A 57,577-nucleotide genomic window follows, 5' to 3' on the forward strand; every position below is an offset into this window, starting at 1 on the left:
TGCAGTTCTTTCCTGATTCTTTTCGGATTGCATTCCCCCTGTATTAATTCGGTTACGACTTCTTTATCCATAATAAGATTCACCAGCGAAATGTATTTTAAGGTGATAATTCGCTTGGCAATCTGATAGGAAATCCAGTTTCCTTTGTAACAGACAACCTCCGGAACCTTAAATAATGCCGTTTCTAATGTGGCCGTCCCGGAAGTAACTAAAGCTGCAGATGCTATGCTCAGCAAATCATAGGTTCGGTTGGAGATAAAATGTACGTTCTGGTCTTTTAAGAATTGTTTGTAAAAGTCATACTCCTGGCTCGGAGCGCCGGCAATCACAAATTGATAGGCCGGAAAATCTTTTACAATAGCAAGCATTTCGGAAAGCATTTTTGAAATCTCCTGTTTTCGGCTACCAGGAAGCAGTGCAATGACAGGCTTGTCATCCAGATCAAATTCTTTTCTAAAGGAATCTTCATCGATATGTTCTCTGTTGTGAATGGCGTCAATTAGGGGATGGCCAACAAATTCTACAGGGAAATGGTGTTTCTTTTCGTAGAAATCTTTTTCAAACGGAAGAATCACATACATAAAATCGACATCGCGTTTGATGGCTTTGATGCGGTTTTCTTTCCAGGCCCAAATCTGTGGGGAAATATAATAATGGGTTGGTATTCCTATTTCTTTTGCCCATTTGGCTATCCTCATGTTGAATCCCGGATAATCAATAAAAATGATGGCGTCAGGTTTGAATTCCTGTATATCGGCCTTACAGAATTTGATGTTATTAAGGATGGTTTTGAGGTTCATGACTACTTCTGCAAATCCCATGAAAGCCAAATCGCGGTAATGTTTTACTAAAGTGCCGCCGGCTTCCTGCATCAGGTCGCCGCCCCAAAACCGTATTTCGGCTTGAGGGTCTTTTTTGAAAATGGCTTTCATCAGGTTGGAACCGTGCAGGTCGCCTGAAGCTTCTCCGGCAATAATATAGTACTTCATATTTGTGAGCGAATTAATTGATATAATCAACTATTGTCATTTAGTTTCCAGCTGTTCAGGTTCTGTATGGCATGATGGGCTGTCAGGTCAAACTGAACCGGAACCAAAGATATATAGCCATGTTTCAGGGCCCATTCATCAGTATCTTCGCCATTGTCCTGATTGACAAACTTTCCGGTTAGCCAGTAATAATCACGTCCTATTGGCGATGTCCTTTTGTCGAATTTCTCAGACCACATAGCCTTGGCCTGTCGGCATACTTTGATGCCTTTAATGTCTTTTTCAGATAATTTCGGGAAATTGACATTCAGGATTACGCCTTCCGGAAGCCCATTTTCCAAAACTTCCATTGCAATTTTTTTGACGAATTTTTTAACCGGTTCGAAATCGGCATTCCAGTCATAATCCAATAAAGAAAATCCAATGGCAGGAATCCCTTCAATCCCTGCTTCAACAGCGGCACTCATGGTTCCGGAGTAAATTACGTTTATGGAAGAATTCGAGCCGTGATTAATTCCTGAAACGCAAAGGTCGGGCTTTCTTCCCAATACTTCATTTACGGCAAATTTTACACAATCAACCGGAGTTCCGGAGCAGGAGTATTCAACCGGAGTTACATCTCCGGGGCTAATCTTGTTAAGGTATAAGGTGCTGTTAATGGTAATGGCGTGGCCGGTTCCTGACTGTGGACTGTCTGGTGCTACGACAACAACTTCGCCAATTTCTTTCATTACGCTAATCAGAGCGCGGATTCCGGGAGCCGAAATCCCGTCGTCATTGGTAACTAAAATCAAAGGTTTCTTTTTCATGAATAATTTTTGTCTCTAAACGGGATGGAATGTATTTGTCTTCCTGTGGAATTTTGCCTTAAAAACGATAACACAGATTACAAAAATAACTTTTTTTAAAGTTTTTCAATGTTACAAAATTGTATAACTTTGAATCTTATAAAAATGTCATTACCTGCAATGATTTAACCTTATCTCTCAATCAAAATCATCTTTAACAAAAAATTATGCGGTTTAAGAAACCGTGGCATAATTTTTTCAGTAATTTAGAACAAAATTTGATGAATGCTATAATGGAGTTTATGAAAAGAAATTATAAGATAGTACTGGTTGTAGTTGCACTTTCTGCAGCCTTATGGAGTTTCGTTCCAAGAGAAGTAAAAAATGATCCCGAGAAAGATAGATTGCTTATTGAGCTTTTGACATTTGTCATTGAGCGCGGACACTATGACCCGGCAAAAATTGATGATACCTTTTCAAAAGGAGTATACAAAGACTATTTGGAGGCGATAGATCCTTCCAAAAGATTTTTCCTTCAGTCGGATATTGATGAGTTTTCAAAATATGAAACTAAGCTTGATGACCAGATTTTGGCCAGAGACCTTACGTTTTTTGATTTGACATACAACCGTTTGCTTCAAAGAATTGAAGAGAGCAAAAAATATTACAAAGATATTTTGGCAAAACCTTTTGATTACAAAAAAGACGAGACCTTCAATACTGATTATGCAGAGCACTCATATGCTAAAAATTCGGATGAGTTAAGAGACAGATGGTATAAGCAAATCAAGCTTTCAACTTTGGCTTCGCTTACGAATAAACTGGAAATTCAGGAAGGTAAAAATGTAGCCGATAATGATGATTTTTCGGATTTGACAACTACAGAAAAAGCTAAAAAGGAAGAAGAACAGAAAAAAGAGAAAAAGGAAATTGAGAAAAAACCTTTTGATGTTCTTGAAAAAGAAACCAGAGAAAGTCAGTTGAAATCCTTAAATGAATATTTCGGATTTATTAAGGATCTGGACAGAGATGATTGGTTTTCGGTATACATCAATTCGATAGCAACCCGATTTGACCCGCATACTTCTTATTTTGCTCCAGACGACAAAGAGCGTTTTGATGTGAGCATGAGCGGTAAATTAGAAGGAATTGGAGCACGTCTGCAAAAGAAGAATGATTTTACCGAAATCACAGAATTGATTTCCGGAGGACCGGCATGGAGAGGAAAACAATTAGAGCCTGGTGATGTGGTTCTGAAAGTAGCTCAAGGTGATAAAGAACCGGTTGATGTGGTAGGTATGAGAATTGACGATGTGGTTAAGAAAATCAAAGGACCAAAAGGAACAGAGGTAAGACTTACCGTTAAAAAAACAGATGGTACCATCAAAATAATCTCGATTATTCGTGATGAGGTAGAAATCGAGGAAACCTACGCAAAATCAAGTGTTGTTGAAAAGAACGGTAAAAAGTACGGTATCATTTACCTGCCTAAATTTTATATTGATTTTGAAAACGCAGACAGCCGTGATGCCGGAAAAGATATTGCCCTTGAAGTTGAAAGATTAAAACAGGCCGGAGTTGATGGAATTGTTATGGACGTTCGTGATAACGGAGGAGGTTCTTTGAAAACCGTTGTAGATATTGCAGGGTTGTTTATTGAAAAAGGACCTATTGTTCAGATTAAATCAGCTGGGAAAAAGAAAGAAATCCTGTATGATAAGGATTCAAGAGTACAATGGGACGGACCATTGGTAGTTATGGTGAACAGCTTTTCAGCATCGGCATCAGAGATTTTGGCGGCAGCCATTCAGGATTATAAGCGAGGTGTAATTATTGGAAGTACACAGACTTATGGAAAAGGAACCGTACAGAATGTAATTGACCTGAACCAGTTTTTGAGAAGCAATTCTATGGGAGACCTTGGAGCATTGAAAACAACAACCCAGAAATTCTATAGAATTAACGGTGGTTCGACACAGTTGAATGGAGTTTCCAGTGATGTAGCCTTGCCAGACAGATATTCGTATATCAAGATGGGCGAACGCGATATTGACAATGCCATGCCATGGGATAAAATTGATGCAGCCGATTATAAAGTTTGGGACAAGCAGCCTAATTTTGACCTTGCCGTTGAAAACAGCAAGAGAAGAATGGAGAAAAGCGAACAGTTCAAACTGATTGAAGAAAATGCCAAATGGCTTAAACAAAGACAGGATGAAAAAGAATTTAGCCTGAATATTGATAAATTCAAACAGGAACAGGCTCAGCTTGAAGAAAAGGCAAAAAAATACAAAGCTATTTCCAACTATAAAAACAACTTGAAATTTACCTCATTGCCATACGAAAATGAAATGGTAAAGAACGATAATCTTTTAAAAGAAAAAAGAGATCGTTGGCATGAAAGCCTTTCAAAAGATGTTTATGTAGAAGAAGCTTTAAATGTTTTAGATGATTTACAGCCAAATGCATCTATTAAAGGAACTGTAAACGTTAAAAAGAAAGATAAGTTAGTGAAGTCATAAATTGGCTTAAAGGCATTTGAATGAATAAATCCACACAATCATTAACAGGAATAGCGCTCCGGAAATTCAAAAAGAATTTCTGGGGCGTTTTCAGTTTTGGGTTTATACTATTGCTCATGCTGCTTTCGATTTTTGCCTATGTTTTGGCACCGGATAATTCAGAAAATGCCAATTGGGGCGACCTGACTATTCGTTCCAAAAAACCGGGATTTGAAGTAAAAATTCTTTCCATTCCCTTAAAAGAACAGGCAGAATCCGGATTTTGGGATTTCTTTTTGGGACACGAACAGCAATTCTCAAAAGAACCGATTTCGGATTTTAAAATTGAAAAAGACAAAATCGTTTATACGTTATATAATGATGACCCGAAAGTCATTATCCAAAAAGAAACCACCCTCAAAGATTTCCCGGGATATAACAGCCTAGAAGAGGCTGCAAAAGACCACATAAAAAATCAAAAGTTTTATTTGGGAACCGATAAAGCCGGAAGAGATTATTTAAGCCGAATGCTGGTAGGTTCACGGGTTTCGATTGCAATTGGTTTCGTGGCCGTTTTTATTTCTCTTGTTGTAGGACTCTTTTTTGGCGCATTGGGAGGTTATTATGGAGGGAAAGTAGATGCGTTTGTGATGTGGCTCGTCAATATAATATGGTCGATTCCTACCTTATTGCTGGTTATTGCAATTACATTAAGTCTTGGAAAAGGATTCTGGCAGGTTTTTGTAGCAGTTGGACTTACAATGTGGGTTGAAGTAGCCAGAGTCGTTCGCGGGCAGATTATTTCTGTAAAGGAAATGCAATATGTTACGGCGGCCAAAGCCTTGGGATATACCAATTGGAGAATAATAATCCACCACATACTTCCTAATATTATGGCTCCGGTTATTGTTATTTCTGCGGCAAACTTTGCTTCGGCAATCCTGGTCGAAAGCGGACTTAGCTTTTTGGGTCTTGGGGCTCAGCCTCCGGTTCCTAGTTGGGGAGGCATGATAAAGGATTATTATGGCGATATCATTCTCGACAAGCCTTACCTTGCAATGGTTCCGGGAACAGCTATAATGTTGCTGACCCTGGCCTTTATGATGATGGGTAATGCATTGCGGGATGCATTGGATGTCAGGAATTAAGAGAATTAGAGGCTTACCGTTCATCGGTTTTTTCATGTTATTAGGTCTTAGTGAAAAAAAATAGTATATTTTTACTATAACTAAACTTAACGCTATGTACTTAAAAATTACTTGCCTCCCCCTAAAGGCTGGATTTTTTCAGTTACTCCTTTTTACGTTTTTTCTCTTATCCTGTAACCTGACCAAAGCCCAATGTGCTGGTGAAGATGCATCCATCACAATATGTAATATTCCGGATCCGGCCAATCAAAACATCAATCTTTTCAATCTGCTTGGCGGGACACCCACGCCCGGAGGAAGCTGGACAGACCTTCAGCAATCCGGCGGACTCAACATTTCAACAGGAATTCTCAATGTTTGGAGCATTAACGAAAGCGATACCTATGTTTTTGTATACACCGTAAATGATGCCTCCTGCGCTGATAATGTAGCTACGGTTACAGTTACTATAGGCGGTTACGCAGGAATTAGCAATCCAAATGCTTCTGCCTGTGATGATAATAACAGTGTCAATCTTTTCCAGTTTTTAGGGAATTTCCCAAATCCGCAACAGAACGGTTATTGGAGAGATGACAGCGGAAGTGGGGCATTAAGAGGAAACTTTCTGGATGCTACAGTATCAGGTTTGGGAACTTTTTCATTTACCTACACAATGCCGGCTATTGGATCATGCCCATCTGTTTCTGCTACTGTTGATGTGACCGTACACCCGGCTCCGGAACCGGGAGTAACATCAGACCTGATTTTATGTGATTCCGACGATATGTCTATATATACCAACCTCAATCTGCTGGATTATATTTTTGGGCAGGATCCCGGAGGTAAATGGTCAGAAGGCCGTACTTCAGAGTTGTCCGGACCGGAAGATACTTTTATTAATGTCCAGAACATATACAATACTTTTGGTCCCGGAGAATACGGATTTACTTACACAGTACAGCCCTCACATCCGGTATGTAACCCCAAATCTTCAACAATCAAAATAATTATCGAAGAACAATTGGATTTCACTGGCTCTACGTTGGTGATAGCTTCTGATATCTGTGAAGATGAAATTGGTAGGGCCACTTTTGTTGCAACGCTCACGCAGGGTTTTGAAAATATCCCAAACGGAAACTACAATTTGCAATATCAGATTACGGGTCCCATTTCCTCCGGTAACACTATATTGGTCCGGTTTGAAAATGGAGTGGTGACTTTTCCTATACCTGCTATTTCTTTTCCTTTTGTTGGAGCCTATACCGTAAGCATTGTCAACATTCACGAAACTACCGGATATAATGCCTGTGACCATATCATTGGCGATATTTCCGATATTCTGAACGTATATCCATTGCCAAAGATTAATGCCGGAACATTGACCATTGAAAATGCCTGCCAGGAATCTGATGTTGAGGTAAGGCTGTCCGGAAATATAAATCTGGCCGACGGCGATTACAGGATTACATACGATTTGGGCGGAAGCAATACCGCATCGGCACAACAGGTGGTCATGACAGTTGTAGGTGGCGTAGGGACTTTTATTTTGCCGTCCAGTCTGCTCAGTAATCCGGGCAATATGACGATTGTTATTACCCATATCATTAATTTGCAGACACTCTGTGAAAACACGGCCTCATTATCCCAATCTTTTATGATATTGCCAAAACCTGACGTTTCAAATGTAAGGGTAACGATTAACGATGTTTGTGAAAACCAACCCGTCATAGCAAATTTTTCAGGATTTGGGATGCTGACAAGTATCCAGATTACTTATTCTTTGACCGGAGCAAATACGGCTTCCGGAATTGTAACCATAGCAGCGGTAAATGGAACGGCGGTGTTTACCATACCGGCAAACCAACTTTTGAATACCGGAACAACAACTTTTACGATTTCGGAAATCGTCAATAATGAAACTTCTTGCGGAGCAGGAAATCTTTCCATAACCGACAGCTTTACGATTTATAGGCTCCCTGAAACTCCGGTTGTAAATAATATGGAGTTTTGCCAAAGCGAAAATGCTACGGTAGCTGACCTGGTTCCAAATGGCACATCTTACATTTGGTATGCCAGCGAGAGTGGCTCGCCATTAAGCAGTGATACGGTATTGACGTCTGGAAATTATTATGTTGCCACAGTTTCTCCTTTTGGCTGCGTATCGCAAAAAGCAATTGTAGCAGTAATAATAACAGATTTACCGCCACCTGTTTTAGAAACCGGCGGACAGAATTTTTGTGGTTTGGATTCACCTGCACCAACGCTGGCCAATCTTTCGGCCAATGTAAACGGAACCGGAACCATAGTCTGGTTTGATGCCTTACACAATGGAAATCAATTGCCTGATTCGCAGGTTTTACAAGATGGAATGACCTATTATGGGTTTGATTCTTCTGCGACTACAGGCTGTATTTCAGAAAATGCATTGGCGGTAACGGTTTCTTTATCTCATTGTGGCGAGGATGAATATGAATTGATGATTCCGGATGGATTTTCGCCTAATGGAGACGGTATCAATGACACGTTTAATATTCCCAACATAGAGTTTTTATTTCCTGATTTTACGCTTGAAATATACAATCGCTACGGAAATGTGATGTATAAAGGAAACCGCAATACGCCCGATTGGGACGGAAGAAGTAATCAGTCGACTGTAATTGATGGAGTAGCCCCAAATGGAGTTTACTTCTACATCGTTAATTTCAACAAAGGCAACAAGCCTGCGAAGCAGGGAAGGCTTTACTTGAATCGGTAATTTAAACGGAACCAGATGAAAAAAATACTACTCCTTATACTTTTTACAGGCTTTTTAAATAGGGCGACGGCACAGCAGGACCCGCAGTATACGCATTACATGTATAATTTAAGTGTAGTGAATCCGGCCTATGCAACCGCTACGCCTGAAGTGCTTAATTTGGGCGGATTATACCGTACGCAATGGGTTGGTGCAGTTGGAGCGCCAAAGACATTTACCTTTTTTGGGCACATGCCGGCAAGCAAAAATGTTGAACTCGGTCTTTCTTTTATTTCGGATGATATTGGAGACGGTGCCAAGAAAGAAAATAACATATTTGGCGATTTCGCTTATGTATTACAATTGAATAGTAACCACAGGCTTTCTTTAGGACTGAAAGCAGGAGTGACTATTTTTGAAACCAACTTTAATGGTTTTGTGTTGGAAAGCGGTACGAATGGAACAGACCCTGCTTTTGCCCAGAATATCAACAGCGTTTTCCCAAACCTTGGAGCCGGAGCGTTCTATTTCACGGATAACTATTATATAGGTTTGTCTGCTCCCAATCTTCTGAATACGAAACATCTGGAAGAGCGGCAGGGAATCAACCGTTTTGGTTCTGAAAATGTCCATGTTTTTTTTACCGGGGGTTATGTCTTTCAGATTAACCAGGACCTGAAACTAAAACCATCATTTATGGCCAAAGCAGTGAAAGGCGCTCCGGGCGTAGTTGATGTTTCTGCAAATGTTTTGCTGTATGATAAATTTGAGCTTGGCGCTTCCTACAGACTCGATGATGCTATCTGTGGTTTAGTGAATATAAAAGTTACGCCCGATTTAAGAATTGGATATGCCTATGATTACACCACAACTAATTTAGGGCAATTCAATTCAGGAACCCATGAAGTGTTTCTGTTATTTGACCTGAATTTTATGAAAAAAGGATATGACAAATCTCCAAGATTTTTTTAAAATGAGAATCATGAAAAAGATACTATATGTGCTGATTGTCATTCTTAATTTTCATAATGGGAATGCACAGGATTTAAAAAAAGCAAATGCTTATTTTGAACGGACTTTCTATAGCGAAGCCATTCCGTTATATGAAAACATTATTAAGGATAATCATAGTTTTGAAGTCGTAAATAATCTGGCCAATGCCTATTATTATACGAATGACCTTAAAAATGCTGAAAGATGGTATCGCTTCCTTCTTAAAAATTATAGTGCTGATTTTGGTGAAGATTATTATTTCAGGTACATGCATTCATTAAAGGCAGTTGGAAAGCAGGAGGAAGCCAATGCTTTGGCAAGAGGCAGGATAGAATATTATGCAAAGACAGATGAGGTGGCAGCGTTCGATAAACAGCTTGCCGTTTTAGAAAATATTGCCGCATTGGGAAACCGTTTTGAAATCAGGAATCTGGAAATCAATACTAAAAATTCAGACTTTGGAGCGGTAAGAAAAGGTTCGGACCTGATTTATGCTTCACCTGGAAAAAGCAAAGTTTATAAATGGAATAATGAGAACTATCTGGACCTGTATGTAATTCCAATTGAGAATGTCAAAAAAGGCGATCCGATAGCAAAAGACTTTTCCAATTCGATAAATACTAAAATGCACGAATCCAATGCGGTCTTTACCAAAGATGGAAAGAAAATGTATTTTACCAGAAACAATTTTAATAACGGAAAAAAGGGGAAGGATAACAAAAAGGTTTCTCATTTGCAGATTTTCAGCGCTGAATTTGAAGATGGTGAGTGGAAAAATATAAAATCATTGCCGTTTAACAGCGATGATTATTCTACAGAACACCCGGCTTTGAGTCCTGACGAACAGACGCTTTACTTTGCTTCGGATATGCCAGGAAGTATAGGCTCTTTTGATATTTATTATGTAGCGGTTAATGAAGGTAAATTCAGTACACCTGTGAATTTGGGTACTAATATAAACACCATACACAAAGAGCAGTTCCCTTTTATTTCAAAAGATGGGAAGCTCTATTTTTCATCGGATGGGCATCTTGGATTTGGCTCGTTGGACGTATTTGTTTCCAATAGTGATAATGGAGAATTTTCAAAACCGGTAAACATTGGATTTCCGGTCAATTCAGAATATGATGATTTTGCTTTTACCATCGATTCAGATACAAAAGAAGGATACTTTTCTTCCAATCGTATTGGAGGGAAAGGCAATGATGATATTTATCAGATTAACGAAACCAAACCTTTGGTTATTGAAGATTGTAAGCAATTGATTTCGGGTGTTATTACCGATGAAATTACAAAACTACCTTTAGAAGGAGCTTTGGTTGTTTTGCAAAACTCAGAAAAAGTAGAAGTCCAAAGAAAAATTACGGCTGCGGATGGGAAGTTTCTTTTTGACGCAGCCTGTGCGTCTGCTTGCACGGTTTTGGCATCAAAAGAAAAATATACGGATAATTCAAGAAGTTTGAAATTATCAAAAGAACGGAATAAAAATAATGATGCTTCAATGGCCTTGAAGTCGTTGGAAACCATTAAGCAGGAACAGGAAACTGCATTACAGCAAAAGAAAAAAGAGGAAGAGGCTGCAAAGCAAAAAGAAAAGGAGTTGGCAGAAGCCGATAAAAAGAAACGCATTGAAAAACTTCTGGCTGATGAAAAAGATGTGGTCAGGGATAAAGACAGGCTGCTGATTAAGACAGAACCCATTTATTTTGATTATGATTTGTGGTATATCCGAAAAGAATCCAAACCGATATTAAACAAGGTAATCGCCCTGATGAAAAAATATCCGGATATGGTTGTCGAAATTGGTTCGCATACGGATGTACGGGGCAATAACAAGTACAATCTTGATTTATCCGAAAAGCGTGCTGCTTCAACAAGAGAATATTTTATAGAACAGGGCATACCGAACAGCCGAATCTTTTCGCGCGGTTATGGTGAAACGGTGCAAATTGTAAAATGTGTACCCGAAGAGTCCTGCACAGAAGAACAGCACGAATTAAACCGTCGTAGTGAATTTGTTATCAAAGGAATATAAAAAAACCGCCTATATTGGCGGTTTTTTGTTTTTAAGACCTTACTTTGATAAGGCTGCTTTCTTCGTTTTGTACTTTTAGCTCCAGTTCTTTGATTTTGACTTCCTGTTTGCTGATTTTGATTTCTTCTTCCTGAACTTCAATAGGAGTAAGTTTGCCCTTGGCTTTCTTTTTATCCAATTTGCTTCTGTTTTTTTCTAAAGATTTTTTTTCATCAGCAAGCTTTGTCTTGGCTTTTAGAACGCTTTTTTCTGCCGAAAGTATTTTTTTCTGTCTTTTTTCAAAATCTTTCTTTTCGCGTTCCATTTCTTTTTGAGCCTTTTCTAACTTACGCTGTTCTTTTTCAAATTCTTTCGCTTTTTTCTCTGCTTCTTTTAATGTTTTTGCATCGGCTTTTGCCTTTTCTTCAAGCTGTGTCTGTGTCAGTAATGCTGTCTGTGCAGAGGCCATGACGGCTACTGAATCTTTTGCCACCAGCGGTGTTTCCTGTTTTTCCTGGGCTGATACTGTTTGAAGTGCAGTACATAAAATAGAAGTTAAAATAATTTTGGCTTTCATAAATAGTCGTATTTTAGTTAGCGATTTCGTTTGCTGGTAAATATAACAAATACCATTCCGAAAAATAAAAATATAACACAGATATCGACGAATGAATAAAAAAACCGTTTTATATGCATTATTATCAGTAATTGTTGCAATTGCTTATTTTTTAAAAACAAATAAAAAAGAAGTAAGCAGTAATAAGCTTCCTGCTGAAATTTCATCTACTGAAACAAAAAAAGATACTGCGGGGTTAGAAACCCGAATTGTAAAAGACAAGTATCTGCCTACTTCTACTACGAATCAGTTGGTCATGCACCAAAATTTTACATTATCCTATCATGAAAAGTATGAACAGGCAGAATGGGTGTTCTACGAAGCCAAAGCCTCTGGCGGAAGAAGTTCTGATTTCAAAAGACCTTTTTTTATTCAGGACCCTTTGGTGAAGACAGGTTCGGCAGATTGGAAAAACTATAAGAATTCCGGCTATGATAAAGGACATTTGTGTCCGGCAGGCGATATGAAATTTTCAAAACAGGCATTTGATGATACGTTTTATACCTCAAATATTTCGCCCCAAAAGAAAGATTTTAACTCCGGTGTTTGGAACAGGCTGGAACAGAAAATACGTTACTGGGCTGATAAGTACGATGGCATTTATGTAGTGACCGGTGGTGTACTGTCTGACGGACTCAAAACAATAGGGCATGAAGAAGTAGCGGTGCCAAAATATTTCTATAAAGTTTTATTGGATGTTGACAAAGGACAATATAGAATGATTGGTTTTTTAGTGCCGCATGAAAACAGCCAGAAACCATTATATGAATTTGTAGTTCCTGTTGATGAAATTGAGCGTATGACCGGAATTGATTTCTTTCCCGTATTGCCTGATGCTATAGAGAACAAATTAGAAAAAAGCAGTGATTATAAAGCCTGGAGTTTCTAAAATTACCACTCATTAACTTTGTTCGCGTCCATCTTAATGAAAATAAATAAGAGGATACTGAAAGCAAAAAGGCTCGAACCTCCATACGAGAAGAAAGGTAATGGTACTCCAATTGTTGGGAATAACCTGATGAGCATCGTAATATTTACAAAGAAGTGCGCAAACAGGAAGGTAGCCACACAATAACCATAAACCCGGCTGAATTTGGTTTTTTGGTTTTCAGCCAGATAAATAATACGTAAGAAAAGGGCAACGAATAGCGCTATTACAATAACAGCACCTACAAACCCCCATTCTTCTCCAACAGTTGTAAAAATATAATCAGTGTGCTGCTCCGGAACAAAGCCTCCTTTGGTCTGTGTGCCTTCCAGAAATCCTTTTCCAAACCATCCTCCGGAACCAATGGCAATCATGGACTGGTTGAGGTTATATCCTTCATTCTTTAAATCGACATTTTGTCCAAAAAGTACATTGATTCTGTCTTTCTGGTGCGCTTCCAATACGTTGTCGTATACAAAGTCTACCGAATAGGTAAAGCCGGCAATCAGCACAAAAATAATGGCGGACGCTAATGGATTTCTGTTGATTCTTTTAGAAAGCAAAAACTGAATCAGTATAACAACCAAAGCTATAAGCAAAACAAAGTGTGGCTCAATAAGCAACGACATAAAAAACAAGAGTACGGCAAGAAATCCGGTCCATAAATACCACGCAGGCAATCCTTCACGATACAGTACAAAAACCAGGGCAACAAAAATCATAGCCGTTCCCGTGTCATGCACCAAAATAAGCAATAACGGAACACCCATAATGGCAAAGGCCTTTAACTGGTCGTTAAAGTTTTTCAGATTCACCTGTACGTCGCTCAGGTATTTTGCCAGAAGTAGCGCCGTTGAGGTCTTTACAAATTCTGAAGGCTGTAAAGTAAAACCGCCAATGCTGTACCAGTTGGTTTGTCCTTTGATGGTCTTTCCAAAAACAAAAAGCCCCAGTAAGGATATCAATCCGGCTATATAAAAGACAAAAGCATATTTTTCATAGATTTTGGCATCTACCGTAAGGACAACCAAAACCAAAGGAACAGTAAGGCAGATAAACAGAATCTGTTTTCCGTAAATCTGGCTGATATCAAAAATAGAGGTTTGCTCCAATGGTAACGAAGCAGAATAAATGTTGAGCCATCCCATGATTACCAGAAGGATAAACAGGAGTATAGTAATCCAGTCGATATTACTTGTTACGCTTTGGTTTTTCATTTAATATCTATTGATTTATTTTGAATGGCTTCCCACTTGTTACTTTAGCATATTCACTTTCGAGGCTTCCTTCCAGCATTCGTTTCTCTAAGTCGGTACGCGTAATTTTTGTTCTAAGATATTTTTCAATCATTAAACTGGCAATAGGACCTGCCCAACGAGCTCCCCAATATCCATTTTCAATAAATACGGCCAATGCAATTTTTGGATTGTCTTTTGGTGCAAAGGCAACAAAAATGGAGTGATCCTGTAACTGAGTTCGCACACCATTGATTTTCGTAAAGTTCTCAGCCGTACCTGTTTTACCGCAAATGTCAATACCTTCTACCTTAAGAGAACGTGCAGTTCCTTCGTTATAAACGGCAAAAAGACCCTCAATTACAGGTTTGAAATACTGCTTGTCTACTGTAGTGACATGCTTGGTCGTATATTTTTTATCAATCGTATGATTCTTGATTTTTTTGATGATATGAGGAGTGTAGTAATAACCTTCATTAGCTACGGCAGCCATCATATTGGCCAATTGTATTGGGGTGGTAGAAACTTCTCCCTGACCAATAGAATTGGAAATAATAGTCGTGCTTCTCCAGCCTCCGTTAGGATACCATCGCTTATAATATCTGGAATCCGGAATATGTCCTTTTCTTCCCGCAGGAAGGTCATAACCCATAAAATTTCCCAATCCAAAGCTTTTCAGGTGATTGCTCCAGGCGTCGACTCCATAGCTAGGCTTTGGATATTTGTTTATTGTCCTCATGAAAACATTGGCAAAATAGGTATTGCAGGAATGTGCTATTCCGGTATGGAGATTATTATTGCCGGAATCGTGGCATTTCATAAAGGCGCCACGGCCGTAGGAAAATCCATGGCTGCAATGAAAGGTCATGTTCTCATCGATAACTTCTTCTTGCAAGCCAATCAATCCGGTCATGATTTTAAAAGGAGAACCTGGAGGATACTCGGCTAAAAGTCCCCTGTCAAACAAAGGCATGGCAAGTGTGTCCTGGCTAAGTTTTAAATAGTTTTTGGAACGGTCTCTTCCCACCAAAATGGCAGGGTCATAAGACGGAGCCGAAACCAGTGCCAGAATTTCTCCTGATTTTGGCTCTAAAGCAACAATACCACCACGTTTGTTTATCATTAGTGATTCACCGTATTTTTGAAGCTCTATGTCTAATGTGAGCGTAACATCTTCACCTTGTACGGCAATCGTATCATAAATACCTTCTTTATATGAACCGATGTCGCGGTTAAAACGGTCTTTTTGGATGTATTTTACTCCTTTGGTTCCACGAAGAAATTCTTCATAGACTTCTTCAACGCCTTGTTTTCCAATTAAGTCCCCGCTTTTGTAGTATGGGTTCTTTTTAATGATGGCATCGTTTACCTGTGCGATATAACCAAAAACATTGGCAGCCGCATTGACCTGATAATCCCTGAGCGAACGTTTCTGTATGTAAAATCCCTGATATTTTCTGATTTTTTCCTGAAAGCCGGCATATTCCTTTTTGTTTAGCTGAGGTAAGAATACAGAAGGAAGCCTCGGACTGTAAACAGTCGCTTTGTTCATTTTGGTTATGAATTCTTCTTTTGTAATCTTTAAAAGCTTGCAGAACTCTAAAGTATCAATCTCCTTGACATCTTTTGGAATAACCATGACATCATACGAAGGTTGGTTTGCAACCAAAAGCACACCATTCCTGTCAAACATATAACCGCGTTCCGGATAATCGTATTTTATCTTGATGGCGTTGTTGTCAGACTTTTTGATAAAAGAGTCGTCGATAATCTGTAAATAAAAAAGCCTGGCCACAATCACAATTGCAGCTACAATTATTAAAGAGGGAAGAAGAAGTTTTCTCATCTTTTGGCAGTAGGCTTAAATATATAAATAATAACGATACAGAGAATTAATGTAAAAATTGAACTGAACAGGGTTCGCAATAAAATGTTGAGTATAAAGCTCAGTTTAAAAATTTCTAATAAGAATAATATGATGTGGTGTGTAAATACCGAAATCAAAAGAAATGAAAACCGTTCCGGGGTTAGCTTGTCGTTAATCTTCACCGTTTGGTACTCATAACTCACTCCAAAAGAAAACCTGAAGAATGTTGGCCTTACGTAGGCAAGAATAACACAGGCTGTGGCATGAACACCTCCCGAATCGCAAAACATATCCATAATAATGCCCAGGAAGAAACTCGCCAGTAACAAACCGGCCCTGTTTCCGTTTACCGGATAAAGAAGGATGAAAAGGATATAAGGATACGGATTCACATAGCCCCAGAAATCAATTTCATTAAAAATCAATACCTGTGCGGCAAGCAAAAGTATAAAGCGGGCGATATTTAATAATAGCGTACTATTCATTTTTTTCTTCCGTTTTAGCCTCTAATTCTTCAATCTCTTTTCGTTCATAGTTTTCCAGAACATACACATGCCCAAGATTTGTCATGTCATTGAAAAGACGTATGTTCAGGGTGAAATAATTCGTTTCCTTGTCAGTATAAATCTTATCGATTACGCCAATATTTATGTTTGGAGGGAATGTAACAGATTCGTTTCCGGTTACAATCGTATCGCCTTTTCGAACATTTGCCAGTCGGGGCACATCAATCAACTGTACAAAACCGGTACTTTTTCCATCCCAGCGCAATGTTCCGAAATGGTTCGATTTTTTAATACGCGCATTGATTTCCGATTTAACATTCAGAATACTGATTACCGTAGCATAGTTTTTTGAAGTATGCTCCACAATTCCAATGATTCCTAAGCTGTTGACAACCCCCATATCCGGTTTGATTCCCGCCTTGCTGCCTTCATCCAATGTCAGATAGTTTTCTTTTACATTGTAGGAGTTTTTAATAACCTTGGCTTGTACAATATTGATTTTTCCATATCCTTTCAAGCTGTCTCTCACTACAATTCCGGTGGAATCCTTAGCATTAAAAAGCATTTTTTTAAGGATAGCATTCTCTTTGGCAAGCTGTTCGTTCTGTGTTTTCAGATTCAGGTATTCCTGGACGCTATGGATTTTTTCATAGACGCCACCACTGATAAAATTAGCAGAAGTTACGGCCTTGCTTCTATGATAGGAATGCGATTGTATGGTAAGCACTAACGAGATGCCCAAAAGCAGCAAAAACAGCAACCTGTTGCTGTTTTTAAGTATAAAATTAAATATTTGCTGCATGAACTATGCTTGTTATTTTATTAATATGCTTCTGAATTTTGGGATGTTTTTAAGTGCCATTCCCGTTCCTCGGACTACCGCTCTTAAAGGGTCTTCTGCGATGTAAACCGGAAGGTCGGTTTTTTGTGAAATTCGTTTGTCTAATCCTCTCAGCATCGAACCTCCTCCTGCAAGATAAATACCCGTGTTGTAAATATCGGCTGCCAATTCCGGTGGTGTCTGTGATAAGGTTTCCATAACGGCATCCTCAATTCTTTGGATGGACTTGTCTAAAGCTTTGGCGATTTCCCTGAAAGAAACTTCTACCTGTTTTGGCTTTCCGGTTAGCAAGTCACGACCCTGAACCGACATGTCGTCTGGCGGGCTTTCCAAATCTTCGATGGCAGCACCGATTTCAATTTTTATTTTTTCGGCGGTACTTTCTCCAACGAAAAGGTTGTGCTGGGTTCTCATGTAATAAACAATGTCGTTTGTGAAAACGTCTCCCGCAATTTTTACCGATTTGTCACATACAATTCCTCCAAGAGCAATAACGGCAATTTCGGTTGTACCTCCACCTATGTCAACAATCATGTTTCCTTTTGGCTGCATGATGTCTACACCAATACCAATTGCCGCAGCCATTGGTTCGTGGATCAGGTAAACTTCTTTTCCATTTACACGCTCTGCGGATTCTTTTACCGCTCTCATCTCCACTTCTGTAATTCCGGACGGAATACAGATTACCATTCTCAAGGCTGGCGTAAACAATCTTTTCTTTAAGGCAGGAATGCTTTTTATAAACATGCTGATCATCTTTTCAGATGCGTCAAAGTCAGCAATAACCCCATCTTTCAAGGGCCTTATCGTTTTTATGTTTTCATGGGTTTTACCTTGCATCATGCTCGCTTCCTTACCAACGGCAATAATTTTGCCGGATACTCTGTCGCGAGCTACAATTGATGGGCTGTCAATCACAACTTTATCGTTGTGAATAATCAGGGTGTTGGCTGTACCAAGGTCTATTGCGATGTCCTCGGTCATGAAATCAAAAAATCCCATAAGTAATTTTAGGGTTTAAAAATGTTTATAAAATTTTAACATGCAAAGTTACATAATTTAATGTTTGAAATGACGTGTTCCTGTAAATACCATTACAACTTTATTTTCATTGCAGTAATTGATACTTAATTCGTCTTTTATCGAACCACCAGGCTGAATTACAGCAGTAATTCCGGCGTTATGAGCAATTTCCACGCAATCCGGGAAAGGGAAAAATGCATCACTTGCCATCACGGCGCCTTTCAAATCAAAATTAAAACTATTTGCTTTTTCTATTGCTTGTTTTAAAGCATCAACACGTGACGTTTGTCCTGTTCCTGATGCAATAAGTTGTTTGTTTTTTGCCAATACGATTGTATTGGATTTTGTGTTTTTGCAGATTTTTGACGCAAACAACAAATCTTCAGTTTCTCCTGAAGATGGGGGAGTTGTAGTAACGGTCTTTAAGTGCTCTTTATTGTCTGTTACATTGTCTTTATCTTGCACTAACAATCCGTTCAGACACGTACGAACCTGTTTTTGTGGAAGTTCGATGTCGTTTTGAACTAAAATTATTCGGTTTTTCTTTTCAGATAATATTTCAATTGCGGTTTCGTCATAGCCTGGAGCTATTACAACTTCACAGAATAGCTGGTTAATTTCCTTTGCTGTTTCTGTATCGATTTTTCCATTAGCAATAAGAACACCTCCAAATGCAGAAGTAGGGTCGCCTGCCAAAGCATCAAGATAGGCTGCTCTCATTGTGCTTCTTGTTGCTAATCCGCAAGCGTTGTTGTGCTTTAGGATGGCAAAAGTCGGATCGTCGTTTTTGAATTCCAGGATAAGGTTTACAGCAGCATCAACATCTAAAAGGTTGTTGTATGATAATTCTTTACCGTGGAGCTTTTTGAACATGGCGTCAAAATCTCCGAAGAAAAATCCTTTTTGGTGTGGATTTTCTCCATAACGCAAAATCTGGCCCTCTGCAACACTTGCTTTGTAGACAGTATCGTCTGTATTGAAATAATTAAAAATAGCCGTGTCATAGTGTGACGAAACATGGAACGCTTTTGTGGCGAACAGTTTTCTGTCTTCCAGTGTCAGGGCTCCGTTTTGTTTTGTAATTACCTCAAGGAAATCGGCATACTGGTCTACAGAAGCCACAATTACCGTGTCCTTGAAGTTTTTAGCGGCAGCACGGATTAGGGAAATACCGCCAATGTCAATTTTTTCTATGATGTCAGCTTCCGAAGCACCGGAGGCTACTGTTTTTTCAAAAGGATATAAGTCAACAATTACCAAATCAATCTGCGGAATCTGATATTCTTCCATCTGCTGAACATCACCTTCATGGTCCTGGCGGTTCAGGATACCGCCAAAAATTTTTGGGTGTAATGTTTTTACTCTCCCTCCTAAGATTGACGGATAAGAAGTCACATCTTCTACAGGAACTACAGGTATTCCAAGATTTTTGATAAAATCTTCTGTTCCTCCGGTAGAATAAAAGGTTACATTTTGCTCATGCAGTTTTCTCACGATTGGCTCCAGTCCGTCTTTCGAAAAGACTGAAATCAAGGCCGATTTGATAGTTTTTGAAGTACTCATTGTGTTGTTGTGTTTAAAGGTGCAAAAGTAGCTATTGTAAGTTTAACTATAAAACAATAAATACATGTTTTTTAGGTTTTTTTCAAGATTTATTTCGAGTGGGAGTTTAGGCTTTTGGAAGCTGTTTTTATGAGCGGATTTATGTTTGAAAAATTTTACCTGCGAAGCTTCTTACGGGTACGCCTGTTGCTATTTTTCTTTTTCAGAGAAATATGGAAGTTTTTTTAGGAAATTGTATTAAAATTACTGAATTTTACAGAGACTCAAATTCGGCTTTATGGTTGTATATCTGCGCTTGCTGCGAGAAAGTTTTGGCTTTGCCCTGAATGCGTTACGCAATAATAAATTGCGGACCATTCTTTCGCTTCTTGGTGTCACCATAGGGATTTTTTCTATCATCGCCGTATTAACGGCAGTTGATTCTCTGGATAGAAAGATTAAAAGTGATATGAGCACATTGGATAAAAACACGATGTATCTGAAACGTTTTCCTTTTGGTCCGTCTGAAGTGCCGCGTTGGAAAAGGGACCAGTACCCGAATGTGACTTATGAAGAGTATGATTATCTCAAGAATGCGGTAAATGGTATGGACAAATCTACCTACCAGTTATTTACAAAACGTGAGATTGTAAAATACGATACCAAATCGGTCAGCGATGTCAATATTGTTCCTGCTACTTATGAATTTGTTGAAATTCAGCCCCAAAAGATAAAGGAAGGCCGCTTTTTTAATGAATCGGAGTCCAATTCAGGAACGCCAGTTGCCATAATTGGTTATGAGGTTGCCAACAGCCTTTTTGGAAATATGGACCCGATAGGAAAAAAAATCAGGTTGTATGGCCAGCGGTTTACCGTAATTGGAGTTCTGGAAAAACAGGGACAGGGGATGTTTGGTGAAAACAATGATATTTCAGCATTCATTCCTGTCAATTTTTTAAGAAATAAGTTTGGAGACCATAATGATTCCATGACGCCAATCATCATCATTAAGCCTGATCCGGGTGTTGATGTTGATGCGTTTAAAGGCGAAATCATTCAAAAGTTGCGTAACAAAAGAGGACTGAAAGTAGGGAGTGAGGATAACTTTTTTATTGATGTGTTGTCTGGTTTTACAGATTTGATTGATGGGATTGTAGGGACGATGAATATGATTGGATGGGCCATAAGTTTCTTTTCGCTTTTAGTTGGTGGATTTGGTGTCGCCAATATTATGTTTGTATCGGTAAAAGAGCGGACTAACCTGATTGGAATACAGAAATCATTAGGTGCAAAAAATAAGTTTATTTTATTGCAATTCCTGTTTGAAGCTATCATATTGTGTCTGATAGGTGGGGTGATAGGTTTGTTAATGGTGTGGGGAATTGCGGCTATCCTGACTAGTGCCTTGGATTTTGAGTTTGTACTTGGTTTTAGGAATATTGTTATTGGAACAACTCTGGCAGCTTTTATAGGACTGGTGTCCGGAATATTGCCGGCTGTTTCAGCTTCCCGATTGGATCCGGTTGAAGCCATCAGGACAGGAATGTAAAAACAGAAAAAACAGACAAAAAAAATCCCGATGTTTTCATCGGGATTTTTTTTGTCTTATTTCTTATCGGATTGGATTGTTAAGAATCAAATCCAGGTATAAATTTATCTTGTTTTTCAACTCTTTTCTAGGAGTAATAAAATCTAAGAAACCGTGTTCTAAGACGAATTCTGCAGTCTGGAAACCTTCAGGAAGGTCTTTTCCTGTTGTGTCTTTTACAACACGAGGTCCTGCAAATCCAATCAAGGCTCCCGGCTCAGAAATGTTAACGTCGCCCAACATTGCATAGGATGCTGTTGTTCCTCCGGTAGTAGGATCAGTACATAAAGAGATGTATGGAATTTTAGCTTCAGCTAATTGAGCCAATTTTGCAGAAGTTTTTGCCAACTGCATCAAAGAGTAGGCTGCTTCCATCATTCTTGCTCCTCCTGATTTTGAAATCATTAGGAAGGGGATGTTGTTTTTGATAGAATAATCAATTCCTCTTGCAATTTTTTCACCCACTACGGCACCCATAGAACCGCCAATAAAAGCAAAATCCATACAGCAAACGACCAGGTCTTTTCCTTTTGATTTTCCTACTGCTGTTCTAACCGCATCTTTCAGCTTGGTTTTTTCCATAGCGTCTTTTAGTCGGTCTGAGTATTTTTTAGTATCCACGAAATGTAGCGGATCCTTCGATGTCATTTTAGCATCCAATTCCTTGAATTCGTTATTGTCGAACAAAATCTCGAAATATTCCTTGCTTCCAATTCTAACGTGAAATCCGTCTTCCGGGCTCACATATAAATTTCGTGCTAATTCATCTGCATCTACGATTTTTCCGGTAGGCGACTTATACCAAAGTCCCTTAGGAACATCTTTCTTGTCTTCTGTAGCGGTAGTAATTCCTTTTTCTGTTCTTTTAAACCAAGCCATATTTACTTATTTATGGTTAATTGTGAATTATATAAAAAATAAATTCCAGACACTAATAGCATTAGCATCTGGAATTTGATATTACAAAGTGTTTACATTGTTCAGGTCTTTGAAAGCCTGCTCTAATCGGGTGTTGAAAGTAACTTCTCCTTCGCGGATCCATTTTCTTGGATCGTAATATTTTTTATTTGGAGCTTCAGGTCCTTCCGGATTTCCGATTTGGGTTTTCAGATAGTCAATATTCTTAACGATATAATCCCTGATTCCTTCCGTGAAAGCAAATTGCAGGTCTGTATCGATGTTCATCTTGATAACACCATATCCAATAGCTTCTCTGATTTCTTCCAAAGTTGATCCGGAACCTCCGTGGAATACGAAATCTACAGGATTGTGTCCTGTGTTGAATTTGTTCTGTACGTATTCTTGTGAATTTCTAAGGATTTTTGGCGTAAGCTTTACGTTTCCTGGTTTGTATACTCCGTGAACGTTTCCGAAAGCAGCAGCTACTGTAAAACGAGGGCTGATTTTTAGAAGTTCTTCATAAGCATAGGCTACTTCTTCAGGCTGCGTATATAATTTAGAACTGTCTACATCAGAATTGTCAACTCCGTCTTCTTCTCCACCTGTAATTCCAAGCTCGATTTCAAGAGTCATTCCTAATTTGGACATTCTTTTCAGGTATTCTTTACAGATTTCGATGTTTTCTTCAATTGGCTCTTCAGACAGGTCAATCATGTGAGAACTGAAAAGCGGTTTTCCTGTTTCGGCAAAATGTTTTTCAGATGCATCCAAAAGTCCGTCAATCCAAGGCAATAATTTTTTTGCACAGTGGTCTGTATGTAAAATAACAGTTGCTCCATAAGCTTCTGCCAGGGTGTGGATGTGTTTTGCACCGGCAATAGCTCCTGCAATAGCTGCTTTTTCGTTTTCGTTAGATAAGCCTTTTCCGGCATTGAAGATGGCACCGCCATTTGAGAACTGTATGATAACCGGAGCTTTTAATTTTGCAGCAGTCTCTAAAACGCCATTAATTGTGCTTGAGCCTGTTACGTTTACGGCAGGCAGTGCAAAGCCTTTTTCTTTTGCGTATTTGAAAATCTCCTGTACTTGATCCCCGGTTGCAACTCCTGGTTTTATATTATGAGCCATTGTGTTTTTTGTTTATAGTTAAAGGTTACAAAAATAATAATTTCTGAAATTAGAATGGGTAATTAATTCCAATATTTAATACGGAGTGGCCTAAATTGTAATCTTTGAACCATCTGCCACCTACTTCTTTGGCAGGGTCATAGGTCTTGAACCCTATGTCCAGACGGATAACAAAGAAGTTGAAGTCATATCGGAATCCAAATCCGGAACCTATAGCAATATTCTCCAAAGAACGTATTCCTGTGAAAGTTGATTTTGGGTCTTTTACATCATCCAGTACGTTCCAGATGTTTCCTGCATCCCCAAAAATAGCACCGTTTAGTTTTCCTAACATTTTGAATCGGAGTTCAGCGCTGTATAGAATTTTTAAGTTAGCCTCGTTGAAGTCGTTAATGCTTCCGCTGCTTCCTGGTCCAAGTCCGTAAGACTGCCAGGCCCGGTTGTCATTGGAACCTCCTGCAAAGTAACTTCGTGAAAAGGGAATGTTGTTTGAATTTCCGTAAGGTATTGCTATTCCGAAAAAAGCGCGCATGGCCAATACCCTGTTGCCGGATAATCCCCAGTGTTTTATGAAATCAAGCTCTCCTTTAACATATTGCGAATATTCAACCTGGAGGATGGTTTTGTTGCCCAAAGAATTTTTAGGCTGTTTGGCAATGTCTGAAATCAGTCCTAAAAAGTTTCCGGCAGACTCGATTTTGGTCTTAAAAATCCAGAAATTGTTATCAAGCAGGTCGGTTTTCGTGTTTTTAGTATAGGTATAGCTGGAAGCAAAGATCAGGTTGTTTTCTGTCAATCGGTCTTTTCTTTCAGAAATACTTTCGATTACTCTTAAATCTTCCGGACTTGTTACAATGGTTGGATTAGGTCCGGTTACATCCTGAAGGAATCCGTTTGTTCCGGATTCTATAATAAGGTCGCCATTGGCATTAAAATAATCCGGATTAACCTGGCTGGCATAATCTCTTGCCACGTCATTTAATCTTCCGTAAGACGAACGGTACACATTAAAATAATTCGCCTTATTGATGTTTTTTACATATTGTATATTAAACAGGTCGAAACGGGAAGTTGTATTTCGTTTCGGACTCCAGGTGTAATACATTGAAGCCGTCAGATTCTCTTTGTCCAAACCTATATTTTGCTGTTTTGCAAAACCAAGACTGAAAACAGTGTTAGGAATCATGTTTTTTGCAATAAGCTTGTCCGTATTAAAAGGAGAAAAGAATCGCGGAATGTTTAACTTAACGTCAGCACCATATTCTGACAGGTTAAAAAACACGTTGTTTGGATTTGCAATTCCTAAATCTGTTGAAGAACCGATATTGCCCCTAAGTGATAGCTCTAAGGTTTCCGCACCCCTGAAAAGGTTACGGAATGTTCCTGTCATACTGCCTGAAATACCAAAGTTCTGTATGTTGGAATGCGTCACGTCTGCTGAAGCACCAAAGCTAAACTTCTTTCGGGGCGTAAGGTAGATGTTTGCAATAAGTGAAGATTCATTGACATCTGTCGAATCTTCTACAAACTGTATGTTTGGATAGTTGAAAACGCGAAGGTTATTCAGAGACCTGGAAGTTGCTGTTCTTCTAAAATCGGCATAGGTGCTTCCTTTTGAAATAAAAATAGCATCGGTCAATGCTTTTGGTCTGTAACGCAGTTTGTCTTTACTATAAATATTAAAGTTGTTGTAGATAGCGCTGTCAGCAACCTTAACCCGATTGCTATTGGAAGGACTGTCTGTAAAGATATTTACTTCGCTTATTTTATAAAGTTTGAAAGGTTTTGTGATGGTAGTATCGCCAACGCGTACGTTACGGTCTGATATTTTCAGGTTCACGTGGGTTTTATGATTCGTATCAATCGAGTCGCAAACAAAATTAATATTGGTTGGCTGGAAATAATAGGCTCCGTTATTTCTGAAGTTTGTGGTAATACGCTCGCGTTCAGCCTCAAAGTTTACAGATTTGAATTGCTGTCCGGGAATGATAAGCGTTTTATTTTTGTTCTTTTCATATAGCGAATCCAGTGCGGGCGTTGCTATTTCTCTGTAAAGGGAGTCTATAATATAGGGTTCGCCGGTGGTTACTGTATATTGTATCTGTCCTTTTTTGTTAGGAAGCGTATCAATTTTATAAGATGTTTTTGCATTGAAGAAACCATTATTGAAATAATAGGCACGCAGTCGTGCTGTTGATTTCTTGGCCCTTGCCTCATCAATAATAACCGGAGGCTCACCGGTTCTTTTCAGGAAGTTATGAAAGCCGGAATAGAAAAAGGATTTTCCTAAACGTTCTACCTGTTTCTTGGAAAGCAATTTGGAAAGCCTTTCGTATTTTTTTGGATTGGCGTTCATTTTGGCCTTAAAGGAAGAATCCGGATTCTGCTTGGCAAGATTATATAAATTCAATCGCAGGTTATATCCCAGAATGGTGCTGTTGGGCTTTTGGTATAGAAGATTACCTATAGCCTCGTCTTTTGTGATCTGGTCATTTACAACAATTTCATTCTTTGTTAAAAGCCTTTTTCCTTCCGGAACTCTTTTTACAGTGTTACAGGCGGTAAATATGATTCCTATTAGAAGAAATAGTGATATTTTTGTGCTTATCTTTTTCAAGTGTCGGGCATATTTAATTCAAAAATACATTTTTTATGGTTAGCAAAAACCAAATAAAATTAATAACGGGCTTACAGCAGAAAAAATTCAGAAAAGAGCACCAATTATTTTTTGCCGAAGGCAAAAAAGTGATTCAGGAACTAATCCATTCTGAATTTTTTCTGGAATATCTATTTACGACAACCGCGGTTTTTCCTGACGTAAATCCAAAAAAGATAATAAACATTTCCGAAAGCGAATTGAAAAAGATTAGCGCCCTGACTACTCCAAATGATTGTCTTGCCGTTTTCAGAAAACCGGAATCTAAAAAGATAAACGAAACCGGATTGATTGTTGCGTTGGATGACATCCGCGACCCGGGAAATCTGGGCACTATAATACGTTTATGTGATTGGTTTGGCATCTCCGAATTGGTCTGTTCTGAGGAAACGGTTGATATTTATAATCCTAAGGTTGTGCAGGCTACTATGGGTTCAATCGCGCGGGTGAATGTTAGTTATGTAAATCTTGAAAAGTTTATATCCGAAACTAATTTGCCTGTTTTTGGAACTTTCATGGACGGTGACAACATTTATAAGACTGAATTACCGAAAGAAGGAATTATTGTCATGGGCAATGAGGCCAACGGAATTTCATCTCAAATTGAACAAACCGTGAATCATAGGCTGGCTATTCCGAGATTTGGAAATCTACAGTTAACAGAAAGCCTTAATGTGGCTACTGCTACTGCCATTATCCTAAGCGAATTCAAAAGAAGCTAAGTCTATTGGAAAGTAAAATTGACAAAAACGCCTCTGGTTTTCATTGAACCGACATTGCTCGTCCATGGACTGTTTGGGTCATTATCACGAATTAACTCATCATCCAATCCGAATATGCCCCGGATAGAAGGAGAAAATTTGAAATATTCCAGATATAAATCAACTCCAAATCCCAGTTCGTAATTATTTGTCCATTGTTTCATTCTGAAACGGTCATTTAAGTTGTCTTCTTTTGACTTTGAATTACTGCCCAGATTTAGGGAAGTTGAAACACCACCAACTAAAAACGGACGGATATTTCCGGTTCTCATCGAAGAAAACTTTAATAATAAAGGGAAATGGATATAAGTCGACTTTACTTGTCTTAAAGCATCACTTTCACTCTCAAAGCCTGGGAAAAGAAGGTCTCTTTGCGTATAGTATAATCCGGGTTCAAAGCGAAGGTCGATATATTCGTGCAGCCTTAAATTTCCTATAAGACCTACGTTAAATCCGGTTGTCCCTTTCACTTGTATTTCTTTTCCAGGCTGCTTATAATCGAATTTAAAGTCATAGGCATTAAATCCGAGGAAATAACCCCAATGGACACGCTGTTTATCCCAGTTTTCCAAATTGATAATAGGGTCTTTGCTGAATAGGTTGGTGCCAAATTGTGCCTGACTATTCAAGGAAAGGGATAAAAGAAGAATCGCAAATATTTTTTTCATATTTATTTCTTAGAGGCAGAGTAAATGGTTGCAACTCCAAAGGTTTGTGGTTGGTCTGCAACTTCTATAAACCCAATTTTTCTCAAAATATTGTTTAAGGCTTCGCCAAAAGGAAAAACTGACGCAGATTCTGAAAGATAGCCATAGGCGGCATTGTCTTTAGAAAACAGCTTTCCTATAAGAGGAAGGATGTTTTTTGTATAGAAATTATAAAATTGTTTATAAGGTGATTTTGTTGGATTCGAAGTTTCTAAAATAACAAAAATTCCGCCAGGTTTAAGTACACGCAGGATTTCTGATAGTCCTTTTTCAAGATGTTCAAAGTTTCTGACTCCAAAAGCAACCGTAATGGCATCAAAAGAATTGTCCTCAAAAGGCATATTTTCTGAATCGGCCTGAATCATTTCGATTCTGTCTGAAAGGTTTTTGGCTTCGATTTTTTTTCTTCCCACTTCCAGCATTCCTGCGGAAATATCAAGCCCTATTATTTTTGAAGCCTTGGTCTGTGACATTAATATGGCCAAATCTCCCGTTCCGGTAGCAATATCTAAAATGGTTTCCGGTTGTTTTGAGGCTACAATCTTCAATACTTTTTTTCTCCATTTGATATCGATACCAAAAGAGATAACGCGGTTTAATCCGTCGTATTTTCCGGAAATCGTATCAAACATTTGCTCAACCTGCTCTTTCTTTCCTAAAGAAGAACCTTTATAGGGAGTGACGTTCTCTGACATTTTCAATAGTTTGCGCAAAGATAAACTATTATAATTGATAACAAACAACATCAATTTAATATGGTTGAGTTGTTTTAAGAACGGGTAGGCAGAGGGTCACTAAATTAGGTTAGAAAAAAATTTACCAAAATTAGGCGATTGCGCTGCGTATTTATATTGTGCAATTTTACATTGTTAAACAAAACAATTCAATCACATGTTTTCAAGGTTATTAATAGCAGAACTGAAATGGATACTACTGGCACTAGCTATCTCATTTTTTCTTGTGAACAGTATCGACGGCGGCGTTTTTAAAAGCGACGCCGAAATTGGGGTGCCACAAACGTTCTTAGGGTTAAATTTGTTTTTGGAAATTTTAGTTTTTTTCGTTTTTAGTACCTTTGTGGTATTTGGTATTAAAGGCTTTTTTGAGATGTATTCTCGAAAATTTGCCAATGTCATTATCTTCATCTCCGGAGTTTTGATGGCGGCACTAATATTTATTTTAAGTTATCAGATACTGTCTATAGAGTAGTTGTTTTCTGAGAAAATAGTATTGAATCGTTTAACTATGAACATCCTGGAATTTTTTCAGGATGTTTTTTTTTGATAGGTATCAGGCAGTTATGTCAAATCAAGGAATGGCGGATTTTAGCCACGTATTAGAATGATTAGACCCATTTAAAGATTCCATATAAAACGAAAAGAGACTCGAAAAAGACTCGCTTTCAAAACATTCTTTCAAAAGACTTTAATTACTTTGCGGCTCTGCGCCTTTGCGTGAAATAATTGCCCGCAAAGGCGCAGAGCCGCAAAACAGGACAATTTATAAAGCCTATATGTAAGAATCTTTTTTGGCGAAAAAATCCCTGATAATCAATTTTTATTTTCTTGCGAAAGTCTGAAAACTGAAATCAACTTTGTGTTTTTCATCGGCTGGATGGTATTCTTCAGAAATCAATTCCCATTCGTTACGGTCTATTTCAGGAAAGAAGGCATCGGCTTCAAACGAATCATGAACTCTTGTGAGTTCGATTGTGTCGGCAAACGGCATTCCGAGGTTGTAGATTTCGCCTCCGCCAATAATAAAAATATCTTCATCTTTAGGACACGCGGCAATGGCGTTTTCCATGCTGTCAACCACAATGCATCCTTCCGGAGCATATTTTTTCTGACGGGTTATGATGACATGAGTACGGTTAGGTAAAGGTTTGGGAAAGCTTTCAAAAGTTTTTCTTCCCATAATAATATGATGCCCTGTAGTGATTGCTTTAAACCGTTTAAAGTCATCCGGTAAGTGCCAAAGCATGGCATTGTCTTTTCCAAGAGCGTTGTTTTCTGCAGCAGCAGCAATTAGGGTAATCATCAGGAAGGTATTTAAGATTGTGGGTTGTTGTCGATTTTAGACTGCAATTGCTGTATTTTTCGTTCTTGTTTTGCGACCAGTTTGTCAATTTGGGACCTTTCCCAGTTTTTGTTCATGAAGCTATCAGTAATAAATACCCGTATAAAATGAAGAACAAAGATAAATGCCCAAACGACTATAGCCCATAAATCCCAATTAGAGCCCGGGTAAATGTCGAGGTCTAATACTCTGTGAATGATGAGGAAAAAAATACTTCCAACAAAGAACAGGATAAAGTGGAAATACAGACGTTTTTTCTGTTTCATCCTGCGACGGGCATATTCGTAGAGTTCGTGTTGGTTATTTTCCATACGATAGAAATTTGATTTTAAAGATAAGATTTATTTTTAAAATTTAAAAAAGCTACTGAAGAATGTTTTTTATTAGTCGATATGAATAGCTATTGGCAGAGCCAAAGAGATTCTGGCGAACATTCCTCTGACTTTTCCCGGCTTCCATCCATTATATTTTTTTACAATTCGTTTGGCTTCCAGGTCTAATTGTCCGCCTAAGCCTTTTAGTATTTTTATGTTGGCTACCGAACCGTCTTTTTCAACGATAAAACTCACAATGATTTTGTCACTAACAGGAGTGTCGACATTCTCAATATGAAAATTTGCTGCCACATATTTATAAAAATTTGTCATTCCTTTGTAGGGTTCCGGATTTTCAAGGATTTCACGATAAGGATATTTTTGAGAATCAGAATCCGTACTTTCACCGGAGATAAGGTTTCCTTCTTTGTAAAACTCTATAAAAGTAGCTTTCGTAGTTGTGTTGCTGCCTTTCCATTCGCCTTCCTTGAGGCCATTTTTTATTTTGCCGCTGGATTTTCCGCCATAACTTTCCTCTTCATAGACGCCGTTTCCATCTTTGACGGTCTGTTTTCCTTTGGCGTCATAAAATTGATTGATTTTTAAATTCCCGATTGTTTTTTCTGTATCAAAATACTCGGCATCCATTTGTAATTTGCCGTTTTCATACCAGGTTTTATAAGGGCCTGTTGGGTTAGAGTTGGTATAACTTTCTTCGCTTTTTTTATTGCCGTTTTCGTAATATGTTATGAATTTTCCGGTTTTGTTATAGCCAAGACTGTCGGTGGTTTTTCCTTCTGCATACAGTTTTCCGGAACGATAATAATTTCTTACTTCATAAGAATCGCTCGGGATATTATGGTTTTTTACAATCTTGTAATACGTATAATCGTCCTTGACTGTTGGGTTTTCCAGAGAATCCAGGAGCGTTTTTTTGTCTTTCCCGTCTTGTGCCAATAGGAAGACAGGCATCATTAAAAATAATACCGAAAGTAGAACTGATCTCATAGTGTAAATTAGTTTTAAACCGCGACTGCTCCTTTAATGTGAGGGTGCGGCTCATAGCCTTCTAAAGTAAAGTCCTCAAATTTGAAATCGAAAATATTTTTGACATTTGGATTTAAAATCATTTTTGGCAGCGGTTTCGGGTCGCGGGAAAGCTGCAACTCTAACTGTTCAATATGATTGTTGTAAATATGCGCGTCACCAAAAGTATGGATAAAATCTCCCGGTTTTAAATCGCAAACCTGAGCAATCATCAATGTCAATAATGCATAAGATGCTATGTTAAAAGGCACTCCTAAAAAGATATCGGCGCTTCTTTGATATAACTGGCAGGATAATTTGCCATCTGCTACATAAAACTGAAAAAAGGCGTGGCAGGGTGGAAGTGCTACTTTTCCGTTTGCAACATTTTCTGCGAAAGATTTGGAAGTATCCGGTAAAACAGATGGGTTCCATGCAGAAACCAGCATTCTTCTGCTGTTTGGATTGGTTTTTAATATTTCAATCAGTTCGGTAATCTGGTCGATTTCTTCGCTGTTCCAGTTTCGCCATTGATGGCCATAAACCGGACCGAGTTCGCCATTTTCATCTGCCCACTCGTCCCAGATTTTTACTCCGTTTTCATTTAAATAGCCAATATTCGTATCGCCTTTCAGAAACCACAACAGTTCGTAGATGATAGATTTAAGGTGCAGCTTTTTGGTAGTAACCATAGGAAAACCTTCAGAAAGGTCAAAGCGCATCTGATAACCAAAAACGCTTTTTGTTCCGGTTCCGGTTCTGTCTCCTTTTTGTGTTCCTGTTTCGAGAACGTGCTTTACTAAATCTAAATATTGTTGCATCTTTCTAGGCTTTAGGCTGTTTTAATACGTTGTAAAGAACCCCTGATTAAGATTCTCTTTTACTAATTTCATCCCGAATTTTGGCGGCCTTCTCATAATCTTCATTCTGAACAGCTGTTTCCAGTTGTTCGTGAAGTTCAGACAGGCTGAGTTTGTTATAGGTCTCGCCAGCTTCGTTAGATTCTTCCATGCCAAATGTTTCCGGATTGGAAAGAACATCTTCTACCTGTTCCTGGTTGTCGCTTTCCTGCGGATTTGTTTTTAAGAAAATCCCGGCTTTGTCTAAAATGTTTTTATACGTAAAAATAGGAGCGTTAAAACGTAGAGCCAAAGCAATGGCATCTGATGTTCTGGCATCTATGATTTCTTCTATTTTATCTCTTTCACAGATGATACTGGAATAAAAAACACCGTCGACAAGCTTATGGATAATGACCTGCTTTACTATAATATCGAACCTTTCGGCGAAATTTTTAAACAAGTCATGAGTTAACGGCCTGGGCGGCTTTATCTCTTTTTCTAAAGCAATAGCAATTGATTGAGCCTCAAAAGCGCCAATTACGATTGGCAGTTTTCGCTCTCCGTCCACTTCATTTAAAATCAGCGCATAAGCGCCATTTTGTGTTTGGCTGTATGAAATTCCTTTTATGGTTAGTTTTACTAAACTCATTAGTAAGGTCTATGTTTGTTTGTTGTTTTTTAAAAAGGCTTGAACTGAATTTTTCGATATTCAATGGGCAAAAATAATGAAAAAAAAGGGCTATCTAAATTTTGATATTCCTATCTAAATTTAGATAGCCCTAATATGGGCACAATTTAAAAAATTATTTACGAATTATTTGCCTTGAATTCTTTTAATTTTTCCGTGAGTTTCGGAACGATTTCAAAAGCATCTCCAACAACACCGTAATCGGCTACTTTGAAGAAAGGTGCATCCGGGTCCTGATTGATAACAACTTTTACTTTAGAAGAGTTGATTCCGGCAATATGCTGGATTGCTCCGGAGATACCAATTGCAATATACAGATTGGTTGCTACAGGTTTTCCTGTCTGCCCAACGTGCTCGCTGTGAGGCCTCCATCCTAAATCTGAAACCGGTTTAGAGCAAGCAGTAGCAGCGCCTAAAACGGCAGCCAGGTCTTCAAGCATGCCCCAGTTTTCAGGTCCTTTTAATCCTCTTCCTCCGGAAACTACAACTTCAGCATCAGCAATAGTCACTTTTCCGGTTACTTTTTCTACGTTTTCTACTTTTACTCCAAAATCAGCATCGCTAATGGATGGAGCGAAATCTTCCTGAGTCAGGGAAACAGCATTTTCAAAAACTCCGTATGAGTTTTTAGCCAATCCTAAAACTTTTACTTCGGTGTTGATTTCTGTAATGTTGAAAGCCTTGTTTGAGAAAGCATTTCTTTTTACCTGAAAAGGAGATGTGCTAACTGGCAATCCTACTACGTTTGAAGCATATCCTGCGTTTAGGGAAACAGCAACAAGAGGAGCCAGATAAAGGCTGTCTGTTGTAGAAGAAAGCAAAATTACTTTTGTGTTTTCTTTCTGGGCAGCCTGTTTGATAGCGTCAGCATAGGCCTTAGCTGTGAATTTTGATAATTTATCGTCGTTTACTTTCAGTACCTTATCGACTCCGTATTTCGACAATTCGGAAACGTCACCGGCGTTAATGGTTACGGCTGTAACGGTAGTGCCTAAAGATTCTGCAACTTTTTTACCATAAGAAGCTAATTCGAAAGCTACTTTCTTGAATTTTCCTTCTGCAGATTCTGCGTATATTAATATTGACATGATAATTTATGATTTGTGATTTATGATTTGTGAAATGCAAATCCTAAAACGTTATTTTTAATTTTACTAAAATCTGAAATCTAAAATCTCAAATTATATAACTTTTGCTTCGTTGTGTAAAAGGTTGATAAGTTCATCCAGGTTATCAGGGCTGATTAATTTTACCGCTGATTTTGGAGCTGGCTTTTCAAACTTTACCGCTTTTGTATTTGAATCTGCCGTAACAGGCTCAAGAATTGTCAAAGCTTTTGTTCTGGCTGTCATAATGCCTCTCATGTTAGGAATACGAAGGTCTTTTTCTTCAACAAGTCCTTTTTGACCGCCGATAATCAATGGCAATGTAGTCGCTACAGTTTCTTTACCGCCATCAATTTCACGCACTGCTTTTACATTGTTTCCTTCAACTGTTAAGCCAATACAAGAGTTTACGAAATTGGAGTTTGTCAATCCGGCAATCATTCCCGGAACCATTCCGCCATTGTAATCCAAAGATTCTTTTCCGGCAATCACCAGGTCATAACCTCCGTTTTTAATTACTTCTGCCAATTGTTTTGCTACGAAGAAACCGTCAGTAGGATTCGCGTTGACACGGATAGCTTCGTTAGCCCCAATTGCCAATGCTTTTCTAAGTGTTGCTTCGGTTTCTGGTCCGCCAACGTTCACTACGGTAACATTAGCACCTTGTTGTTCCAGGAACCATATCGCTCTTGTCAAACCAAATTCATCATTTGGGTTGATTACAAATTGTACTCCGTTTGTGTCAAATTCTGAATCGCCATTCGTAAAGTTGATTTTTGAAGTAGTATCAGGAACGTGACTGATGCAAACTAATATTTTCATTTTATGTAAAATTATAGTGTTGATATTTAAGGCTCCGAAATTAAGGATTATAATTTAAATAAAAAACTATGCATGCATAATATTTTAATAATTTTTCCCGAACTATTTCGTTTTCGTAGCGGTTTAGGGGATTTTAATAAAAATTTGAGAAAATCTTTAACAGATAGCTCCCGTTATGTTTGGTATCTTTGCAGCCTTAAAAATGCCTGATGGATACTTCTGTAAATAAGCCCAGTTCTATATATAATGTTCATTTTGGATTAGTCTGCCTGAGTTCTCTGCTGTTTTCGGCAAGTTTTAATATGCTGATTCCGGAATTGCCGGACTATCTGAGTAGTATGGGTGGTGCGGAATACAAAGGACTTATTGTGGCACTTTTTACATTGACAGCAGGTATTTCGCGTCCGTTTAGCGGTAGACTAACGGATACTTTGGGAAGAGTTCCTGTAATGGCGGTAGGCTCCATAGTCTGTTTTGTTTGCGGTATTTTATATCCGGTTTTAACAACAGTTTCCGGCTTTCTTTTCCTGCGTCTGATTCATGGTTTTTCTACAGGATTTAAACCAACAGCAACGGCTGCTTATGTGGCGGATATTATTCCGAGGGAACGTTGGGGAGAAGCACTTGGAATTCACGGGTTGTGTTTCAGTACCGGAATGGCTATTGGACCGGCTATAGGAAGTACAATCAAGCTGCATTTTTCAATGAATATGCTGTTTTATGCCTCTTCGGTATTTGCGCTGTTATCTATCGTTATCCTGATGAACATGAAAGAAACATTGAAACACAAGCACCGTTTTAGCCTGCATGTTTTGAAAATTTCAAGAAAAGATATCATAGCAAAAGAAGTGCTCCCGGCAGCGATAGTAACTTTCCTTTCCTATATGGCGTATGGTGTGATTCTAACACTGATTCCGGATTGGAGCCATCATTTGGGAATTGCCAATAAAGGTCTGTTTTTTATGGTATTTACGGTTACTTCATTACTGATTCGTTTTGGAGCTGGAAAAGCTTCGGATAAATACGGACGTTTAAAGCCAATGGGAATTGGCCTGGCCATTCTGATTGTTTCATTAGGAGTTATCGCCTTTTCACAGTCCGTAACAGGATTGCTTGTTGGTGCCGCATTATACGGAATCGCAACAGGCATCGTTTCTCCGGCCCTGAATGCCTGGACAGTCGATATGAGCTACCCCGAACATCGAGGCAAAGCCATGGCTACGATGTATATTGCCCTTGAAGCCGGTATTGGCTTGGGAGCTTTGTTTGCAGGATGGATTTATCAGGATGTTATAGGTAAAATTCCGCTTATTATGTATTTGAGTGGTGGAATGACGTTTTTGGCTTTGGTTTATGTTTGGTTTTACATCAAAAAAGCTAAAACAATTGCTTAAGTTGTAATTGAAAAAGACTTGCTATTCGTAAGTTTTTTTAATTAACTGTTATCTTCAACGATCTTTTTGAAAAGCTCCAGAAGAAAATGGAGCTTTGTTGGGTCTCCTGCTGCCTTGAATTGTTCATTTTTTATAGAGTATCCATACCATTCTGTTTCTGAAGTCTCTATTAAAAAGTATTCAATATTTAAATCCTGTAAATACGTCTCGCTTAAGTTGATTATTATACTCCATCCAGGATTTGACGTAGATTGAATTATTAGAGGATTTTCATGTTCCCAATCACCATTACAATGTGAAGAAAACCAATTTTCTAACCATTTTATAATTTCCATATTATTATGTTTAACTTCTAGGTTTTTTCCATTTTTTTGCCCTTCTCACCCTCCTGCTGATTCGTTTGACCATTATCATATCATTAGATTAGATGCCCTGTCTTTGATTTATATTTTCATAAATCTTTCCATTTGTTGCGCGTTGGAATGTAGAATGATGACCGCCAGCTGTATATTCTAATTAATTAGCAATTGAATTGAATATTATTCGATTTCATCCAGCCTGAAAATTTTTCCATTTTTTATTTCATAAGACATTTGATAAGGAAGGTCTATCTCTCTTTTGTCAACAATATCTTCACAATTGATTTTTGATGTTCCATGAATTTTATAGACAGTGTTTGTTTTTTCACTACTAAGATTGGAATAGAATAAAACGGTTTTTCCGTTATAGTCTATACTATTTTGAAAAAAGGCACACTCAAATGGTGGCGTACTATAAAATTTTAGAGATGTTTTGTTGTTCTTCTCAATGATGTAAACTAAAACATAATTTTCTGAACTGTAGTTTACATTTGATTTGTCTATAAAGTTTGTGAGTTTATCTTCAAAGTCTTTATTTGTAAATTCAATCGTTTTTTTCTCACTACAGCTTAGTAGTAGAATTAATAATAAAAGTGTTATTGTTTTTGTTTTACAAGCCATTTTGGATTTTTTGTCATTAGACTTTACATTGGTTATTAAAGGGAACACAAATTTCAATATTTAGCTTTAATTTATAAAATTCTCCATGTCATTCGTCATGTAGGTGTCAAGGTTTTTTTTACTTGACACATAGAATTCTTGGAATTTTAACGGGTTCTTAGCATCAGAATTACCATAAACACCATTGGTCGCATTATAAATACCGACTTCTGAATTGTTTGAATTTCTGTTGTCTAATACTTTTATAGGTGATCTATTTCCTTTCGAATCTACAAAGTAATACTTTCTCTGTGCATAGCCATAAACATCTTCAAATTGCGTTAAAAGTATTCCGTTTGATGGAATTTTATAAACCCTTGTGTTGTTTTCAAATTGGGGTGGACTACCTTTTTCTTGATTAAATAGTATACTCACTTTTCCATGATAGTCTTTTGGGATTAAATAAATTTCAGACACATCATTGCAACTGATAAAGAGAAATATAATTCCAATAAGCTTAATATATTTAAAGGACATAATTTTAAAGGTTTGATTAAGAGACAGTGTTGTTTGAATTGATATTTTAATCTATCTGAAAATTCTCTAAAAAAGCAATATTTTCCTTTAATTCTGGATATACAGTAACCAGTTCATATATTGTCTTTTTTCTAAATTCTTCGTAGTTGCTTTTAAACTTTTTATACTTGCATGTTATAGTAAAAATACCATCATTCCCTTCGTAAATCTCTAAATTGTCATTTTCCTTAAAATAATGATAGCTTAAACTGTTGCTGTAATAGTCACAAGAAACTGAAAAAGGAGTGTAATTGCCCATTTCAATTTCTTTTATGACAATGTTAAACTGTAGTAAGTAATCAATTATTCCAGTTTCGAGTACTATGAAGTTTCTCTTTTTGGGTTTGTCATATTTAAAGATTATATAAATTCGTCCTTTGAATTCACTTTTCAATTCATCTATATCCAGTGTTTTAAGACTGTGCTGAGTGTTGTTTATCAAGTCTACTTTATAATCAAAAAAAACAGAATCAATCATATTGTTGTTCGGTTTTAGGAAAGGATAGGCTATGGTTTTTTTGTTTCTTCCGAATCGTAAATTTAGGAAAAATTGATAGCCCCAAAGAAAGTATAAAGAAAAAGTCCTGAAAGCATGAGTTTTAAAATTCTGGACGTAATTTCTTTGTTTTTACGAATATAGTCTCCTCGCTGTTTTTTAAAAATAATGCTAAATTCAAAATTTTACTTTTATCTCAACTATTCAACTAAAACGTTTTCGCAAAACCCACAATTCTCAAAACTTATGATTGAGGGTCTATAATTCTTAACTAATAGATAATTTATTCTATTTAGTAGTTTAAAATAATTATTTTTGCCTTTCAATTTTAAGAAGATAATATAACATAATATGAGAACAATCCAGTTTAGAGAAGCAATCTGCGAGGCGATGAGTGAAGAAATGCGTCGTGATGAATCTATATATTTAATGGGTGAAGAAGTTGCCGAATACAACGGTGCTTACAAGGCCTCAAAAGGAATGTTGGACGAGTTTGGACCAAAAAGAGTAATCGACACTCCGATTGCCGAGCTTGGTTTTGCGGGTATTGCAGTAGGTTCTGCAATGAACGGGAACCGTCCGATTGTAGAATTCATGACATTTAACTTTTCGTTGGTAGGGATTGACCAGATTATCAACAATGCCGCTAAAATGCGTCAGATGTCGGCTGGACAATTTCCAATGCCGATGGTTTTCAGAGGACCTACAGCTTCTGCCGGACAGTTGGCTGCAACACACTCACAGGCTTTTGAAAACTGGTTTGCCAATACTCCGGGATTAAAAGTAGTTGTTCCGTCAAATCCGTATGATGCAAAAGGATTGTTGAAATCGGCAATTCGTGATAATGACCCTGTGATTTTCATGGAATCAGAGCAGATGTATGGTGATAAAGGCGAAGTTCCGGAAGGAGAATACACTATTCCATTGGGTGTTGCCGATATCAAAAGAGAAGGAACTGATGTAACAATCGTTTCTTTTGGAAAAATTATCAAAGAAGCATACGCTGCTGCGGAAGAATTACAGAAAGACGGAATTTCTTGTGAAATCATCGACTTAAGAACAGTGCGTCCAATGGACCACGATACGATTTTAAAATCGGTTAAGAAAACAAACAGATTGGTAGTCTTGGAAGAAGCCTGGCCATTTGCAAGTGTGGCTTCTGAAATTACTTATATCGTTCAGGAAAGAGCTTTTGATTACCTCGATGCTCCAATCCAGAGAATTACAACTGCAGATACACCGGCTCCTTATTCTCCAACATTACTTAAAGAATGGTTGCCAAATGCGGAAGATGTTGTTAAAGCAGTAAAAAAAGTAATGTATAGATAGATTTTTGGGTCCTTTTGGATGGCGGATTTTCCGAATAATCAAAAAATCGGAATATCAGAAAATCAAATAACAAATTGATTATATTTGGAACTTCATCAGACTGATTCTGATGAAGTTTTTTTTTGCAGCACAATATGACTAAGAAAATATTTGTAAGCCTAAGCTTTTTCTTTCTTTGTATAAACTTTCTGACCGCCCAAACCAAAGTAAGCGGTATTGTTTATGATGAGTTCAAGCAGCCGCTTCCTTATGCAAACGTAGTTTTCAAAGGAACCACAGAAGGAATTATTACCAACGAGGAAGGAAAATTCTATTTGGAATCCAAATCAACCCAAAGTGCCATAGTGGTAACTTTTGTTGGAATGGAACCGAAAGAAGTTCCAATCGAAAAAGCGGTTACCTACAATATGGAAATCAATTTAGGAGCCGGAAAAATGCTGAATGAGGTGGTTATTTATACCGGAAAGACTTCAAAAAAGAATAACCCGGCCATAGACATTTTAAGGAAAATATGGGCCCGCAAGAAAAAAAACGGACTGCGCCAATTCAAACAATACCAGTATGACAAATACGAAAAGGTTGAATTTGACCTGAATACTATTGACAGTGCCCTGATGAAAAGCAAGCTGTTCAAAGGGATGGAATTTGTTTTTGAACAGGTCGATACTTCAGATGTAACAGGAAAATCATATCTCCCTATTTTCATTAATGAAGCACTGAGTCAGGTTTATGGCGACAATACCAACGGAAAGCTAAAAGAAGTCACCAAAGCCAATAAAAACTCCGGATTTAGTAACAACCAGCAGTTAATCGCTTTCATAAAAGATTTGTATGCAGAATACGATATCTATGACAATTACCTGAAGTTTTTTGATAAGGATTTCGTGAGCCCGCTGTCAAGAACCGGAATCAATGTCTATAATTATGTGCTGCATGACAGTACTTATATCGATAACAAATGGTGCTACAACATTGTGTTTTATCCCAGACGAAAAAACGAACTTACGTTTAAAGGAGATTTCTGGGTAAACGATACGACATTTGCCATTAAGAAAATCAACCTTACGGCAAGCCGTGGTGCCAATATCAACTGGGTTAAGGAAATCTATATCGAACAGGAATTTGAAGTGCTGAACGACTCGGTTTTTTTGCTGACAAGAGACCATATGATGTCTGATTTTGCCTTCTCTAAAAAAGATAAATCCAGGGGGGTATATGGAAAACGAACAACACTTTTCCGAAACCATAAATTTGATATCAAAAAAGAAGACAAATTCTATAAAGAAGATGTCAATTTCTATGACCCGGAAATCTATACCAAATCGGATGATTTTTGGAACGAAAACCGCTTCGAAAGTCTGAACAAGGATGAAAAAGGGGTTTATAAGATGTTGGATACGCTCAAGACCGTCAAGAAATTCAAGCGGCTTTACAATCTCGTCTCCATATTGGGAAGTGGCTATATCGAAATGGATAATTTTGATTACGGACCTATATTCTCCACATTCGGATATAATGATGTAGAAGGAATTCGTGTCCGTACAGGAGGAAGGACCTATTTCGGGCCAAATGACCCGTGGCGTATTCAGGCCTATACAGCTTATGGATTTAAAGACAACCAGTTTAAATATGGTATTTCCGGAAAGGTTTTGCTGGATAAGAAAAACCGATTTATAATTTCGGGAGGAAACAGACGTGACATTGAACAGATAGGTGTTAGTCTTACGACCTCTAATGACCTTTTGGGAAGAAGTTTCGCTTCGTCTTCTTTATTTGCCAGTGGTGATAACAGCAAGCTGACTTCGGTGAATCTGACCAACTTTTCTGCCGAAGTAGAACCTTTAAAGAACCTCGTTTTTCAGGCAGGAATGTCATACAGAACTTTAAAATCGGCTTCGCCAAGTACATTCAGCCTGGATTATTATAAGGTTATGCCCGATTTGCAAAATCCGCAGGGTGTAATAGAAAACGAAGTCAACCAATACGAATTCAATGCTTCGATTGATTATATGCCGGGCAGAAGACCAATTGGATATGGTGTGGAACGCACCAACGTAGACTCGAATTTTGCCCGACTGTACCTGAGTTTCAGTCAGGGAGTAAAAGGGGTTTTCGGAAGTGATTTCGATTATGAAAAATTACAATTTTATTACAGACAGCCGTTATTGGTAGGAGGATTTGGAAGACTTTTCACCACTTTAGAGGCAGGTAAGATTTTTGGAACTGTTCCGCTTGGATTAATGGGAGTTGTGCCTGGAAACCAGTCGTTCTTTATCATTGACAATACCTATAACCTCATGAACTATTATGAGTTTATGGCCGATGAATATGTTTCGCTCCATTTTGAGCATAATTTCAATGGAAGATTATTTGCAAGGGTTCCTTTCCTTCGCAAACTGAATTGGAGGGAAATTATTGGAATCAAAGGGGTGTATGGAACCATTTCTGACGAGAATAGGGCTATAAATGCTCAAACAGCAATACCTTACAGAGCACCGGAAGATGTGTATTGGGAATACCATGCAGGAATCGGGAACATTTTCAAGGTTTTGCGTATTGATTTTGCCTGGAGAGGAAACTATCTTGACCTTCCTGATGCCAATAAATTTACCGTAAAGGCGTCTTTTGGTTTCTATTTTTAAGAAATCCTTATTTTTAAATTGTTTGTGTGCGTTTTTATTGTTTCAATGTATCTTAATGCTTATTTTTGCACCCGCTAAAATAGTATTGAAAACAAATTTAGAATATGAGTGCAGCAAAGCAAAAATCTTTTGATGTATTGATCGAAATACCAAAAGGAAGCAGAAATAAATACGAATACGATTTCAACCTGAAAAAAATACGTTACGACAGAATGTTGTTTTCTTCGATGATGTATCCTGCAGATTACGGATTCATTCCGGAAACTTTGGCATTAGACGGTGATCCGCTTGACGTATTAGTGTTGGTAACAGAGCCTACTTTCCCGGGTTGTGTAATGGAAGTAAAGCCAATCGGTGTTTTCCACATGGCAGATGAAAAAGGACCAGACGAGAAAATTATCTGTGTTCCGGTATCTGATCCAATCTGGAATAAATTGAATGACTTGAGCGATATGAACCCGCACATGTTGAAAGAAATCGAGCATTTCTTCCAGGTATATAAAGATTTGGAGCAGAAAAAAGTTGATGTAGAAGGATGGGGTGATGTAAATGAGGCCAAAGAAATCATCGAAAAATGTGTTGATCGTTTTGAATCTTTAGAAAACAGACCGGAAGAATTATTTAGCATTAGATAATCGAATTCCTAAAAAATTATTAAAAAAGCAATATTCAATCAAGAATATTGCTTTTTTATTTATGTTGGTTTCGTTACATTTACACTTATTAACCAAAACCAACAAACTTTATATGGAGTCAATAATGATTTATGTGCCGGCGATACTTGCTGTAGTCGGACTTCTTTTTATGGCGATTAAAAGATCTTGGGTTTTAAAACAAGATCCTGGAGATGGAAAGATGAAAGAAATTTCAGAATACATCTACGAGGGAGCTTTAGCCTTTCTTAAAGCAGAATACAAATTATTAACTTTTTTCGTTATTGGCGCTAGTATCGCATTAGCAGCAATCACATTTTTACCGGGAGCTACCACGCACTTATCCATAGTGATAGCTTTTATCTTCGGAGCAGTGTTTTCTGCTTTGGCAGGTAATATGGGAATGAAGATTGCTACCAAAACAAATGTCAGGACGACTCAGGCAGCCCGTACAAGCCTGCCGCAAGCATTAAAAATATCTTTTGGCGGTGGAACAGTTATGGGACTTGGGGTTGCAGGTCTGGCCGTTTTAGGACTTACCGCCTTTTTCATTTTCTTTTTCCATTTCTTTATGAACGGACAATGGGTTGAGGGAATTTATGAAGGAGAAACAAGGACCGCAAATGAATTAATGACCATCTTGCTCGAAACATTGGCAGGATTCTCTCTGGGAGCAGAATCAATTGCCCTGTTTGCTCGTGTAGGCGGTGGAATCTACACAAAAGCGGCCGACGTTGGAGCGGATTTGGTAGGGAAGGTAGAAGCCGGAATTCCGGAAGATGACCCAAGAAACCCGGCCACAATTGCCGATAACGTTGGGGATAACGTGGGTGACGTTGCAGGTATGGGAGCCGACTTGTTCGGTTCATATGTAGCAACCGTTTTGGCGGCAATGGTTTTAGGAAACTATGTAATCAAAGATATGGGCGGAAGCATTTCAGATGCATTCGGAGGAATAGGACCTATCCTTTTGCCAATGGCTATAGCCGGTGTGGGAATCATTATCTCAATCATCGGGACAATGCTGGTTAAGATTAAAAATAATGACGCTAAAGAAGCTCAGGTTCAAGGCGCGTTAAACGTTGGGAACTGGGTTTCTATCGGATTGATAGCGGTTGCCTGCTACTTTTTAGTGACATGGATGCTTCCGGAAACAATGAAAATGAAATTTTATGGTGAAGGTTATCATGAAATTTCTTCAATGAGGGTGTTTTATGCGACTTTGGTAGGATTGTTTGTAGGAGCCGTAATTTCTTCGGTTACGGAATATTACACAGGATTAGGTAAGAAGCCGATTTTGGCTATCGTACAAAAATCAAGTACAGGAGCAGGAACCAATATTATTGCCGGTTTGGCAACAGGAATGGTTTCGACTTTCCCGACCGTATTGCTATTTGCTTCTGCAATTTGGGCTTCCTATGCATTTGCAGGATTCTACGGAGTTGCTTTGGCGGCTTCTGCTATGATGGCAACAACAGCAATGCAGTTGGCGATTGACGCTTTCGGTCCTATTTCGGATAATGCCGGAGGAATTGCAGAAATGAGCGAATTGCCAAAAGAAGTGCGCCAGCGTACCGATATTCTGGATTCAGTAGGAAACACGACTGCAGCAACAGGAAAAGGTTTTGCCATTGCCTCTGCGGCTTTGACATCATTGGCCTTGTTTGCGGCTTATGTAACCTTTACAGGAATTGACGGAATCAACATTTTTAAGGCTCCGGTTCTGGCAATGCTTTTTGTTGGAGGTATGATTCCGGTGGTATTCTCTGCCTTGGCGATGAATTCTGTGGGAAAAGCAGCTATGGATATGGTATATGAAGTAAGAAGACAGTTCCGTGAGATTCCGGGAATTATGGAAGGAACAGGAAAGCCAGAATATGCAAAATGTGTGGACATTTCGACAAAGGCTGCTCTAAGAGAAATGATGCTTCCGGGAATATTGACTATTGGATTTCCAATTGCGATTGTTCTTTTAGGAAAATTGGTTTATCCGGAAAACAACCAACTGATTGCAGAAATGCTCGGTGGATATATGGCGGGAGTTACTGTTTCCGGTGTGCTATGGGCAGTTTTCCAGAATAATGCAGGAGGTGCCTGGGATAATGCTAAAAAATCATTTGAAGCAGGCGTAATGATTAACGGAGAAATGACCTATAAAGGCTCTGATGCCCACAAAGCGGCAGTAACAGGTGATACGGTTGGAGACCCTTTTAAAGATACGTCCGGACCTTCTATGAACATTTTGATTAAACTTACCTGTCTGATTGGTTTGGTAATTGCTCCTATTTTGGGCGGCCATGAAGCAAAACCGGTAATTGACCAATTGGAAGGAGTTGAAATCGTTCTTGATGAAACAACACCTGCTCCTGAAGTAAAACAATCAACAAAAGAAATCAGGATTGAATCTGTAAAAGATGCCGACGGAAAAGTAAAAGCTACCGTTACTACTGTAACAGATTCTGCTGAAGCTGTTGAGGTCTTTGAAGGAACTGAAGCAGAAGTTGCTGCAAAACTCGAAGCCTATAAAAAGAAATAAGCTTTATAAAAGAAAAAGCCTTCCAATTGGAAGGCTTTTTTTATGTTTTAAGATTAAAATAATCCGTTGATTTCTGCATTGATTCGGTTAATGATACCTCCCAGATCTTCCGGATTGTCTACAAAATTGATATTATCAACATCAATAATCAGTAGTTTTCCGTTGGTATAGCTTTGAATCCAGGCTTCATACCTTTCATTTAACCGGCTAAGGTAATCAATAGAAATAGAGTTTTCATATTCTCTTCCCCGCTTATGGATTTGGTTCACCAGATTCGGGATAGAGCTTCTCAGATAGATTAGCAAATCCGGACCTTCTACCAGCGATTCCATCAATTCGAAAAGCGATTTGTAGTTGTTGAAATCACGATTGGTCATTAATCCCATTGCATGTAGGTTGGGAGCGAAAATATGGGCGTCTTCATAAATCGTTCTGTCCTGAATAATGTTTTTTCCGCTTTCACGTATCTGAAGTACCTGTCTGAAACGGCTGTTCAGGAAATAAATCTGAAGGTTGAACGACCAACGTTCCATCTGGTGGTAAAAATCATCAAGATAAGGATTGTCTACTACGTCTTCAAAGTGCGGTTCCCATTTAAAATGTTTTGCTAACAATTTTGTCAGTGTTGTTTTTCCGGCTCCAATATTTCCTGCTACTGCTATGTGCATTACGGTAATGTGATTTTATATTGACTGATTTCGTTTTCGGTAAAAATAGATAAAATTTGGTCTTTAAAAGAAAAATGGCTGAAGCTTTTTTCATTTAATTGAATAGGTGATAACGACTCGTCTTCTAAATTGTAGAGAAACAAACCATTATCAATTTTCATCAAAATTTGTTTCGGAGAAACAACCTGCAACTGACTGTAATCAGGAACACGACCAAGAAAATTTACTTTTCCAAACAGGTTGGAAACATATAAGTTTTGTTTGGTGTCTATCCAATAAAAATAGTTGTAATCTGATTGGTAGAATTTTACGTTTTCTTTAAAAGAAGGCGTTATCGACTGAAAAGTACTTTTCTGAATATCAAACAGTCCCAGTTTTTGGGTCAGCATGTCATAAACCCATAATCTGTTTTGCGAAGCCAGACTCACAGCTTCCGGATTTAAGGGTGTTTGCAGTTCGGAAAAATTAATTCTTGCGGTTTCATTCAACTGGTTGTCAAGAAGGACGGCTGTTGTAAACTGTTTGTAAAACAAAACCAACTGCAAAGGGTTTTGCAAATCGACCTGATGGATTTTACCTAAGGAAACATTTTTATAGAAATACACCTGATTTGGACTGGTCTTTTTAAATTCATTTTGGTTGATTGAATAAAAATTACCAAAATTATCTTTCCCTATATATTGCCCCGTTTCCCATTTTTCTGAGTTGGAAAAAAAAGGAATGATGCTTTGTTGTTGTGAGAATGTCAACAAGGGAATCAGGGTCAGGGCTATAAAAATAATTTTTCTCATAGTAGGTGCCAATTTACGAATATCCTTTCAGATGCATACGATGTAACAAAATATTTAATAGTGGTGGGTTGTGACTTTTAATAGCTTAAAATTATTTAACAAAAGCTTTGTAACAAATATTATTCAAATCCGTCATATTTGTATATTAAATTTTGTTTTATGAAAAAACACCTGTTTTTTTTAATGATGTTGGTTTCAATTACCAACTCCTATGCCCAAAAGCAAGGAACTTCTGCAATGGGTTCTCAGGAATTTCAAGGAATGGCAGTCTATGAGTCCAAAACAAGTGCTCCGGATATGAAGTCAAGATTTTCGGCAAATAGAGAAATAACTCCTGAAATGCAGAAAACTATTGAAGAGCGAATGAAAAAAATGCTGGAGAAAACTTTTATTCTCAATTTCGATAAGGCAGCATCCATCTACAAGGAAGATGAAAGGCTGGATGCTCCGGGTCAGAATAACGGAGGATTCAGAATGATGTCTTCTATGATGGGAGGCGGTGGCACCTATTATAAAAATGTAAAGGAAAAGACATTTGCCGTTGATAAGGAATTTATGGGCAAGGAATTTTTAATAAAAGACACATTGCCAAAATTACAATGGAAATTAGAAGGTGAAACTAAAAAGATAGGAGATTATACCTGCTATAAAGCTACAGCTGTAAAAAAAGTAGTCCAGTCCGATTTCAGAAACTTCAGACAGAAAAAGCAGGAGGAAACAAAAGACAAGAAAGAGGAAAAAACAGAGGAAAAGAAAACCAATTTCATGGATGATTTCGAAATGCCGAAAGAAGTAAACGTTATAGCCTGGTATACTCCGGAAATACCTGTCAATCAAGGTCCGGAAGGCTATTGGGGACTGCCGGGGCTAATCCTTGAAGTCAGCGATGATAAAACAGTTATTCTATGTTCGAAAATTGTCCTCAATTCAAAAGAAAAAGCAGCAATCAAAGCACCAACCAAAGGCAAGGTCGTTACCCAAAAGGAATACGATGAAATTGTGACGACAAAAATGGAGGAAATGAAAGAGCAATTCAGGAGAGGTGGCGGTAGGCCGGGAATCAGAATCGGGAATTAATTCTGTAAAATAATTTCAAAAGGGAGACGGATAAAATCTCCTTTTTTAGCTCCTGCTTATGCAATCAATTTATAGCCTTGACTTCGAACATTTATAATCTGAATGTTGGGGTCAAGGCTAAGTTTTTTTCGCAGTTTTGTGATGAAAACGTCCATGCTCCTGCCGTTAAAAAAATCATCATCACCCCATATTTTTTTTAATACCAGTGAACGGTCCAATATATCGTTCTTGTTTTCGATTAAAAGGTGAAGCAGTGATGCCTCACGATGTGTGAGAAACTGTATGTTTCCGGAATAATCCAGGGTTTGTTTGGTCAGGTTGAAGATATAATTGCCAATAGCAATGCTGTCATCATTTTTTTCCAATTGTATCCTGCCTAAAAGAGAATGCACCCGTACAATCAATTCCTCCATACTAAACGGTTTTTTCAGATAGTCATTCCCGCCTAGCTGAAAACCTTCTACAACATCCTGGGTTTGTGATTTCGCGGTAAGGAAAATAATAGGTATTTTTTTGTCCAGCTTACGGATTTCCTTTGCCAATGTAAACCCATCCTTTTTGGGCATCATCACATCGAGTACCAAAAGTTCCGGTTTTTCTTTTGAGAAAACTTCAAAAGCCTCTTCGCCATTTTTGCATAACAAGACCTCAAAGTTTCGCGTTTCCAAACTTTCTTTTATAATCTGGGCCAGGGCAGGCTCGTCTTCTGCCAATATGATTTTTATTTTGCTAGACATCAGTTAATCTTATTTTAAAAACAGTCCATTCAGGATTAGGAAGCAATTCCAGTGTTCCGCCGTGTTTTTCTATAATTTTTTTAGAATAATAAAGACCAATACCAAATCCTTTTACATCATGTCTGTTGCCTTTAGGAATTCTGTAAAACTTTTCAAAAACTTTTTCTCTTTGGCTTTTTTCGATTCCTGACCCGTTGTCCTGTACAATGATTTCAAGATTTGGAGACAGGTATTTTAAATGAATGTCAATGCTGTCACCTCCATATTTGATGGCATTGTCAATCAGGTTGGAAAGTGTATTTTCGAAATGAAAAGGGTCAATCCCGGCAATAAGCTGTTCCATATTGGAATGGAAGGAGATATTTTTTTCGGGATGAATCACCTTGTACTTTTCGACAAGATTCCGTATTGTCGAAACTATATTGGTAGGCTCTTTATGAAGCAAAAGTTTATCAGTGTCTAAAGTGGCTGTTTCTAAAAGCTTTTCGACCATAATTTCGAGCTTTTTTAGTTGCTGGTTGGAAATGTCGAGATAACGGTTGGTCTTTTCAGTATCGTTTACAGCGTTGAAATTCCGGATACCCTCAATAGCTGTAGCAACCGTTGTAATTGGTGTCTTGAATTCGTGGGTGATATTGCTGATAAGGTCATTTTTGATTTCATCTACCTTTTTCTGTTTATTAATTGTTTTTAATAAATAAAACAGGCAGCCAATTATTGACAAGGAAAGAAGAAATGAAAGAATGATTTCAACCATACTCCGTTTTAAAATCACAATTACCGGATTTGAAAATAACAGTTTCATCTTTTGGTTTGGAGGAAGAAACGTAGAATTAGAAGTTGTACTCAAAGGCAAATGGCTGTTCTTATTCACGTGATAATTTTGAAACACCGTATCCATTTTTAAAAGCTGCATTCCGTATTGGATGCTAATATCCTTTCGAGCTAATTCTTTATCCAGAGTTTTGCTTATTTTTTCGAATTCGATAGAATCGCGGGTCAGCGAAATAAGGATTTTATTGGTGAAGTTCTGTATTTTTGAGATGCTGTCCATGGCCCGCTTTCCGGTAATAACTTTTACTTCAGAAAGTTTTCCGGGACCTAATCCAAACGGCTTCCCGTGCATTTCGGTGGTTTTGCCTTTTGTCGCTTTAGAACTTTGAGATTTTGGAGAATCTATAAAGTTGATTTCTTGTTTGGAAGTTTCTCCGGTATTGTTGATTTTTATGACAGTAGTTGTCTTTGGCGAATTATCCTCAGTGAAAGTGCTTGTTGCTACTAATTTTTTCGATGCCTTTACTTTCCCTTTTGTAATAGCATTGATAAAAATGGAGTCTGAAACAATATTCTGCACAAAATTAGAATCCTTGATAGTGTCATTGCCGATAAAGGTCATAAAATCGGTTTTTACATCTTCTGCATAATAATGCTCTATGCTGTTGTCAAACGCAATCTGTACATCGTTGATAAGGCGTTGCTTGTTTTCTGCATAGTTTTTTATATTCCAGTAAATCTGCAAACTGATTGTAGCAATGATAGTTACGGATATAAAAAATAAAATGTATTTATAATTCTTTGATTTCATTTTTCAAAAGTATAAACAAAAAGCATTGAAAAAATGCCGTTAACAATCGTTAACGTTGGTTAACCGAAAATAAGATTTCATGTCGTTTACTTTGTGTCATTAATTTTTAAAAAACCGAAAAACATGATAAAATCAGCAATTACAGCGGCAATAGCAGTAGCCCTTTTTTCTTTTCAGCAAATGAAAGCTCAGGAATTTACAGGACGGGCAACCTATGAGTCAAAAACAATAATGAATGATATCCAGATAAGCGGGTCTAACATGACTCCTGATATGAAGGCTTCACTTGAAGAAAAAATGAAAAAAGGTCTTGAAAAAACCTATGAATTGAGTTTCAATAAAACGGAATCGGTTTATGAAGAACCTCAAAAACTGGAAGCTCCAAGTGGTTCGGGAGCAAGGGTGGTGATGGTCAATACCAGCTCATCTGCAGATGGCAAATCCTATAAAAATATAAAAGACAAGACTGTGATGTCTGAAGAAGACTTTTTTGGTAAAGAATTTCTCGTGTCTGATTCCTTGCGAAAATGGGATTGGCAACTCATTAATGAAACTAAAAAAATAGGGAACTACACCTGTTACAAGGCCATTGCTGTAATTCCTGTCACTAAAGAAGAAATGGAGAACTATGAAAAAATGAAGAATAAAAAAAGTGAGGGCAAGACACAATTATTTACTCCAAGCGAACCTAAAGACAGGACCATAACCGTTTGGTATACGCCGGAAATTCCGGTAAGCCATGGGCCGGCAGAATATTGGGGATTGCCAGGCCTGATTATGGAAGTAAATGATGCAAAAACCGTAATACTTTGCTCGAAAATTGTTTTGAATCCTAAAGATAAGGTAGTCATTAAAATACCCAAAAAAGGAAAAAAAGTAACAAAAAAAGAATATGAGGCACTAATTGAAAAGCATTTAGAAAGCATGAAAGATTCGAAAGGCAACATCCATATCAATTTAGGTAATTAATCATTAGTTTTACATTTCCAATTTCTCTTACAAAATGAAAAAAATACTTTTCCTTACATTCCTATTCCTTTCCATTTCAGGATATTCCCAGAACATCCGTTTTTCGGGTATTGTAGCTGATGCGAATGCCGTTGGTTTGGAAATGGCCAACGTCATGGCGGTAAACCAGTCTACAAAAGCAATGGATGCTTATGCGATTACAGATGATAAAGGTAGATTTCAATTATCGCTTAAGACAAATACCTCTTATAAAATAAAGATTAGTTATATCGGTTATCAGGCAAAAGAAGTCGATATCCAGACAGAAGCAACAAATATGGTTCAGACGTTGGTACTTGAGCAGGGAGTTGATTTGGATGCGGTAGAAATTGTACAGGAAATGCCGGTTTCCATACAGGGAGATACGATTGTGTATAATGCAGATTCTTTTAAAACAGGAACAGAAAGAAAATTGGAAGACGTTTTGAAAAAACTTCCTGGAGTTGAGGTAAATGCCGATGGCCAGATTGAAGTGGAAGGGAAAAAAGTTCAGAAACTAATGGTAGAAGGCAAAGACTTTTTTGATGGCGATACAAAGTTGGGTGTGAAAAATATTCCGGCAGATGCTATAGATAAGGTTCAGGTATTGCGAAATTATAATGAAATCGGGGCATTGAAAGGCCTTGAAAATAATGAGGAAAATGTAGCAATGAACATCAAGCTGAAAGAAGGCAAAAAGAATTTTTGGTTTGGTGACATGAGTGCAGGGATAGGAGTCGGGCATGAAGACAGCCGCTACATAGTAAACCCTAAGCTGTTTTATTACAATCCGAAATACAGTATCAATCTCATCTCAAACTTCAATAACATTGGAGAGTTACCGTTAACAATACAGGATTATTTTAAATTCACAGGAGGGTTTAGGGGCATGATGCAAAAAGGAGGAAGTTCTTTTAATGTTTCTTCAAATGATTTAGGAATTGCTATGCTTAGAAATAACAGGGCAAAAGAAATTGAAACCAAATTCGGAGCAACCAACTTTTCGTATAATGTCACTAAACAATGGAGCTTAAGCGGTTTTGCCATTCTTTCTTCTTCCGAAACGGACTTGGAGACCCGCTCAAGAAGCACTATTCTTGAAACAGGTGTTAGACAGAAAAACGAAGAAATGGCACACCAGAAAAGCAATCTGGGACTGTTCAAGTTTAGTTCCAGTTATAAACCAAACACAAAGTTGCAGTTTGATTATGATGTACTGATGAAACAATCAAAACAGGACGAAAATAATAATTTGCTCAGGGAATTTATCGTAAATGATGTTACTTCTGCAGAAGATATCTATACAAAGAAAAAACAGAATCCGACTTCAATAAATCAAAATGCAAGCTTGTATTACACGGCTAATGATAAAAATGTTTTTGCTTTTGAAATGCAGCATCTTTATCAGGATGAGGATCCTTTTTATAATGCCAATTTAATGACTCAGCCTTTTGCCTTGTCTGGTTATGTAGAAAATCAGAACAGAAATAATTTGAACCAAAGCCGTTTTGTGAAAACCAATAAACTGGATGCCAAATTGGATTATTACTATATGCTTACGCCAAAAAGCAATATTAATGTGACATTAGGAAATACCAACTCGTATCAGAATTTTAACTCAAGTATTTTCCAGATTTTAGACAATGGTGACAGGAATAATCTTGTAGCGCCGGAGAATAACAATAAGGTGACTTATGATTTTAATGACGTTTTTGTTGGGCTGCACTATAAATTTTTATCAGGGAAATTTACTTTCACTCCAGGATTCAGTGCACACTATTACAATATGGATAATGCACAGTTGGGAACAAATTATAAACAAAACTTTTCTAAGATACTGCCGGATTTCTATGCTTTGTATCAAATAAAGAAATCAGAGACATTAACATATACTTTTGCTCTGAATAATAATTTTACAGATATCAACAATCTGGTAATGGGAAATGTGCTTTCCGGATATAGCAGTCTCTACAATGGAAACAGATTTCTTGAGAATTCAACAACACAATTGCATTCTTTGAGATATTTCAAATACAGCATGTATAATCTGGAGAATATTTTTGCCAATATTTCATACAGCAAAGTGACAGATGCTGTGAAAAGCAGAATTGTTTTCGATAATGTAAACCAAACCTTGACTCCTTACAATTCCAATCTGGCTGACGAAACGATTAGTGCTAATGGTGCCTATGGACGTTCTTTTCTAAGATTTTATAAAGTATCGGCAGGTATTGGATTAAACTGGTCAAAATTCAATAACATCCAGAACGGGAATGTAACTACACAGGAAAGTTTTATGCAGAATTATACCCTGAGAGCTTCCACTAATTATAGAGCTTTGCCTAACCTTGAGGTTGGATATAATTTTGTGGTTAACGATTATGCGGGTTCAAAGTTTTATACTGACAAGCCATTTGCCAAATTGGATTATTATTTCCTGGATAGTTTTTCTTTTGTGGCAGAATATGAATTCTATCACTACTATAACAGCAGTAAGACGGTAGAAAACGAATATGATTTTTTAAATGCCAGTCTGATTTACCAAAAGAAAAACAGCAAGTTTGAATATAAAATCGGAGCCACAAACATATTAAACACAAAGACACTAAATGATGACAGTTTTAATCAATACCGTACGACTACATCACAATACAGAGTACAGCCAAGGTATGTAATACTGACTTTAAAATATAACCTATAATAAATAATAAATTTCGGTCGGGCTGTAGGCCAGGATGATAAGAGATTTTGGGTTAGTTACTCTCTTATCAGGAATATAGCCCGAATGGAATATAATTTTCTATTTTTGGATAAGAGGTAGATTTGCTGAAAAAATCGATTAAATTTGTAAGACAAATCATTTAAAAAGCCAAAATATGAAGAATTATTCTCTGGGATTTTTACTGTTCCTTTCTGTGGTTTCTTATGCACAGAATAAAACCGAAAAAACGGTCTATGTTTCCAATTCACTGGGTCAGGACATCAAATTGAATCTTTACGATAATAAAAAATACGAACTCGTAGTATTTTATGGAGATTATGAAGTAAAGAATGACACATTGTTTTTCAATAACAATTATTCCGCAGAGTCTGATTTTACAGTTGTTTTTTCTCCGGATGCCAACCCAGCAATGGGAAAAATCAAGGTGATTCTAAAAGGTGTTTCAGGTTATTATTCAGGAATATACATAGGAACGCAATCCGGTAAATCAGAACCGGATTATAAATATCTAAATGACCTGGTAGGCGAACTGAATTATGACGATACAGAAGTTAATTTTGAAATCAATAAAGCAGAATATATTTATCTGGCAAGGGAAGATTACAATGGAGAAACGTCTTTATATAAATATGCTATACCGAGAAATGCCAACGAAATCCAAATCGAATATATTCCTAATTATTTAGGAAAAGTAAATCTTCAGGGCTATTACAATGAAAAGAACGAATTGGTAATTTCTGAGAATAAAAAAAATCCACTGACTTTCATAAAAGAAAATGAAAAACCAAAAGTGGTTGAAATCAGGGAAAAGCCAATAGAAATAATAAAGAAAAAAGACTGGACCTTTCCTGGAAAAACAGATCTGTATGGTTATGGTGCTGTAGATAGTGCAGCAGTTGCCACAGTATCGAACTTTAAATTAATAGTGCAGGATAACCTGCAGAAAGCAATAGAAGCAACCAAAAAAACACCGCAGAAATTTTTGGTTGTCTCTTATGACCCGGACAATAAAAATGCAAAAACTGCCTTTGATGAATTTGTCCAAAGCCAGCAATACACTATAGGAAATTATAGTTCTTATGGGTCAGATACAGATTATGACAGGTATAATTATTATTTAGCAACGGCAAAAGACGAGTCTTGGGCGAAGAAGAATGTAATGTTTAAATCTGCAACCATAGTCATGGATGCGGAAGGGAATATCTTGAGTCAGACTGAAAAGAATTTACCGGAAAATGCCAGCCTGTTTGATGTTTATTATAGTTCAATAGGGGAAAAGCTAAAGTATGTAAAAGCGACAGTAGATTTGAACAACGTTTTGAATTCCAAAAAAGCGAAAGATTCTGAAATCGTAAAGAAACTGTTGCCGCTTTCAGATGAGAATCTATATAGCTGGTCTATTGAGCCGCCAGTGAAAGTAGCTGTTGCGGAGCTATCTGCTGTTGAGTCGGATACAATACAGGAATACCCGAATTATGAAAATCAGACAGCCTATACGAAAGTAAATTTTGATAAAAAGAAGCTGCTTTCTGCCTGGGACAGGATTGTCAATAGCCATACAAAAGACAAAACACCAGATATGGATTTTGTAAAAATTGCATTAGCCGAAGTGCAAAACAGAGGGTTTTATTATAAAATTTTTAATGAAGAAAGACCATTAGATGAAACTAACTTTAAAGCTGTTGACTATTTGCTGAAGCATTATGATGCGATTCTCGAAGAGCAGAAAAAGACATCCGGACAGGGAGATACAATAGATTATTATGGTGATTATACCCCAACCATAGAAAGCCAATTACCATTGGCCATTTCCAGTGGCATTTCTCAAATTGGCGAAAATACCGATGAGAAATATAGAAACAGGATAATGGATGTTTATAAGAAAGTAATCGCAAAAAAACCTCAGGATTATACTACAAACATCGAATACTTAAGAATTTTACATGGTATTGCAGAAGCCCAGAATAAAGAAAATCCGTTTATAGCAGAATATGATGCTTTCTTTAAGGGAGTTTTTAAAGGAGGCAAAAATGAAATAGAAATTTTAGACGATTTATATACCTCCCAGAATAAAATTGATTATTCTTATAATGATTGGGCGTCTTTTAAAAATTCTTTTTCTAATATCTCTAACGATGCAGCGTGGTTTGTGGTTCAAAAAAGCAAGGATTCGGAATCAATTAAAAAAGCAATCCAATGGTCGGAATCCAGCTTAAGAATAGAAAAAAACAATCCATATTATTTAGATACTCTGGCACAGCTTTATTACAAAAATGGCGAAAAGCAGAAAGCAATAGCCACACAGGAACAGGCGCTGAAATTTTCAGATATAATGGAAGAGGAAAGCAAAGCTGATTTGGAAGTTGTTCTTGAAAAAATGAAAAACGGAACGTACTAAAAATAAAAAAAACCATCCTGAAAAGGATGGTTTTTTTTATTATCTGAATGAATTATTATAATCCAAAGGCTGCTTTTACTTTGTCAACAAAGTCAAGCTTCTCCCAAGTGAATAACTCCACTGTAACCGTTTTCTCTTCTCCGTTTGGAGTTTTGAACGTTTTGGTTACGGTTTCCGGTTTTCTTCCCATGTGCCCGTAGGCGGCAGTTTCGCTATAAATAGGATTTCTCAATTTCAACCTTTGCTCAATGAAATAAGGTCTCATATCGAATAATTCTTCTACTTTTTTAGCAATCTCACCATCAGTAAGATTTACTTTTGAAGTACCATAAGTATTAATGTAAATACCCATTGGTTTGGCTACACCAATAGCATAAGAAACCTGAACTAAAATTTCTTCAGCTACTCCGGCCGCTACTAAGTTTTTAGCAATGTGGCGTGTTGCATAAGCTGCACTTCGGTCAACCTTACTCGGATCTTTTCCTGAAAAAGCACCACCACCGTGAGCGCCTTTTCCACCATAGGTGTCAACAATAATTTTTCTTCCTGTTAATCCTGTATCGCCGTGTGGGCCTCCAATCACAAACTTTCCTGTAGGATTAATGTGGTATTGGATTTTATCGTTGAACAGGTGTGCATATTGCGGATTATTTTTGATGATTCTTGGAATCAGGATTTCAATCAGGTCCTTTTTGATTTTAGCAAGCATGTTCGCTTCATTGTCAAAATCATCATGCTGTGTAGAGATTACAATAGCATCAATACGTACCGGTTTGTTGTTGTCATCATATTCAAGAGTAACCTGTGACTTGGCATCCGGACGAAGGTATTTGATTTCGTTATTCTCGCGACGCAAAACAGCCAATTCCTGTAATAGTTTATGAGATAGATTCAGTGCCAGGGGCATGAAATCTTCCGTTTCATTTGTAGCATAACCAAACATCATTCCTTGGTCACCGGCACCCTGGTCTTCTTTACTCGCACGGTCCACACCTTGGTTAATGTCTTGAGATTGTTCGTGAATAGCAGATAATACACCGCAAGAATTTGCTTCAAACATATACTCGCTTTTTGTATATCCTATTTTTTTGATGACATCACGGGCAATTTGCTGTACATCTAAGTATGTTTTTGATTTAACTTCTCCCGCCAGAATAACCTGTCCAGTAGTAACCAAAGTCTCGCATGCCACTTTTGAATCGGCATCAAAAGCCAAAAAGTTATCGATTAGTGCATCTGAAATTTGGTCAGCAATTTTATCCGGATGTCCCTCACTCACAGATTCTGACGTAAATAAATAAGCCATATTTTTTTATGTTTTTAGGAATCGGAAAAATTGCAGGGAAAGGCTAAAGAAGGGTTTCTGCTTTAGCATTTTTATGATGTCTGTTTTGACAGCATCAGAGGTTGCAATCAGTACAAATTTTTCCTCTTCTCGATTTTGAATGCAAAGGTATAAAAGCATATTTAATTGACAAAATAGTTCTCGAGGAAACAAGAGCGGTTTCATGTATTTTAAATCTTGTAAATAATTCTTATATTTGGTTTGTTTTTTAAAACATGTCTAACTTTTTAATTAAAAAATTATGAAAAAAACTTTACCCTTTCTTTTTTTCGTTTTGGCTTCAGGATTTGCTAATGCCCAAAATGTTTACAATTTTGGTTTTAGCGGTACAACAACAGAAATGGAGACGGCCGGTTGGGTA

General features: G+C 37.7%; 48 protein-coding genes. 18 read left to right on the plus strand and 30 right to left on the minus strand.

Going from position 1 to position 57,577, the window contains the following annotated elements; genetic code table 11:
- Together lpxB and surE are read right to left on the minus strand one after the other, a co-directional pair.
- Positions 1 to 989 (minus strand): lipid-A-disaccharide synthase (gene lpxB / locus ASG38_RS13880; RefSeq protein ID WP_235498597.1); only part of this gene is annotated, 989 nt, incomplete at its 3' end.
- Positions 990 to 1,015: 26 nt separating this feature from the next.
- Positions 1,016 to 1,798, minus strand: coding sequence for a 5'/3'-nucleotidase SurE (surE, locus tag ASG38_RS13885; RefSeq protein WP_056072205.1), 783 nt, complete (start codon positions 1,796 to 1,798; stop codon positions 1,016 to 1,018).
- 260 nt (positions 1,799 to 2,058) lie between these two features.
- Here surE and ASG38_RS13890 point away from each other — a divergent pair, with 260 nt between their 5' ends.
- From ASG38_RS13890 to ASG38_RS13910, 5 genes are all read left to right on the plus strand, one after another.
- Complete coding sequence (locus tag ASG38_RS13890; protein ID WP_056072210.1) at positions 2,059 to 4,299, plus strand: carboxy terminal-processing peptidase; 2,241 nt, start codon at positions 2,059 to 2,061, stop codon at positions 4,297 to 4,299.
- 20 nt (positions 4,300 to 4,319) lie between these two features.
- Positions 4,320 to 5,426 carry an ABC transporter permease gene (locus ASG38_RS13895; RefSeq protein ID WP_056072213.1) on the plus strand — a complete coding sequence of 369 codons (1,107 nt, stop codon included), beginning with the start codon at positions 4,320 to 4,322 and terminating at the stop codon, positions 5,424 to 5,426.
- Between the two features lie 94 nt (positions 5,427 to 5,520).
- Positions 5,521 to 8,160, plus strand: coding sequence for a gliding motility-associated C-terminal domain-containing protein (locus ASG38_RS13900; protein WP_056072216.1), 2,640 nt, complete (start codon positions 5,521 to 5,523; stop codon positions 8,158 to 8,160).
- 15 nt (positions 8,161 to 8,175) lie between these two features.
- Positions 8,176 to 9,111, plus strand: a complete 936-nt coding sequence (locus tag ASG38_RS13905; protein WP_056072217.1) for a type IX secretion system membrane protein PorP/SprF — start codon at positions 8,176 to 8,178, stop codon at positions 9,109 to 9,111.
- A gap of 10 nt (positions 9,112 to 9,121) precedes the next feature.
- Positions 9,122 to 11,167, plus strand: coding sequence for an OmpA family protein (locus tag ASG38_RS13910; RefSeq protein WP_056072547.1), 2,046 nt, complete (start codon positions 9,122 to 9,124; stop codon positions 11,165 to 11,167).
- Between the two features lie 31 nt (positions 11,168 to 11,198).
- Here the strand turns inward: ASG38_RS13910 and ASG38_RS13915 are convergent, their stop codons facing one another.
- Complete coding sequence (locus tag ASG38_RS13915; protein ID WP_056072220.1) at positions 11,199 to 11,723, minus strand: hypothetical protein; 525 nt, start codon at positions 11,721 to 11,723, stop codon at positions 11,199 to 11,201.
- A gap of 91 nt (positions 11,724 to 11,814) precedes the next feature.
- Here ASG38_RS13915 and ASG38_RS13920 point away from each other — a divergent pair, with 91 nt between their 5' ends.
- Positions 11,815 to 12,651 carry a DNA/RNA non-specific endonuclease gene (locus ASG38_RS13920; protein ID WP_056072223.1) on the plus strand — a complete coding sequence of 279 codons (837 nt, stop codon included), beginning with the start codon at positions 11,815 to 11,817 and terminating at the stop codon, positions 12,649 to 12,651.
- Positions 12,652 to 12,653: 2 nt separating this feature from the next.
- Here ASG38_RS13920 and rodA read toward each other — a convergent pair whose 3' ends face one another.
- From rodA to purH, 6 genes are read right to left on the minus strand one after another with little or no spacing between them, the layout of a single operon-like run.
- Complete coding sequence (gene rodA, locus ASG38_RS13925; protein ID WP_056072226.1) at positions 12,654 to 13,907, minus strand: rod shape-determining protein RodA; 1,254 nt, start codon at positions 13,905 to 13,907, stop codon at positions 12,654 to 12,656.
- A gap of 7 nt (positions 13,908 to 13,914) precedes the next feature.
- Positions 13,915 to 15,771: a penicillin-binding protein 2 gene (gene mrdA, locus ASG38_RS13930; RefSeq protein ID WP_056072230.1), complete on the minus strand. Its 1,857-nt coding sequence runs from the start codon at positions 15,769 to 15,771 to the stop codon at positions 13,915 to 13,917.
- Entirely contained in the window at positions 15,768 to 16,277 is a 510-nt protein-coding gene (locus ASG38_RS13935; RefSeq protein ID WP_056072233.1) for a hypothetical protein, read from the minus strand. The genes mrdA and ASG38_RS13935 overlap by 4 nt, the downstream gene beginning before the upstream one ends.
- On the minus strand, positions 16,270 to 17,100 hold the full coding sequence (gene mreC, locus ASG38_RS13940; protein ID WP_056072236.1) for a rod shape-determining protein MreC: 831 nt from the start codon (positions 17,098 to 17,100) through the stop codon (positions 16,270 to 16,272). The genes ASG38_RS13935 and mreC overlap by 8 nt, the downstream gene beginning before the upstream one ends.
- A gap of 12 nt (positions 17,101 to 17,112) precedes the next feature.
- Entirely contained in the window at positions 17,113 to 18,141 is a 1,029-nt protein-coding gene (locus ASG38_RS13945) for a rod shape-determining protein (protein ID WP_056072239.1), read from the minus strand.
- A 57-nt stretch (positions 18,142 to 18,198) separates the two neighbouring features.
- Positions 18,199 to 19,725, minus strand: coding sequence for a bifunctional phosphoribosylaminoimidazolecarboxamide formyltransferase/IMP cyclohydrolase (gene purH, locus ASG38_RS13950; protein ID WP_056072242.1), 1,527 nt, complete (start codon positions 19,723 to 19,725; stop codon positions 18,199 to 18,201).
- A gap of 277 nt (positions 19,726 to 20,002) precedes the next feature.
- On the opposite strand from purH, the gene ASG38_RS13955 reads away from it, so the two are divergent.
- Positions 20,003 to 21,253: an ABC transporter permease gene (locus tag ASG38_RS13955; protein WP_056072245.1), complete on the plus strand. Its 1,251-nt coding sequence runs from the start codon at positions 20,003 to 20,005 to the stop codon at positions 21,251 to 21,253.
- Positions 21,254 to 21,316: 63 nt separating this feature from the next.
- Here the strand turns inward: ASG38_RS13955 and accD are convergent, their stop codons facing one another.
- From accD to ASG38_RS13970, 3 genes are all read right to left on the minus strand, one after another.
- On the minus strand, positions 21,317 to 22,171 hold the full coding sequence (gene accD / locus ASG38_RS13960) for an acetyl-CoA carboxylase, carboxyltransferase subunit beta (protein ID WP_056072248.1): 855 nt from the start codon (positions 22,169 to 22,171) through the stop codon (positions 21,317 to 21,319).
- A gap of 81 nt (positions 22,172 to 22,252) precedes the next feature.
- Positions 22,253 to 23,320: a class II fructose-bisphosphate aldolase gene (gene fbaA, locus ASG38_RS13965; RefSeq protein ID WP_056072251.1), complete on the minus strand. Its 1,068-nt coding sequence runs from the start codon at positions 23,318 to 23,320 to the stop codon at positions 22,253 to 22,255.
- Between the two features lie 49 nt (positions 23,321 to 23,369).
- Positions 23,370 to 25,937, minus strand: a complete 2,568-nt coding sequence (locus tag ASG38_RS13970; RefSeq protein ID WP_101470714.1) for a BamA/TamA family outer membrane protein — start codon at positions 25,935 to 25,937, stop codon at positions 23,370 to 23,372.
- 35 nt (positions 25,938 to 25,972) lie between these two features.
- Between ASG38_RS13970 and ASG38_RS13975 the strand changes: the two genes are divergently transcribed.
- On the plus strand, positions 25,973 to 26,698 hold the full coding sequence (locus tag ASG38_RS13975) for an RNA methyltransferase (RefSeq protein ID WP_056072254.1): 726 nt from the start codon (positions 25,973 to 25,975) through the stop codon (positions 26,696 to 26,698).
- A gap of 2 nt (positions 26,699 to 26,700) precedes the next feature.
- Here ASG38_RS13975 and ASG38_RS13980 read toward each other — a convergent pair whose 3' ends face one another.
- Both ASG38_RS13980 and ubiE read right to left on the minus strand, forming a co-directional pair.
- Positions 26,701 to 27,405, minus strand: coding sequence for a porin family protein (locus ASG38_RS13980; protein ID WP_056072257.1), 705 nt, complete (start codon positions 27,403 to 27,405; stop codon positions 26,701 to 26,703).
- A 2-nt stretch (positions 27,406 to 27,407) separates the two neighbouring features.
- Positions 27,408 to 28,139, minus strand: coding sequence for a bifunctional demethylmenaquinone methyltransferase/2-methoxy-6-polyprenyl-1,4-benzoquinol methylase UbiE (ubiE, locus tag ASG38_RS13985; protein WP_056072260.1), 732 nt, complete (start codon positions 28,137 to 28,139; stop codon positions 27,408 to 27,410).
- 196 nt (positions 28,140 to 28,335) lie between these two features.
- On the opposite strand from ubiE, the gene ASG38_RS13990 reads away from it, so the two are divergent.
- The gene (locus ASG38_RS13990; RefSeq protein WP_235498598.1) at positions 28,336 to 28,653 is read left to right on the plus strand and encodes a hypothetical protein; all 318 of its coding nucleotides are present in this window, start codon (positions 28,336 to 28,338) and stop codon (positions 28,651 to 28,653) included.
- Between the two features lie 348 nt (positions 28,654 to 29,001).
- On the opposite strand, the gene ASG38_RS13995 is transcribed toward ASG38_RS13990, so the two are convergent.
- From ASG38_RS13995 to ASG38_RS14025, 7 genes are all read right to left on the minus strand, one after another.
- Entirely contained in the window at positions 29,002 to 29,484 is a 483-nt protein-coding gene (locus ASG38_RS13995; protein WP_056072262.1) for a dihydrofolate reductase, read from the minus strand.
- An 11-nt stretch (positions 29,485 to 29,495) separates the two neighbouring features.
- Positions 29,496 to 29,834: a 2TM domain-containing protein gene (locus tag ASG38_RS14000; protein WP_056072265.1), complete on the minus strand. Its 339-nt coding sequence runs from the start codon at positions 29,832 to 29,834 to the stop codon at positions 29,496 to 29,498.
- A 72-nt stretch (positions 29,835 to 29,906) separates the two neighbouring features.
- Positions 29,907 to 30,845, minus strand: a complete 939-nt coding sequence (locus ASG38_RS14005; protein ID WP_082482226.1) for an energy transducer TonB — start codon at positions 30,843 to 30,845, stop codon at positions 29,907 to 29,909.
- 14 nt (positions 30,846 to 30,859) lie between these two features.
- On the minus strand, positions 30,860 to 31,684 hold the full coding sequence (locus tag ASG38_RS14010; protein WP_056072271.1) for a thymidylate synthase: 825 nt from the start codon (positions 31,682 to 31,684) through the stop codon (positions 30,860 to 30,862).
- A gap of 46 nt (positions 31,685 to 31,730) precedes the next feature.
- Complete coding sequence (locus ASG38_RS14015) at positions 31,731 to 32,354, minus strand: bifunctional nuclease family protein (RefSeq protein ID WP_056072274.1); 624 nt, start codon at positions 32,352 to 32,354, stop codon at positions 31,731 to 31,733.
- 158 nt (positions 32,355 to 32,512) lie between these two features.
- Positions 32,513 to 33,481 carry an electron transfer flavoprotein subunit alpha/FixB family protein gene (locus tag ASG38_RS14020; RefSeq protein WP_056072276.1) on the minus strand — a complete coding sequence of 323 codons (969 nt, stop codon included), beginning with the start codon at positions 33,479 to 33,481 and terminating at the stop codon, positions 32,513 to 32,515.
- 93 nt (positions 33,482 to 33,574) lie between these two features.
- On the minus strand, positions 33,575 to 34,321 hold the full coding sequence (locus tag ASG38_RS14025) for an electron transfer flavoprotein subunit beta/FixA family protein (protein WP_056072279.1): 747 nt from the start codon (positions 34,319 to 34,321) through the stop codon (positions 33,575 to 33,577).
- Positions 34,322 to 34,530: 209 nt separating this feature from the next.
- Between ASG38_RS14025 and ASG38_RS14030 the strand changes: the two genes are divergently transcribed.
- Positions 34,531 to 35,715 (plus strand): MFS transporter, encoded by a 1,185-nt coding sequence (locus tag ASG38_RS14030; protein ID WP_056072282.1) that lies wholly within the window; start codon positions 34,531 to 34,533, stop codon positions 35,713 to 35,715.
- A gap of 41 nt (positions 35,716 to 35,756) precedes the next feature.
- Here ASG38_RS14030 and ASG38_RS14035 read toward each other — a convergent pair whose 3' ends face one another.
- From ASG38_RS14035 to ASG38_RS14050, 4 genes are all read right to left on the minus strand, one after another.
- Positions 35,757 to 36,050, minus strand: a complete 294-nt coding sequence (locus tag ASG38_RS14035) for an immunity 53 family protein (RefSeq protein WP_056072286.1) — start codon at positions 36,048 to 36,050, stop codon at positions 35,757 to 35,759.
- Between the two features lie 204 nt (positions 36,051 to 36,254).
- Positions 36,255 to 36,695, minus strand: a complete 441-nt coding sequence (locus tag ASG38_RS14040) for a hypothetical protein (RefSeq protein ID WP_157486181.1) — start codon at positions 36,693 to 36,695, stop codon at positions 36,255 to 36,257.
- Positions 36,696 to 36,761: 66 nt separating this feature from the next.
- On the minus strand, positions 36,762 to 37,211 hold the full coding sequence (locus ASG38_RS14045; protein WP_056072293.1) for a hypothetical protein: 450 nt from the start codon (positions 37,209 to 37,211) through the stop codon (positions 36,762 to 36,764).
- A gap of 46 nt (positions 37,212 to 37,257) precedes the next feature.
- Entirely contained in the window at positions 37,258 to 37,728 is a 471-nt protein-coding gene (locus ASG38_RS14050) for a hypothetical protein (RefSeq protein WP_056072296.1), read from the minus strand.
- 369 nt (positions 37,729 to 38,097) lie between these two features.
- On the opposite strand from ASG38_RS14050, the gene ASG38_RS14055 reads away from it, so the two are divergent.
- The 4 genes from ASG38_RS14055 (at position 38,098) to ASG38_RS14070 (ending at position 44,906) form a co-directional block, all read left to right on the plus strand.
- Positions 38,098 to 39,075, plus strand: a complete 978-nt coding sequence (locus ASG38_RS14055; protein WP_056072298.1) for a pyruvate dehydrogenase complex E1 component subunit beta — start codon at positions 38,098 to 38,100, stop codon at positions 39,073 to 39,075.
- Positions 39,076 to 39,209: 134 nt separating this feature from the next.
- The gene (locus tag ASG38_RS14060) at positions 39,210 to 41,717 is read left to right on the plus strand and encodes a DUF5686 and carboxypeptidase-like regulatory domain-containing protein (RefSeq protein ID WP_056072301.1); all 2,508 of its coding nucleotides are present in this window, start codon (positions 39,210 to 39,212) and stop codon (positions 41,715 to 41,717) included.
- 104 nt (positions 41,718 to 41,821) lie between these two features.
- Entirely contained in the window at positions 41,822 to 42,352 is a 531-nt protein-coding gene (locus tag ASG38_RS14065) for an inorganic diphosphatase (protein ID WP_056072304.1), read from the plus strand.
- A gap of 112 nt (positions 42,353 to 42,464) precedes the next feature.
- Complete coding sequence (locus ASG38_RS14070; protein ID WP_056072555.1) at positions 42,465 to 44,906, plus strand: sodium-translocating pyrophosphatase; 2,442 nt, start codon at positions 42,465 to 42,467, stop codon at positions 44,904 to 44,906.
- A 53-nt stretch (positions 44,907 to 44,959) separates the two neighbouring features.
- Here ASG38_RS14070 and ASG38_RS14075 read toward each other — a convergent pair whose 3' ends face one another.
- Together ASG38_RS14075 and ASG38_RS14080 are read right to left on the minus strand one after the other, a co-directional pair.
- A complete protein-coding gene (locus ASG38_RS14075) occupies positions 44,960 to 45,574 on the minus strand; it encodes a deoxynucleoside kinase (protein ID WP_056072306.1) in 615 nt (204 codons plus the stop codon).
- Entirely contained in the window at positions 45,574 to 46,365 is a 792-nt protein-coding gene (locus ASG38_RS14080) for a hypothetical protein (RefSeq protein ID WP_056072308.1), read from the minus strand. Before ASG38_RS14080 ends, ASG38_RS14075 begins: the two co-directional genes overlap by 1 nt.
- 159 nt (positions 46,366 to 46,524) lie before the next feature.
- Between ASG38_RS14080 and ASG38_RS14085 the strand changes: the two genes are divergently transcribed.
- Positions 46,525 to 47,442 carry a GLPGLI family protein gene (locus tag ASG38_RS14085; protein WP_056072311.1) on the plus strand — a complete coding sequence of 306 codons (918 nt, stop codon included), beginning with the start codon at positions 46,525 to 46,527 and terminating at the stop codon, positions 47,440 to 47,442.
- A gap of 56 nt (positions 47,443 to 47,498) precedes the next feature.
- Here the strand turns inward: ASG38_RS14085 and ASG38_RS14090 are convergent, their stop codons facing one another.
- Together ASG38_RS14090 and ASG38_RS14095 are read right to left on the minus strand one after the other, a co-directional pair.
- A complete protein-coding gene (locus ASG38_RS14090; protein ID WP_056072315.1) occupies positions 47,499 to 48,179 on the minus strand; it encodes a response regulator transcription factor in 681 nt (226 codons plus the stop codon).
- Positions 48,172 to 49,764 (minus strand): sensor histidine kinase KdpD, encoded by a 1,593-nt coding sequence (locus ASG38_RS14095; RefSeq protein ID WP_056072317.1) that lies wholly within the window; start codon positions 49,762 to 49,764, stop codon positions 48,172 to 48,174. The genes ASG38_RS14090 and ASG38_RS14095 overlap by 8 nt, the downstream gene beginning before the upstream one ends.
- A 123-nt stretch (positions 49,765 to 49,887) precedes the next feature.
- On the opposite strand from ASG38_RS14095, the gene ASG38_RS14100 reads away from it, so the two are divergent.
- The 3 genes from ASG38_RS14100 (at position 49,888) to ASG38_RS14110 (ending at position 55,871) form a co-directional block, all read left to right on the plus strand.
- A complete protein-coding gene (locus tag ASG38_RS14100) occupies positions 49,888 to 50,733 on the plus strand; it encodes a GLPGLI family protein (RefSeq protein ID WP_056072320.1) in 846 nt (281 codons plus the stop codon).
- 34 nt (positions 50,734 to 50,767) lie between these two features.
- The gene (locus tag ASG38_RS14105) at positions 50,768 to 53,452 is read left to right on the plus strand and encodes a TonB-dependent receptor (protein ID WP_056072324.1); all 2,685 of its coding nucleotides are present in this window, start codon (positions 50,768 to 50,770) and stop codon (positions 53,450 to 53,452) included.
- Between the two features lie 175 nt (positions 53,453 to 53,627).
- Entirely contained in the window at positions 53,628 to 55,871 is a 2,244-nt protein-coding gene (locus ASG38_RS14110) for a hypothetical protein (RefSeq protein WP_056072326.1), read from the plus strand.
- 55 nt (positions 55,872 to 55,926) lie between these two features.
- On the opposite strand, the gene metK is transcribed toward ASG38_RS14110, so the two are convergent.
- On the minus strand, positions 55,927 to 57,177 hold the full coding sequence (gene metK / locus ASG38_RS14115) for a methionine adenosyltransferase (protein WP_056072329.1): 1,251 nt from the start codon (positions 57,175 to 57,177) through the stop codon (positions 55,927 to 55,929).
- Positions 57,178 to 57,577 lie beyond the last annotated feature (400 nt).

The organism is Flavobacterium sp. Leaf359, from assembly GCF_001423985.1.
In the GTDB taxonomy this organism is placed as follows: Bacteria; Bacteroidota; Bacteroidia; order Flavobacteriales; family Flavobacteriaceae; genus Flavobacterium; species Flavobacterium lindanitolerans.

Excerpts from the sequence above, each read along its gene's own strand:
- surE (WP_056072205.1), bottom strand. The coding sequence starts at position 1,798 with ATGAAAAAGAAACCTTTGATTTTAGTTACCAATGACGACGGGATTTCG.
- ASG38_RS13890 (WP_056072210.1), top strand. The coding sequence starts at position 2,059 with ATGAATGCTATAATGGAGTTTATGAAAAGAAATTATAAGATAGTACTG.
- ASG38_RS13895 (WP_056072213.1), top strand. The coding sequence starts at position 4,320 with ATGAATAAATCCACACAATCATTAACAGGAATAGCGCTCCGGAAATTC.
- ASG38_RS13900 (WP_056072216.1), top strand. The coding sequence starts at position 5,521 with ATGTACTTAAAAATTACTTGCCTCCCCCTAAAGGCTGGATTTTTTCAG.
- ASG38_RS13905 (WP_056072217.1), top strand. The coding sequence starts at position 8,176 with ATGAAAAAAATACTACTCCTTATACTTTTTACAGGCTTTTTAAATAGG.
- ASG38_RS13910 (WP_056072547.1), top strand. The coding sequence starts at position 9,122 with ATGAAAAAGATACTATATGTGCTGATTGTCATTCTTAATTTTCATAAT.
- ASG38_RS13915 (WP_056072220.1), bottom strand. The coding sequence starts at position 11,723 with ATGAAAGCCAAAATTATTTTAACTTCTATTTTATGTACTGCACTTCAA.
- ASG38_RS13920 (WP_056072223.1), top strand. The coding sequence starts at position 11,815 with ATGAATAAAAAAACCGTTTTATATGCATTATTATCAGTAATTGTTGCA.
- rodA (WP_056072226.1), bottom strand. The coding sequence starts at position 13,907 with ATGAAAAACCAAAGCGTAACAAGTAATATCGACTGGATTACTATACTC.
- mrdA (WP_056072230.1), bottom strand. The coding sequence starts at position 15,771 with ATGAGAAAACTTCTTCTTCCCTCTTTAATAATTGTAGCTGCAATTGTG.
- ASG38_RS13935 (WP_056072233.1), bottom strand. The coding sequence starts at position 16,277 with ATGAATAGTACGCTATTATTAAATATCGCCCGCTTTATACTTTTGCTT.
- mreC (WP_056072236.1), bottom strand. The coding sequence starts at position 17,100 with ATGCAGCAAATATTTAATTTTATACTTAAAAACAGCAACAGGTTGCTG.
- ASG38_RS13945 (WP_056072239.1), bottom strand. The coding sequence starts at position 18,141 with ATGGGATTTTTTGATTTCATGACCGAGGACATCGCAATAGACCTTGGT.
- purH (WP_056072242.1), bottom strand. The coding sequence starts at position 19,725 with ATGAGTACTTCAAAAACTATCAAATCGGCCTTGATTTCAGTCTTTTCG.
- ASG38_RS13955 (WP_056072245.1), top strand. The coding sequence starts at position 20,003 with ATGGTTGTATATCTGCGCTTGCTGCGAGAAAGTTTTGGCTTTGCCCTG.
- accD (WP_056072248.1), bottom strand. The coding sequence starts at position 22,171 with ATGGCTTGGTTTAAAAGAACAGAAAAAGGAATTACTACCGCTACAGAA.
- fbaA (WP_056072251.1), bottom strand. The coding sequence starts at position 23,320 with ATGGCTCATAATATAAAACCAGGAGTTGCAACCGGGGATCAAGTACAG.
- ASG38_RS13975 (WP_056072254.1), top strand. The coding sequence starts at position 25,973 with ATGGTTAGCAAAAACCAAATAAAATTAATAACGGGCTTACAGCAGAAA.
- ASG38_RS13980 (WP_056072257.1), bottom strand. The coding sequence starts at position 27,405 with ATGAAAAAAATATTTGCGATTCTTCTTTTATCCCTTTCCTTGAATAGT.
- ubiE (WP_056072260.1), bottom strand. The coding sequence starts at position 28,139 with ATGTCAGAGAACGTCACTCCCTATAAAGGTTCTTCTTTAGGAAAGAAA.
- ASG38_RS13990 (WP_235498598.1), top strand. The coding sequence starts at position 28,336 with ATGTTTTCAAGGTTATTAATAGCAGAACTGAAATGGATACTACTGGCA.
- ASG38_RS13995 (WP_056072262.1), bottom strand. The coding sequence starts at position 29,484 with ATGATTACCCTAATTGCTGCTGCTGCAGAAAACAACGCTCTTGGAAAA.
- ASG38_RS14000 (WP_056072265.1), bottom strand. The coding sequence starts at position 29,834 with ATGGAAAATAACCAACACGAACTCTACGAATATGCCCGTCGCAGGATG.
- ASG38_RS14005 (WP_082482226.1), bottom strand. The coding sequence starts at position 30,845 with ATGAGATCAGTTCTACTTTCGGTATTATTTTTAATGATGCCTGTCTTC.
- ASG38_RS14010 (WP_056072271.1), bottom strand. The coding sequence starts at position 31,684 with ATGCAACAATATTTAGATTTAGTAAAGCACGTTCTCGAAACAGGAACA.
- ASG38_RS14015 (WP_056072274.1), bottom strand. The coding sequence starts at position 32,354 with ATGAGTTTAGTAAAACTAACCATAAAAGGAATTTCATACAGCCAAACA.
- ASG38_RS14020 (WP_056072276.1), bottom strand. The coding sequence starts at position 33,481 with ATGTCAATATTAATATACGCAGAATCTGCAGAAGGAAAATTCAAGAAA.
- ASG38_RS14025 (WP_056072279.1), bottom strand. The coding sequence starts at position 34,321 with ATGAAAATATTAGTTTGCATCAGTCACGTTCCTGATACTACTTCAAAA.
- ASG38_RS14030 (WP_056072282.1), top strand. The coding sequence starts at position 34,531 with ATGGATACTTCTGTAAATAAGCCCAGTTCTATATATAATGTTCATTTT.
- ASG38_RS14035 (WP_056072286.1), bottom strand. The coding sequence starts at position 36,050 with ATGGAAATTATAAAATGGTTAGAAAATTGGTTTTCTTCACATTGTAAT.
- ASG38_RS14040 (WP_157486181.1), bottom strand. The coding sequence starts at position 36,695 with ATGGCTTGTAAAACAAAAACAATAACACTTTTATTATTAATTCTACTA.
- ASG38_RS14045 (WP_056072293.1), bottom strand. The coding sequence starts at position 37,211 with ATGTCCTTTAAATATATTAAGCTTATTGGAATTATATTTCTCTTTATC.
- ASG38_RS14050 (WP_056072296.1), bottom strand. The coding sequence starts at position 37,728 with ATGATTGATTCTGTTTTTTTTGATTATAAAGTAGACTTGATAAACAAC.
- ASG38_RS14055 (WP_056072298.1), top strand. The coding sequence starts at position 38,098 with ATGAGAACAATCCAGTTTAGAGAAGCAATCTGCGAGGCGATGAGTGAA.
- ASG38_RS14060 (WP_056072301.1), top strand. The coding sequence starts at position 39,210 with ATGACTAAGAAAATATTTGTAAGCCTAAGCTTTTTCTTTCTTTGTATA.
- ASG38_RS14065 (WP_056072304.1), top strand. The coding sequence starts at position 41,822 with ATGAGTGCAGCAAAGCAAAAATCTTTTGATGTATTGATCGAAATACCA.
- ASG38_RS14070 (WP_056072555.1), top strand. The coding sequence starts at position 42,465 with ATGGAGTCAATAATGATTTATGTGCCGGCGATACTTGCTGTAGTCGGA.
- ASG38_RS14075 (WP_056072306.1), bottom strand. The coding sequence starts at position 45,574 with ATGCACATAGCAGTAGCAGGAAATATTGGAGCCGGAAAAACAACACTG.
- ASG38_RS14080 (WP_056072308.1), bottom strand. The coding sequence starts at position 46,365 with ATGAGAAAAATTATTTTTATAGCCCTGACCCTGATTCCCTTGTTGACA.
- ASG38_RS14085 (WP_056072311.1), top strand. The coding sequence starts at position 46,525 with ATGAAAAAACACCTGTTTTTTTTAATGATGTTGGTTTCAATTACCAAC.
- ASG38_RS14090 (WP_056072315.1), bottom strand. The coding sequence starts at position 48,179 with ATGTCTAGCAAAATAAAAATCATATTGGCAGAAGACGAGCCTGCCCTG.
- ASG38_RS14095 (WP_056072317.1), bottom strand. The coding sequence starts at position 49,764 with ATGAAATCAAAGAATTATAAATACATTTTATTTTTTATATCCGTAACT.
- ASG38_RS14100 (WP_056072320.1), top strand. The coding sequence starts at position 49,888 with ATGATAAAATCAGCAATTACAGCGGCAATAGCAGTAGCCCTTTTTTCT.
- ASG38_RS14105 (WP_056072324.1), top strand. The coding sequence starts at position 50,768 with ATGAAAAAAATACTTTTCCTTACATTCCTATTCCTTTCCATTTCAGGA.
- ASG38_RS14110 (WP_056072326.1), top strand. The coding sequence starts at position 53,628 with ATGAAGAATTATTCTCTGGGATTTTTACTGTTCCTTTCTGTGGTTTCT.
- metK (WP_056072329.1), bottom strand. The coding sequence starts at position 57,177 with ATGGCTTATTTATTTACGTCAGAATCTGTGAGTGAGGGACATCCGGAT.